This is a genomic window from Solirubrobacter soli DSM 22325, assembly GCF_000423665.1.
GTDB lineage: Bacteria > Actinomycetota > Thermoleophilia > Solirubrobacterales > Solirubrobacteraceae > Solirubrobacter > Solirubrobacter soli.
Map to the genome: position 1 here is coordinate 1 of NZ_AUIK01000037.1, position 56,297 is coordinate 56,297.

The 56,297-nt window shown below is 71.0% G+C and carries 54 protein-coding genes, 5 tRNA genes and 1 riboswitch (1 of these 60 running past the window's edge); of the genes, 28 read left to right on the forward strand and 31 right to left on the reverse strand.

The genetic code is table 11. The annotated features are described in order from the left end of the window. The 3 genes from G569_RS0127265 to G569_RS61530 form a co-directional block, all read left to right on the forward strand. Positions 1-908: alkaline phosphatase family protein (locus tag G569_RS0127265; RefSeq protein ID WP_028065786.1), on the forward strand; the 908-nt coding region annotated here is incomplete at its 5' end. Positions 909-955: 47 nt separating this feature from the next. Further along, the gene (locus tag G569_RS0127270; protein ID WP_037499546.1) at positions 956-1,183 is read left to right on the forward strand and encodes a hypothetical protein; all 228 of its coding nucleotides are present in this window, start codon (positions 956-958) and stop codon (positions 1,181-1,183) included. A gap of 327 nt (positions 1,184-1,510) precedes the next feature. Further along, the gene (locus tag G569_RS61530; RefSeq protein ID WP_157592347.1) at positions 1,511-2,287 is read left to right on the forward strand and encodes a phosphatase PAP2 family protein; all 777 of its coding nucleotides are present in this window, start codon (positions 1,511-1,513) and stop codon (positions 2,285-2,287) included. 469 nt (positions 2,288-2,756) lie between these two features. Here the strand turns inward: G569_RS61530 and G569_RS0127275 are convergent, their stop codons facing one another. The 4 genes from G569_RS0127275 to G569_RS0127290 form a co-directional block, all read right to left on the reverse strand. Further along, on the reverse strand, positions 2,757-3,422 hold the full coding sequence (locus G569_RS0127275; RefSeq protein WP_169542254.1) for a GAP family protein: 666 nt from the start codon (positions 3,420-3,422) through the stop codon (positions 2,757-2,759). A gap of 115 nt (positions 3,423-3,537) precedes the next feature. Next, a complete protein-coding gene (locus tag G569_RS63045) occupies positions 3,538-4,551 on the reverse strand; it encodes a WD40 repeat domain-containing protein (RefSeq protein WP_169542255.1) in 1,014 nt (337 codons plus the stop codon). A 156-nt stretch (positions 4,552-4,707) separates the two neighbouring features. After that, positions 4,708-4,968: a hypothetical protein gene (locus G569_RS51940; protein ID WP_037499552.1), complete on the reverse strand. Its 261-nt coding sequence runs from the start codon at positions 4,966-4,968 to the stop codon at positions 4,708-4,710. A gap of 810 nt (positions 4,969-5,778) precedes the next feature. Further along, positions 5,779-5,982 carry a hypothetical protein gene (locus tag G569_RS0127290; protein ID WP_028065791.1) on the reverse strand — a complete coding sequence of 68 codons (204 nt, stop codon included), beginning with the start codon at positions 5,980-5,982 and terminating at the stop codon, positions 5,779-5,781. Positions 5,983-6,113: 131 nt separating this feature from the next. Here G569_RS0127290 and G569_RS63050 point away from each other — a divergent pair, with 131 nt between their 5' ends. Then, entirely contained in the window at positions 6,114-6,254 is a 141-nt protein-coding gene (locus G569_RS63050; RefSeq protein ID WP_157592349.1) for a hypothetical protein, read from the forward strand. Positions 6,255-6,491: 237 nt separating this feature from the next. Here the strand turns inward: G569_RS63050 and G569_RS0127300 are convergent, their stop codons facing one another. The 5 genes from G569_RS0127300 to G569_RS0127325 form a co-directional block, all read right to left on the reverse strand. Next, on the reverse strand, positions 6,492-7,448 hold the full coding sequence (locus G569_RS0127300; protein ID WP_028065792.1) for a sigma-70 RNA polymerase sigma factor region 4 domain-containing protein: 957 nt from the start codon (positions 7,446-7,448) through the stop codon (positions 6,492-6,494). 98 nt (positions 7,449-7,546) lie between these two features. Further along, positions 7,547-8,737, reverse strand: a complete 1,191-nt coding sequence (locus G569_RS0127305; RefSeq protein WP_028065793.1) for a tyrosine-type recombinase/integrase — start codon at positions 8,735-8,737, stop codon at positions 7,547-7,549. A gap of 113 nt (positions 8,738-8,850) precedes the next feature. Then, positions 8,851-8,924 (reverse strand) — tRNA-Pro (locus G569_RS0127310). A 15-nt stretch (positions 8,925-8,939) separates the two neighbouring features. Then, a tRNA-Gly gene (locus G569_RS0127315) sits at positions 8,940-9,010 on the reverse strand. 292 nt (positions 9,011-9,302) lie between these two features. Next, complete coding sequence (locus G569_RS0127325) at positions 9,303-11,363, reverse strand: hypothetical protein (RefSeq protein ID WP_028065794.1); 2,061 nt, start codon at positions 11,361-11,363, stop codon at positions 9,303-9,305. Between the two features lie 222 nt (positions 11,364-11,585). Here G569_RS0127325 and G569_RS61535 point away from each other — a divergent pair, with 222 nt between their 5' ends. Then, positions 11,586-12,212 carry an FHA domain-containing protein gene (locus G569_RS61535; RefSeq protein WP_028065795.1) on the forward strand — a complete coding sequence of 209 codons (627 nt, stop codon included), beginning with the start codon at positions 11,586-11,588 and terminating at the stop codon, positions 12,210-12,212. Here the strand turns inward: G569_RS61535 and G569_RS59030 are convergent. After that, positions 12,193-14,220 carry a protein kinase domain-containing protein gene (locus G569_RS59030; protein WP_053227044.1) on the reverse strand — a complete coding sequence of 676 codons (2,028 nt, stop codon included), beginning with the start codon at positions 14,218-14,220 and terminating at the stop codon, positions 12,193-12,195. The genes G569_RS61535 and G569_RS59030 overlap by 20 nt on opposite strands. An 84-nt stretch (positions 14,221-14,304) precedes the next feature. After that, positions 14,305-14,375 (reverse strand) — tRNA-Trp (locus tag G569_RS0127340). Between the two features lie 55 nt (positions 14,376-14,430). Here G569_RS0127340 and G569_RS0127345 point away from each other — a divergent pair. After that, a tRNA-Leu gene (locus G569_RS0127345) sits at positions 14,431-14,512 on the forward strand. A 178-nt stretch (positions 14,513-14,690) separates the two neighbouring features. Here the strand turns inward: G569_RS0127345 and G569_RS0127350 are convergent. Continuing rightward, positions 14,691-15,074, reverse strand: a complete 384-nt coding sequence (locus tag G569_RS0127350; protein ID WP_028065796.1) for a hypothetical protein — start codon at positions 15,072-15,074, stop codon at positions 14,691-14,693. A gap of 67 nt (positions 15,075-15,141) precedes the next feature. On the opposite strand from G569_RS0127350, the gene G569_RS60570 reads away from it, so the two are divergent. Genes G569_RS60570 through G569_RS0127365 form a run of 3 tightly spaced genes read left to right on the forward strand, consistent with a single transcriptional unit; the run spans position 15,142 to position 18,888 of the window. Next, positions 15,142-16,944: a ThuA domain-containing protein gene (locus G569_RS60570; protein WP_084285637.1), complete on the forward strand. Its 1,803-nt coding sequence runs from the start codon at positions 15,142-15,144 to the stop codon at positions 16,942-16,944. A gap of 55 nt (positions 16,945-16,999) precedes the next feature. After that, entirely contained in the window at positions 17,000-17,698 is a 699-nt protein-coding gene (locus tag G569_RS0127360) for a hypothetical protein (RefSeq protein WP_028065797.1), read from the forward strand. Beyond that, positions 17,695-18,888, forward strand: a complete 1,194-nt coding sequence (locus tag G569_RS0127365) for a hypothetical protein (RefSeq protein WP_028065798.1) — start codon at positions 17,695-17,697, stop codon at positions 18,886-18,888. Before G569_RS0127360 ends, G569_RS0127365 begins: the two co-directional genes overlap by 4 nt. Here G569_RS0127365 and G569_RS0127370 read toward each other — a convergent pair. Further along, complete coding sequence (locus tag G569_RS0127370) at positions 18,885-19,739, reverse strand: DUF3592 domain-containing protein (protein WP_028065799.1); 855 nt, start codon at positions 19,737-19,739, stop codon at positions 18,885-18,887. The genes G569_RS0127365 and G569_RS0127370 overlap by 4 nt on opposite strands. Positions 19,740-19,815: 76 nt before the next feature. Here G569_RS0127370 and argG point away from each other — a divergent pair, with 76 nt between their 5' ends. From argG to G569_RS0127390, 4 genes are all read left to right on the forward strand, one after another. Next, positions 19,816-21,168 (forward strand): argininosuccinate synthase, encoded by a 1,353-nt coding sequence (argG, locus tag G569_RS51955; RefSeq protein WP_053227045.1) that lies wholly within the window; start codon positions 19,816-19,818, stop codon positions 21,166-21,168. A 98-nt stretch (positions 21,169-21,266) separates the two neighbouring features. After that, a riboswitch (cyclic di-GMP riboswitch) is annotated at positions 21,267-21,348 on the forward strand. 83 nt (positions 21,349-21,431) lie between these two features. After that, positions 21,432-23,141, forward strand: a complete 1,710-nt coding sequence (locus tag G569_RS59035; protein WP_053227046.1) for a S8 family serine peptidase — start codon at positions 21,432-21,434, stop codon at positions 23,139-23,141. A gap of 106 nt (positions 23,142-23,247) precedes the next feature. Continuing rightward, positions 23,248-23,724 carry a hypothetical protein gene (locus G569_RS0127385; RefSeq protein WP_028065800.1) on the forward strand — a complete coding sequence of 159 codons (477 nt, stop codon included), beginning with the start codon at positions 23,248-23,250 and terminating at the stop codon, positions 23,722-23,724. Between the two features lie 308 nt (positions 23,725-24,032). Then, positions 24,033-24,115: transfer RNA gene (locus tag G569_RS0127390), tRNA-Leu, on the forward strand. Here G569_RS0127390 and G569_RS0127395 read toward each other — a convergent pair. The 3 genes from G569_RS0127395 to G569_RS0127405 are packed head-to-tail and all read right to left on the reverse strand — an operon-like array spanning position 24,116 to position 26,534. Beyond that, the gene (locus tag G569_RS0127395) at positions 24,116-24,358 is read right to left on the reverse strand and encodes a DUF6411 family protein (RefSeq protein ID WP_028065801.1); all 243 of its coding nucleotides are present in this window, start codon (positions 24,356-24,358) and stop codon (positions 24,116-24,118) included. A gap of 29 nt (positions 24,359-24,387) precedes the next feature. After that, entirely contained in the window at positions 24,388-25,158 is a 771-nt protein-coding gene (locus G569_RS0127400; protein WP_028065802.1) for an inositol monophosphatase family protein, read from the reverse strand. After that, the gene (locus G569_RS0127405; protein WP_028065803.1) at positions 25,155-26,534 is read right to left on the reverse strand and encodes an amidase; all 1,380 of its coding nucleotides are present in this window, start codon (positions 26,532-26,534) and stop codon (positions 25,155-25,157) included. Before G569_RS0127405 ends, G569_RS0127400 begins: the two co-directional genes overlap by 4 nt. 37 nt (positions 26,535-26,571) lie before the next feature. On the opposite strand from G569_RS0127405, the gene G569_RS0127410 reads away from it, so the two are divergent. After that, positions 26,572-27,615: an alpha-hydroxy acid oxidase gene (locus tag G569_RS0127410; protein WP_028065804.1), complete on the forward strand. Its 1,044-nt coding sequence runs from the start codon at positions 26,572-26,574 to the stop codon at positions 27,613-27,615. Here G569_RS0127410 and G569_RS0127415 read toward each other — a convergent pair. Continuing rightward, on the reverse strand, positions 27,612-28,571 hold the full coding sequence (locus G569_RS0127415) for a hypothetical protein (RefSeq protein WP_028065805.1): 960 nt from the start codon (positions 28,569-28,571) through the stop codon (positions 27,612-27,614). The genes G569_RS0127410 and G569_RS0127415 overlap by 4 nt on opposite strands. 28 nt (positions 28,572-28,599) lie before the next feature. Here G569_RS0127415 and G569_RS0127420 point away from each other — a divergent pair, with 28 nt between their 5' ends. Then, positions 28,600-29,364 (forward strand): enoyl-CoA hydratase/isomerase family protein, encoded by a 765-nt coding sequence (locus G569_RS0127420; protein WP_053227049.1) that lies wholly within the window; start codon positions 28,600-28,602, stop codon positions 29,362-29,364. Here the strand turns inward: G569_RS0127420 and G569_RS0127425 are convergent. Continuing rightward, entirely contained in the window at positions 29,319-30,239 is a 921-nt protein-coding gene (locus tag G569_RS0127425; protein ID WP_028065807.1) for an RNA polymerase sigma factor, read from the reverse strand. The genes G569_RS0127420 and G569_RS0127425 overlap by 46 nt on opposite strands. 47 nt (positions 30,240-30,286) lie before the next feature. Here G569_RS0127425 and G569_RS0127430 point away from each other — a divergent pair, with 47 nt between their 5' ends. Beyond that, positions 30,287-31,105 (forward strand): alpha/beta fold hydrolase, encoded by an 819-nt coding sequence (locus G569_RS0127430; protein ID WP_028065808.1) that lies wholly within the window; start codon positions 30,287-30,289, stop codon positions 31,103-31,105. Here the strand turns inward: G569_RS0127430 and G569_RS66480 are convergent. Genes G569_RS66480 through G569_RS0127450 form a run of 4 tightly spaced genes read right to left on the reverse strand, consistent with a single transcriptional unit; the run spans position 31,083 to position 36,138 of the window. After that, positions 31,083-32,495, reverse strand: coding sequence for a thrombospondin type 3 repeat-containing protein (locus G569_RS66480; RefSeq protein ID WP_028065809.1), 1,413 nt, complete (start codon positions 32,493-32,495; stop codon positions 31,083-31,085). The genes G569_RS0127430 and G569_RS66480 overlap by 23 nt on opposite strands. Beyond that, the gene (locus G569_RS66485) at positions 32,492-34,102 is read right to left on the reverse strand and encodes a thrombospondin type 3 repeat-containing protein (protein WP_028065810.1); all 1,611 of its coding nucleotides are present in this window, start codon (positions 34,100-34,102) and stop codon (positions 32,492-32,494) included. Before G569_RS66485 ends, G569_RS66480 begins: the two co-directional genes overlap by 4 nt. Beyond that, the gene (locus tag G569_RS0127445; protein WP_028065811.1) at positions 34,099-35,064 is read right to left on the reverse strand and encodes a hypothetical protein; all 966 of its coding nucleotides are present in this window, start codon (positions 35,062-35,064) and stop codon (positions 34,099-34,101) included. Before G569_RS0127445 ends, G569_RS66485 begins: the two co-directional genes overlap by 4 nt. 48 nt (positions 35,065-35,112) lie before the next feature. Next, on the reverse strand, positions 35,113-36,138 hold the full coding sequence (locus G569_RS0127450) for a UDP-N-acetylmuramate dehydrogenase (protein ID WP_306765234.1): 1,026 nt from the start codon (positions 36,136-36,138) through the stop codon (positions 35,113-35,115). Between G569_RS0127450 and G569_RS51970 the strand changes: the two genes are divergently transcribed. The 4 genes from G569_RS51970 (at position 36,130) to G569_RS0127470 (ending at position 39,257) form a co-directional block, all read left to right on the forward strand. After that, the gene (locus tag G569_RS51970; protein WP_037499558.1) at positions 36,130-37,023 is read left to right on the forward strand and encodes a 2-phospho-L-lactate transferase CofD family protein; all 894 of its coding nucleotides are present in this window, start codon (positions 36,130-36,132) and stop codon (positions 37,021-37,023) included. The two genes, G569_RS0127450 and G569_RS51970, sit on opposite strands and share 9 nt — an antisense overlap. A gap of 8 nt (positions 37,024-37,031) precedes the next feature. After that, complete coding sequence (gene cofC / locus G569_RS51975) at positions 37,032-37,661, forward strand: 2-phospho-L-lactate guanylyltransferase (RefSeq protein WP_053227050.1); 630 nt, start codon at positions 37,032-37,034, stop codon at positions 37,659-37,661. Continuing rightward, the gene (gene cofE, locus G569_RS0127465) at positions 37,654-38,382 is read left to right on the forward strand and encodes a coenzyme F420-0:L-glutamate ligase (RefSeq protein WP_028065813.1); all 729 of its coding nucleotides are present in this window, start codon (positions 37,654-37,656) and stop codon (positions 38,380-38,382) included. The genes cofC and cofE overlap by 8 nt, the downstream gene beginning before the upstream one ends. 128 nt (positions 38,383-38,510) lie before the next feature. After that, positions 38,511-39,257: a recombinase family protein gene (locus tag G569_RS0127470; RefSeq protein ID WP_028065814.1), complete on the forward strand. Its 747-nt coding sequence runs from the start codon at positions 38,511-38,513 to the stop codon at positions 39,255-39,257. Between the two features lie 249 nt (positions 39,258-39,506). Here G569_RS0127470 and G569_RS61545 read toward each other — a convergent pair whose 3' ends face one another. From G569_RS61545 to cofH, 5 genes are all read right to left on the reverse strand, one after another. Next, on the reverse strand, positions 39,507-40,553 hold the full coding sequence (locus G569_RS61545; protein WP_084285645.1) for an HD-GYP domain-containing protein: 1,047 nt from the start codon (positions 40,551-40,553) through the stop codon (positions 39,507-39,509). A gap of 80 nt (positions 40,554-40,633) precedes the next feature. Continuing rightward, complete coding sequence (locus G569_RS51985) at positions 40,634-41,053, reverse strand: winged helix-turn-helix transcriptional regulator (protein WP_053227051.1); 420 nt, start codon at positions 41,051-41,053, stop codon at positions 40,634-40,636. Beyond that, positions 41,050-41,610 (reverse strand): RNA polymerase sigma factor, encoded by a 561-nt coding sequence (locus G569_RS0127485; protein ID WP_053227052.1) that lies wholly within the window; start codon positions 41,608-41,610, stop codon positions 41,050-41,052. The genes G569_RS51985 and G569_RS0127485 overlap by 4 nt, the downstream gene beginning before the upstream one ends. 63 nt (positions 41,611-41,673) lie before the next feature. Beyond that, positions 41,674-43,341 (reverse strand): alkaline phosphatase D family protein, encoded by a 1,668-nt coding sequence (locus G569_RS0127490; RefSeq protein ID WP_028065816.1) that lies wholly within the window; start codon positions 43,339-43,341, stop codon positions 41,674-41,676. Then, entirely contained in the window at positions 43,338-45,488 is a 2,151-nt protein-coding gene (gene cofH / locus G569_RS0127495) for a 5-amino-6-(D-ribitylamino)uracil--L-tyrosine 4-hydroxyphenyl transferase CofH (protein ID WP_037499562.1), read from the reverse strand. Before cofH ends, G569_RS0127490 begins: the two co-directional genes overlap by 4 nt. A 20-nt stretch (positions 45,489-45,508) precedes the next feature. Between cofH and G569_RS0127500 the strand changes: the two genes are divergently transcribed. Next, complete coding sequence (locus tag G569_RS0127500; RefSeq protein ID WP_157592351.1) at positions 45,509-46,060, forward strand: hypothetical protein; 552 nt, start codon at positions 45,509-45,511, stop codon at positions 46,058-46,060. Here the strand turns inward: G569_RS0127500 and G569_RS0127505 are convergent. Continuing rightward, positions 46,054-46,413: a hypothetical protein gene (locus tag G569_RS0127505; protein ID WP_028065819.1), complete on the reverse strand. Its 360-nt coding sequence runs from the start codon at positions 46,411-46,413 to the stop codon at positions 46,054-46,056. The genes G569_RS0127500 and G569_RS0127505 overlap by 7 nt on opposite strands. Positions 46,414-46,433: 20 nt before the next feature. Between G569_RS0127505 and G569_RS0127510 the strand changes: the two genes are divergently transcribed. The 3 genes from G569_RS0127510 to G569_RS0127520 are packed head-to-tail and all read left to right on the forward strand — an operon-like array spanning position 46,434 to position 48,033. Then, positions 46,434-46,613, forward strand: a complete 180-nt coding sequence (locus G569_RS0127510) for a hypothetical protein (protein WP_028065820.1) — start codon at positions 46,434-46,436, stop codon at positions 46,611-46,613. Positions 46,614-46,623: 10 nt separating this feature from the next. Then, positions 46,624-47,505 carry a CAF17-like 4Fe-4S cluster assembly/insertion protein YgfZ gene (gene ygfZ / locus G569_RS51990; protein WP_053227053.1) on the forward strand — a complete coding sequence of 294 codons (882 nt, stop codon included), beginning with the start codon at positions 46,624-46,626 and terminating at the stop codon, positions 47,503-47,505. A gap of 42 nt (positions 47,506-47,547) precedes the next feature. Then, positions 47,548-48,033, forward strand: coding sequence for a hypothetical protein (locus G569_RS0127520; protein ID WP_028065821.1), 486 nt, complete (start codon positions 47,548-47,550; stop codon positions 48,031-48,033). 44 nt (positions 48,034-48,077) lie between these two features. On the opposite strand, the gene G569_RS0127525 is transcribed toward G569_RS0127520, so the two are convergent. Together G569_RS0127525 and G569_RS0127530 are read right to left on the reverse strand one after the other, a co-directional pair. Beyond that, complete coding sequence (locus G569_RS0127525) at positions 48,078-49,799, reverse strand: sensor histidine kinase (protein ID WP_053227054.1); 1,722 nt, start codon at positions 49,797-49,799, stop codon at positions 48,078-48,080. 12 nt (positions 49,800-49,811) lie between these two features. Continuing rightward, a complete protein-coding gene (locus tag G569_RS0127530; protein WP_028065823.1) occupies positions 49,812-50,159 on the reverse strand; it encodes a VOC family protein in 348 nt (115 codons plus the stop codon). 104 nt (positions 50,160-50,263) lie between these two features. On the opposite strand from G569_RS0127530, the gene G569_RS0127535 reads away from it, so the two are divergent. The 4 genes from G569_RS0127535 (at position 50,264) to G569_RS59055 (ending at position 55,019) form a co-directional block, all read left to right on the forward strand. Then, positions 50,264-50,620 (forward strand): response regulator, encoded by a 357-nt coding sequence (locus G569_RS0127535; RefSeq protein WP_028065824.1) that lies wholly within the window; start codon positions 50,264-50,266, stop codon positions 50,618-50,620. A 32-nt stretch (positions 50,621-50,652) separates the two neighbouring features. Continuing rightward, the gene (locus G569_RS0127540) at positions 50,653-51,135 is read left to right on the forward strand and encodes a hypothetical protein (protein ID WP_028065825.1); all 483 of its coding nucleotides are present in this window, start codon (positions 50,653-50,655) and stop codon (positions 51,133-51,135) included. A gap of 142 nt (positions 51,136-51,277) precedes the next feature. Further along, a complete protein-coding gene (locus tag G569_RS59050) occupies positions 51,278-53,089 on the forward strand; it encodes a 3-keto-disaccharide hydrolase (RefSeq protein WP_028065826.1) in 1,812 nt (603 codons plus the stop codon). Between the two features lie 97 nt (positions 53,090-53,186). Further along, positions 53,187-55,019, forward strand: coding sequence for a 3-keto-disaccharide hydrolase (locus tag G569_RS59055; RefSeq protein ID WP_028065827.1), 1,833 nt, complete (start codon positions 53,187-53,189; stop codon positions 55,017-55,019). On the opposite strand, the gene G569_RS59060 is transcribed toward G569_RS59055, so the two are convergent. After that, positions 54,994-56,297: the 3' portion of an exonuclease domain-containing protein gene (locus tag G569_RS59060; protein WP_053227055.1), read on the reverse strand. The gene runs 424 nt beyond the window's last position; 1,304 of the gene's 1,728 nt are visible here — the last part of the coding sequence; its start codon lies beyond the right edge, outside the window; it ends in the stop codon at positions 54,994-54,996. The two genes, G569_RS59055 and G569_RS59060, sit on opposite strands and share 26 nt — an antisense overlap.

Below are 56,297 nucleotides of genomic sequence, written 5' to 3' on the forward strand. Positions count from 1 at the left end.
TGGGCCAGTACATCGCCATGCTCTCCGGGCAATACACCGCGTGCGAGGCCAACAACGACCTGCCCGACCACTGCCACCAGCACGTCGAGAACCTCTTCTCCCAGCTCACGGCGACCGGGCGCAGCTGGCGCGACTACGAACAGTCGATGCCGAACGCCTGCGACCCCGTGGACGGCGGAGCTGCGTGGGCGCGCGACATCTACTCCGCCCACCACAACCCAGCGCTGTACTTCACACAGATCCAGGGCGCCCGCGTCGACGAGGCGATCACGCCCTCCGCACCCTGCCGCAACTTCGACCTGCCGATGGGGACCACCGCCCCCAACGACACCTCCTTCCTTGACCGCGACCTCGCCTCGGGCGACGTCGGCAACCTCAACCTGATCGTCCCCAACGACTGCGCCAACGGCCACGACCTCTGCGGCACACGCGACCGCATCCGCCAATTCGACGACTTCCTGGCAAGCGAGATCCCGAAGATCCAGGACTCCCCCGCGTTCGGACCCGACGGCGTCATCTTCATCACATGGGACGAAGGCTCCGACCCGCCCTACCACCCCGCCCACATCCTGACCGCGATCCTCGGACCCCACGTCCAAGCCGGCGCCATCGACCGCCAACGCCACGATCACTACGGACTCGAGCGCACCCTGGCGACCGGCCTAGGCCTCGCCCCGCTGGCCCACGCCCGCGCAGCCACACCAATCACCACGATCTGGCGCGAACCCGCCTTGCTCCGGAAGGCGCACCCGCGGCCGCGCCGAACCGCGCCACTGCCTCTCGCCAGCACAACCGTCGCAACCTGGCAGGCCCGACGCGCGATCGCAAGCACCTGTCGGGAGCGGCCGGCTCGAGCGGGTCTCGCCGGCTCGAGATCGTCGAGATGGGTCGCGGAGAGCCGCCAGTGACAATCACCTGCGTTCGAGGCGGCCGCAACGTAACGGATGATGCCGTGATGAGCTTCTACGTCAGCCACCGGATGGGTAGCGTCGATCCAGACCCTCCTTTTGCGTCGTTGAACGGATTGCTCGATGAACTCGACGAGGAACCCGACGACGCCGAGCACTTCAGCGTTGCCGTCCCGCATCATCCCGAGCACGTACTCACGGCGGCTGCCGAAGGGAATCTCGAGCTTCTTCAGAGCCAGCCGTCGAAACCCGGATACGACCCAGCGGCCACGTAGCCGCCGCGCGGAGTGCATCGAGTGCGTTCTCGTCGAAACATCTCGTTGGCATCGACCATCTTGCGAAGAGTCCAGGGCCGTCGCGAACCCGTGTCGCCGGACGACCGCCCGATCGAAGTGGGCCTTCGGACAAGGCGAGACCGCGAAGGACGCGAGTTCGTCGACGAGAAGCGCTCTTCGCGCGACGTGCGGGGCGGACGCGGTGGCGGCGGGGCGCCCGACCGAACGCACCGCCGAGCGAGGGGCGGGATCGTTCACGGTTCACACGTGCCGGCGGGACGTCCTTGGGCGCGAGCCGCGCGCGATGCCGCGCCCGCCCTACTCGCGTTGACGCTGTCGCCCGTCGCCGCGGCTGTAGCTCCGGACCCCGAGCGGCCGCTGGCGCGGGTGCGCGGCCTGATCGACATGGAGCGGCGAGTCGGGCTGTTCTTCGAGCCGACCGTTCACGTCTGGGTCGGCGCCCGGCCACCTCTCTTGCGAACGCTCCGACTGACCTACATCGCCGCGCATCTGCCAGTGGCGCTCGGCGTGCTTGCCTGGACCCGACGTGCGCACCCGCAGGCGTTCCCCCAGGCCCGGGACACGTTCGCCGCAACCCAGGCGCTTGCGGCGATCGGGTACCTCATCGCTCCCACGGCACCACCGAGAATGATCGCTGGTCTCGGCTACGACGACCGGCCGAGACCGGGTGACCAGGGGTTCGGACGATCGATCCAAAGCCCCTACGCCTCTATGCCCAGTGCCCACACCGCATTCTCGGTGGTCGCCGCAGGGACGGTATGGGCTCTGGCGCGGTCGCGACCTGTGCGCGCAGTCGCGCTCCTCTATCCGCCGGCGGTCGTCGTCGAGATCATCGCGACCGGCGATCACGTCTGGCTCGACGCGGTCGGCGGAGTTGTCGTAGCGGGGCTCGGCTTCGCGACCGCCCGCGCGACGCGTCGCGCCCCCCGCTTCCCGAGTGTCGACTCAGGACGAAGCCGGCGCCATACGCGACGTCGAGTGCACAGCCGAGTTCTCGGCTTCGCCGCCGCTGGCCGCGCTGCTGCCCGAATTTCGGCAGCCGGCGGGCCGCGTCGCGCACGACGCCGTGCGAACAGCTCCTAGGCTTACCGACGTGCCCAAGTTCGGACAGCCGACGCTATGTCGTTCTCACGGAACTGTGCGTTCGCTTCGGGTTCTGCACGACTCTTCAGGATCACGACCTGGAGGATGCGGCGTCGGCCGCCGAGGTGGTTGATCCCACGAGTGGCTGTTCGCACCACACGGACGCGGTGCGGCGGCCGGGAAGCCGTGGTAGCGACTCGCACTACGTCCGCTTGTGTCGCCCCGGCCACAAGTGCGACGGGCGTGTTCATCCCCCGTCGGTGTCACCCGATCGCCGGTACCACCGCTTGCCGGACTTCGATCATTGCCGACAACCCCATGTCGGCGACGAACACCAGCCGTGGGCGGCTTGAGGCGAGGCCGAGCCGTAGGTTCTCCGCGCGGCACCGACAGCGATACGCCGAAACCGCTACAACCCGAGACGCGAACGCTAGACGGAGCGTTCGCCGCTGCACTGGACACGCCCGTGCTAGTGCTTGAGTAGGCCTAATCCGCCGAGCACGGTCAGCGCGCTGCCGACGAGCAAGAACAGACACGCGAGGACCACCGGCCAGCGCCGTTGGATCCATTCACCGCCGCGTTGCAGCCACGGCTGGGCGCGCTCTCCGGCGACCAGCAGGACCGCGACGATCGCCAACAACGGCGCGACGAAAGCGACGCAGTAGAGAACGAGCATGACGATCGACTGGACGACGCTGGCATCGGAGGCAACGATCCCAGCGATGACGGCGAAGTACGGAACGGCGGAGGGCAACTCGATCGCCGCCACTGACACGCCCACGATCAACGCGGAGCCCCCGCCGCCGCCACGCATCGGCAGCTCCCGACGCGTCAGACGCCGACGCCCGGTCCACAGCGCCGCCGCGGCGGCGAGCAAAAGCACGCCGGCGATGAGCTCGATCACATGCCGAAGCGTCTCGTTGGGGTGCGGGAGCAGCGCGATCAGAAGCCTGCCGGGCCCGACTGCCAGGGCAATGCCGGCGACGAGGTCCACGGCAAAGACCCCGAGCGTGAACAGCAGCACCTGCCGGACAGCCCGCTGGCCGGTGGCAAGGTAGAGCGCCGGACCCACCGTGCTGGGGTTCAGCGAATCAGCCAGGCCAACAGAGATGGCCACGCCGGCGAGCCGCAGCATCACCATGAGGTGCTCTGCGGTTCACGATCCGGGATCGCCATCAACGCATCGTCGACCACTGGCGACGCGAACCCACGCAGAACATGACACCGAGAGGCACTCTGCAATACCTTGGCTACGCGCCGGTCTTGGCGGTGATGAGACCGAGCCGATTGCCGTCCGGCGACCATTCCAGAGCTGACAACGCCTCTTCCCGCGACAGCGTGGCGATCGTGCGAAGCCGACCGTCGGCGAGCACACCGATCTCGCGCGAGCCGATTCCGAACGCCAGCGAGCGTCCGTCCGGCGCGTACGTCATCGACTGAGGACGCGCTCGGAGCTTGCGCAGGACCTGCACGTGTCCGCTCGCGAGGGTGATGCGCGTGAGACGTCGTCTGCTGTCGCCGGTCGCGATCGCCCGCCCATCTGGCGTCCACGCCGCACCGAAGAACCAGCGCCCGCGACGCGTGCCACCCAGCGCGCGGACACGGCCTGTGCTCACGTCCAGGACGTTGACGCCCATTCGCAGCCGGATCTGCGGCAGAGGATGGCGGCGCCGGACCGGCGGCGGCGAGTAGGCGAGTTGGGCTCCGCTCGGCGAGAACGCACCCGTGGCCCCCAGCGCGCCACCGCGCGGGCTCACGTTGGAAACAACCTGCCCTGTCAATGCGTCGGCGATGACGATTCCACCGGCCCGTGGGCTGTCGCCCGTGCCGAGTATCGCGACGCGCTGTCCATCCGGAGTCCAGGTGGGAGCGCCGAGGTCGGCATAGGCGCTCGCGAAGCCCGCGACACGCACGTGTCCGCCGCGCTCACGGATCACCGCGCCCGGCACACCGTTCGCGCCTTCTTCGCCGAGCCCGGCGATTGCAAGACCATCGGGAGACAGAACCGGGCGTGAGAGCCATGGCGACAACGATTCCAGCGTCTCGGGCGCGTGCCCGGGGACAACCCCGATCACCCCCGGGGCGCCACTGGACCGCAACGCCAGAAGGCGTTGAGCTTCAGGCTCCCACTGAATGTCCGCGAACTCCCCGGAAACTGCAGCGAGCCGCTCGCCGGTGTGAGCGTCGCCGATCACGACGTCCGCGGCTGCTGGAGCGGCACCGGACAAACACAACACACCCGCAACCAGCACGCCGCCCAGCACGTCCCCGCAAACACGGCGCGCAGCCGCGAGACAAATCCGACGATCGCTATCTCCGTCGCTGTCTAACCGAGCGCCGGGCACCAGACGATTGTGCCCCAATTGTGGACTTCCGAGACTCTGCACGTACTGGTTCGCGGGCGCAGGACGCACGAGCTGTCACCACGGCGCTATGGGATCTGCATCGTCGTCGAACGAGAACCGTTCGACGGCCTGGCAGTCCGCTGCGGTCACGATCCAATCCATCGGCGCCGTGAGATCGACAGCGGCGATGCGAGCCCATGACGGCCCTTCAGCGGCATCATTGAGCGCCGGGTTCAGGCGAGCGATCGCGCGCTCGAGGACGATCCCGGCAGGTCCAGTCAGCGTCAGCGAGACCCCGGGTTCGCGTGGGATTTCTTGTTCGATCCTCGACAGCACCTGCAGAAGCGCGCGCAGCTCAGCGATGTCACCTGCGTCGCCCCCCCCGCGCCACCGTGTTCGAGATCGACGACGCGGTGTCTGGCTGAGTTCGCCCTGGCCGCCAACGCGGCCTCTAGGTCCGGCCGGTGCGCTGGGGCGAGTTCGATCCGTAGGACGTCGCACACGCCGAGTCCCCGGACGGTGCTGTCGAGCCGAGCCTGATTGGCGGTACGGTCTGGCTGCATAGGAGTCTCCTCTCCCGTGCCGGCCCCGGGGCGTTGGCGCGCCGCCGGGGCGCTTTGATTCGGTCGTCGAACCCAGGCTACTCGGCAATAGCGTCCGTCGAACGCGACCTCGCGCAGTGCGTGTTGGTGGGACGAACTTCCGGCGGGGCGGACTACTACACGCACCGGCTACGCACATCGCGCAGCCGGGGTGGGCGCGCGGCGGCCGCATGCGAGCCGCCGGCCCTCGCCGAACGCCAGACTCAGCGCTCGCGTCCGTTCTTGCGCCGTGAGCGTTCCTCCCCCACCCTCGCGATCTCCCGCTCCACTCGCTGACACGTGCGGAGCTGACCGCCGTTCGACGGCGGGTCTCCAATCGCGTTATCGCGCGACTCGTAGCCGTGGGCGACGCGGTAGTCGTCGATCGCCAACGCTGCGCGTCGCCACGCGAGGATCGTCCCGCCGTCGGACTTGGAGCGAAACGGGCACGTCCCGATCGCGCTGCGAAGCCACGCCGGCGGCGCCTCTTCGAGATCACGCAGCCTCGCAACGCGCGGGGATGCCACCGGGCGCTCTATGTGGTGATGGTATTCGTTGAGGTCCGCTACCCGCATCGCCGCATCGCCGCATCGACAAGCACTCTCGCGACACGCTGCCGGCTGATCCCCATCAACTCGGCGACGTCCTCCTGCCGTGAGACCTGCGACCGCAGCATCACCGCCGTGCGCATCTGCGGCGGCAGCTTGCGCAATTCCTCCAACGCAGCCTGGAACTCCGGGCGCCGCGCGTAGTGGTCTTGGGGGTCCATCTACTCGACCTCGAGCCCGGTCTTGTCCACCACCGACCGCTCCTCCACTCCAGCGCCGTCTGCCGCCACACCTCACGCTGAACCGTCCTGAACAGCCATCCGCGCCAGTTGCCCTGCTCGCGATCCGGCTGGTGGCGCATGAACTCGATCCACGCGTGGGCGCACGCGTCGTCGACGATCTCGTGACTCGCGCGGACAGAGCCCTGACCGGTCTTGACGAGCTCGAAGTGAAACGCGGCGTAGAGGTCGAACTCATCGCCGCGCAGGCGTAGTGGGGGCTCATCGCCTGCCTCTTCCCCTGTGGTCTCGGTGGTAGTTGCAGCGAAGACTTTCCCCGAATTGTCCCCGTCGCGGGGGACCGCTCGGTCCGCTTCTACACGGAGACCCTGCGTTTGCAGGGCATACGTGAGGGTGAGCGACGGAACTCGAACCCGCGGCCGCCGGGACCACAACCCAAAGCCGGGGCAGCGCCGTGACGTTACAGGCGTTGCCCGGAGGCGACATGGACGTCATCGTTCGAGGCTGTTCCCTCGCCGACGTGCGCGCTCGGTGATGACCCGATCGACGGCCTCCTGGGCCCGTTCGTGCGCACGCCGGGCGACGAGATCGTCGATCGGCTCCGGGCCGAGACTCTCGTAAGTCGAGGTCCAGCCGTGGTCGTGGCGGTAGTCGTCGATCGCGAGTGCCGCGCGACGCCAGGCCAGGATCGACGCGCTTGCGTTCTTGTCTCTCGCCGGCGGCCGCCCGATCGCGTGCACGAGCCATGCGGGTGGGGCGTCCTCGAGTTCGCGCAGGCGGGCCGCTCGAGGCGACGCAACCGGGCGATCGCGCTCGGCGCGCTGCTCGGCAGCTTCGCTCAAATACGCTCCGGCTGAAGCCAGCAGGTAGCCGACGCGCGACTCGGGAATGTCGAGGATCTCCGCTACGTCCCGATGCCGGCGCACCTGGGAGGCGACAAGCACGACCTTCTGCATCGACTTTGGCAGCTGCTTGAGCTGGGCCACCGCCTCCCGGAAGTCCTCGCGGAATTGAAGCCGCACCGCGGGATCGGGATCGACCTGCTCGCGGTGCTGCGTCGCGCTCATCAGTGGCAGATCGCGGTTGCGGATCGCGGTCAGTCGCCAGGTCTCGCGCTGCGCGGTACGAAACAGCCAGCCCTGCCAGTTGTCGCCGCGCTCGGGCTGGTACCGGAAGAACTGCAGCCACGCGAACGCACACGCGTCCAACACGTCCTCGCGCGGCGCCCTGACGACGTTGGAGACCTTGACCTCGAGCTGGCGATTGAACTTCAGGTACAGCTCGGGCTCGTCGCCGAGGAACCGGACCGGCAGATGGGCCAGCTCGTCGGGTTCTTGTTCTGACCATCGATCCGCGTCGAGACCGTCCGGTGAGTCCGACGGCTTGCCGAACGCCGAGTCGCCCCCGGTCGCGCTGAACTCGTCTGAGTTGTCGTGAGTCTCGTCCACTGGTCCTCCGGCCGATCCGCGACGACCCGTCGTGCAGACGGGCCCGTGTGGGGACAGCCGGTGAGGGGCCGCAAACGGCCACGACTCGCGACGCGTGATCAGGGAGAGCGACGACGGCGCGACGGCGCGGCGCGGGTGCCGAAGGCGTCGTTGACGATCTCGACCTCGTGCGCCGACGGCGCGTAGTGGGCGTAGATCTGTGTCGTCTTCAGGTCGGCGTGGCCGAGGTACTCCTGGATCGTGCGCAGCGGTACGCCGGCGGCGGCCAGCGTGGTTGCGAAGGTGTGCCGCAGGTCGTGGAAGCGGATCACTCGCACGCCTGCTTCCTCGCAGGCCTCCTTGAACTTGCGCGAGAGCTTGGTCCGGTCGAGCGGGACGCCGAGGTCGGGGTGACCGAAGACGAGGTCCTCGTCGTCGCTGTAGACGGTGCGCAGCCGCCACGCGCGCAGTTCGCCCGTCAATCGGTCGGTCATCGGTACGGAGCGCTTGGTACTCAGGTCCGATTTGCCCTCGCCCGAGTGCTCGGAGCGGACCCACGCGTTGCGTACGCGGAGGCGTTGCGCGCGCATGTCGACGTCACGCCAGCGCAGGCCCAGCAGTTCGGACTGCCGGAGCCCGGTGGTCCCGGCGGCGAGCAGGACGAGCCGGATGACTGGACCGCGGGCGTCCTTGTCGACGACGTGGTCCGGGATGACGTCGATCACGCGGTCGAGCTCGGCCGGAGTGAGGAACTGCAGGTCGGGGTTGGCGTCGCCGGCGCGGCGTCGCTTGGGTCGGGCCGCGTCCTCGACCGGGTTGTGCGAAGCCCAGCCCTTGCGCACCGCGAGCCCGAAGATCGAGTGCAGGAACGTCATCACGTTGCGCACCGTCTTCGGCGAGGCGCCACGAGCGAGCATCCGGGTCGCCAGCCGCTCGACGTCCTCGGTGCTGACCTCCCCCACCTTGCGCTTGCCGAGAGCCGGCGAAATGTGGACCCGCTGCATCGAATCGAGGTTCTGCCGGTAGGACTTGCGGGCGCCCTCAATGGCCACGCGCTCGCGTAGCCTGTCGGCGACCTGGTCGACGGTGAGGATCTCGACCACAACCTCGGGCGACTTGCGAGAAGCCTCGTCGGCCCTGACGCGCCGAAACGCCTGCTCTGCCTGGGCGCGCGTGAGGCCGTCCGAGTCGCCGCGCGACCGGACAGGGCCGAGCTTGCGGTTCAGGCGCCGCCCGTCAGGTGTGCGCCAGCGTCCGTACCACGCGCCGGACTTCGTGTAGATCTCGCCGGACCCGTACGGACGCTTCATGTCCGGTCATAGGGGTCGCGTGCAGAAATTGGACCCCAACTTGGACCCCAGGGGTCCGAAACAGGGTCATCCGAGAACGAGAAAAGGCCCCGCTTTGCAGGGCCTTTCTTGAGTCGGGGAGACAGGATTTGAACCTGCGACCGCCCGGCCCCCAGCCGGGTGCGCTACCAGACTGCGCCACTCCCCGTATGTCGTCGACCTAAGCGGGCGACGGGAATCGAACCCGCCCTAAGAGCTTGGAAGGCTCCTGTGCAACCACAACACTTCGCCCGCGGGCGGCGACTCGGCAAAGCATCATATCCGGCCGTTCGGGGAATCAACGTCTCATGCAGATTCCTGGCGTCCATATCGAGACCCTGCATAACCCGGTGAGGTACACGTACGCGCAGATCGAGAAGGCTTGTGCGATCGCGCAGATGCTGAATCGGGGGAAGCTGGTGCTCGTAGAGCCGCCGCAGCGCTGAGCCGATCATGGCTCCGCCCCCGACGGGAGACGGGGGCGGGTGGCCAGGGTTGCATCAGGGGCTGCGGGAGGCGACAACCTAAAGGGGTCAGGCCCCTTTATCTAGAGCCGTGCGGCTGCGGCGGCTGCCTCCTGCTCGTCGTGGACGGGCATCAGGCGGACGGCGAGGCCGGTGGTCGTGAACTTCGCTGCGCGGGCGATCTGGATCGCCGCGGTCGGGCCCGGCTTGGGGGCGGAGCTCTGGGCGGTCGGGCGGATGATGTGCACGCCGGCGCCGGCGGGGCGGGACTTGGGCACCACGACGTAGCCGGAGTGCTCGCTGCGCACCCACAGATACGCGACGTTCGCCAGCGGGATCAGCCGTGAGCCGACGGTCACCCGGGAGCCGTCGCGCAGGACGGCGACGACCGAGGCCGGGGAGGTGCCGTCGCCCTTCCATGACGGGAACAGCACGTCGGCGGTGTAGCGGGCGTTGCCCGCCCGGCGCGAGACGGTCCAGTTGGTCTGGATCCAATCCCGCGTGAACCGGTGGGTGACGCGCATGGTCAGGGTCGAGGTGGAGGACGTGCCGGTCGCGCGGAGGTCGCTGAACGGTCCGGCGTAGGCCCGGCCGATGGCGGCGCTCGAGATCGCGCCCGCCCCGCTCGGGGCCTTCAACAGCCGCAGCGGACTCGAACCCGCGACCACCCGCGTGCGACCGGTCTGCGACGCGGCGACGCGGCGGCCCGCGACGTCACGCACCATCAGGCCGAACGCGGCGGGAGCACGGCCGCCGATGTTCGCGGCGACTTCCTGCTGGCCGTCGTACAACCTCGCGAGGTCCAGGCCGCCGTACGGGAAGGCGTTCTGGTTGACGGCGACGACCGCGGTGTTGTAGGTGGGCGTCGTCACGGCGAGACGGCCGATGTCCGGGTCGTACGAATACAGCGGCGGCGGCACAGCGCTCGCCTTCTTCCCGAGCCCGGCGTCGATCGCACGTGCCGCGTTGGCCTGGATGCGCGAGGCGGCCAGATACGCGCTGCCGATGCCCTGCGGCACCACATTCACATCGAAGAGCACCGGGTCGACCAGGCCGTTGGGCGTGCGCGCGGCGAGCCGGGAGTAGAAGTCGAACCCGTTGTCGAGCATCGACTTCGACCACTGCCCCCACTCCTTGCCGGGCAGCAGGGTGTCGCTGGAAGCGAGGCCGATCAGCGCCTCCTGGGTCAGGCCGAGCTTCTTGCCCTGGTGCCAACGCTCGAAGCCGAGCCCAGAGTCCCAGTTCATGTAGCCGGCGTGGGTCCAGTAGCCGCTCACCGCACGTTTGATCCACTGCTGCGTCAACTGCTTGGCGGAGGCGCTCATCGGCGCCATGCCGCCTCGACGCGCCTGGTCGTAGAAGCGGGTGAACGTCAGCACGATGTTCGCGTACTCGGCGCTGTCCACGTTCGCGGAACCGTTGATCGTGCGCCCGGGCAGGTAGTGGAAGCGCATGCCGGCGCCGAAGTTGCCGACGGCGGAAGCGCTTCCGCGCGCGCCGTTGAAGAACCGGGCGAGCTGCAGGGAGAAGTCGCGCTTCAAGAGCGTGTTGTCGCCGGTGACCAGCGCGTCGGCGGAGTACATCAGCGCGTACCAGTTGATCTGGTTCAAGCGGATGGTCGGGTAGCGCCAGAACGAGCCGCGGGCGGTGCTGTGGATCGCGTTGCGGATCGCGGTCACGGTGCTGTCGGGCAGCTGCAGGGCGTCGCGGGCGCGGTAGGCGTAGGTCAGACCATCCACGACCTCGGCGTCGAACACGAGGTGCTGGCCGCCGGTCGTCTCGGTCATCGAGTTCACCCAACCGGGCGCGTGGATCTGGCCGGTGCCGGACTTCTTGGTCACGAACGGGGGCGAGCTGACGAGCCGGGCGGCGAGGATGCGGGCGCGGCGGTCGTTGCGAGCGGGGCCCTCGTGGCCCTGCATCGCGGCGACGCTGTAGGTCAGCAGCTGCATCGAGTTCGACATCGGCTCGGAGCCACCGCCACCGAGGTGGAAGTAGCCGTTCTTCTCGTCCCAATGCTTGTCGGCGAGCTGCTGCATCTTGTCGGCGAACGCCCAGTAGGCGTCGTCGTCGTACACGGCGGCCTTGGCGGGAGCGGCCAAGACCAGCGCCGCGGCGGCCGCGGCGAGGAGGGGGCGGAGCATTTAGGGTCGTCCTTGTGTCTGGTTCCTGGGGAGGAACCAGAACGTTCGCGGACAAATGAGAGCCGTCCCAGGGGTGTGGGGGGTGGAGCCTCACACCCTGAGGTGGAGCCGGTTCCCACCCTTGGTGACCGAACTCCGGTTGCCCGTCAGGACATACTTCGATCCGTGCCCGATTCACCGCTCGACGCTCACGTCGCCACACCGCAGGACCTCAAGGAGCGCATCGCGGCGGAGCGTCGGGGCACGCCGTTCCTCGTCTACCGCGACGCGGACAACCAGCAGGTGATCGTCGACCTCGTGCCCACGGGCGAGCGGGTGACGATCGGGCGCCGGCCGTCGAACGACGTCGTGCTCGACTGGGACTCGGAGATCTCGCGCGTGCACGCGGCGCTGGAACGGATCGGCGAGGACTGGACCGTGGTCGACGACGGGCTCTCCCACAACGGGACGTACCTGAACGGCAAGCGGGTGACGTCGCGCGAGCGCCTGCACGACGGGGACGTGATCAACGTCGGCGGCGTCGCGATCGCCTACCGGGCGCCCGGCGGCGAGTCCGTCTCACGGCCCACGGTCACGGCGATGGGTCCGCACGTGGGCGAGCTCCTCACCCCCGCCCAGCGCCGCGTCCTGATCGCGCTGTGCCGCCCGTTCAAGGACTCGACCTACGCCACGCCCGCCACCAACCAGCAGATCGCGGACGAGCTCGTGGTGTCCGTCGACGCGGTCAAGAGCACGCTGCGCGCGCTGTTCGAGGTCTTCGGGGTCGACGCGCTGCCGCAGAACCAGAAGCGCGCCTCGCTGGCGCTTCAGGCGCTGCGCACGGGCGTGATCACCCGCCGCGACCTGTAGCGATCTTGCTCACCCGGTCGTTGGGCGGGTTGCTGACCCACAGCGTCTTGTCGTCGTCGGACACCGCCAGCGAGTAAGGGTTCACGCCCACCCGGAACGGCTCGCCGACGACCTCCGAGGACTTCGCGTCGATGATGTTGAGGTTGCTCGAGTAGTAGTTGGAGACGTAGACCGAGTCGCGGCTGATCGCGAGCCGGATCGGGAACTGCCCGACGCTGATCGGGATCTGGTCGTAGTTGGAGGTGCTGAGCTTCGTCACGACGTTGTCCTGCGAGGTGGCGATCCACAGCCAGCCGCGGCTGTAGACGATGTCCTCGCTGCGCGACCGGCCCACGCGGATCACCTTCTGGATCTGGCCGGTCTTCGGATCGACGCGCTGGATCTGCGCCCGGCGGCGCGCGGCGACCCACAGCGCGGTCGGGCTCGACGTCATCGCCAGGATCCCGTACGGGTAGGACACCGGGGCGCCGACCTCACCCGTTTTCGGGTCGATCCGCACCAGCTGGTCCGGCTGATCGTTGCCGGGGACCAGGCCGGCCCAGATCGCGCCGCCGGCCTCGGCGATCGTGCTCGGGCGGAACGGCAGCTTGATCGGGTCGCCGATCGGCTTGCCACTGCCGGCGTCGAGGCGCACGACCTGGTTCGCCCGCGACGCGGCGACCCACACGGAGTCGCGGACGACGACCGCGTCGGCGGCGCCGAACCCGATCTTGGGCGCGTAGGACCGGATCTTCCCGGTCTCGGCGTCGAGGATGTTCATGCGGTCGCGACGGAACGAGCCGACGAAGATGTTGTCGCCGGCGGAGACGACGACGTTCGGGCGCCGTCCGACCGTGATCCTGTCGACGACCTTCGGTCCGGCCGGGGCCGCTGTGGGCGTGGGCGTCCGCGTCGCGCTCGCGGTCGGCTGCTGCGGGTCGTCGGTCCGGTTGTTGTCCTTGGCGAGCGTGAGCGTGGCGATCACCCCGACCGCCGCGGCGAGCACCAGGCCGGCGACGACGAACAGGGCCGGGCGCCGGGATCTCGAAGGAAGCACGGCAGTCTCAGGCTCAGGTTGAAGCTGAGTCTGCTCGGCCTTCGGGAGCGCTTGCGGGGGACGCGCGGCAGCGGTCACCGTGGGCGACTCGACCGGCGCCGCGGCGCCCTTGGCCACCAGCCGCTCACGCTCCGCGGGACGCCGGTTGGTGGCCGCGGCCATGGCGGCGCGACCGAGGTCGCCGGCCGACGGGTAGCGTTCCTCCGGATCCTTGGCCAGCGCCCGCTCGATCACCGTGTCGAAGGCGTCCGGCACCTCGGGGACGAGGTCGGTCGGCTTGGGCGGCGGCTCGGACAGGTGCGCCCACAGGCGCGCCTCGTCGCTCTCGCGCCGGAACGGCACGACGCCGGTGAGCGTGAAGAACAGCAGGCAGCCGAGCGCGTAGACGTCGGCGCGGGCGTCGATGCGCTCGCCGCGGATCTGCTCGGGGGCGACGTAGTCGAGCGTGCCCACCCAGTGACCGGGCTTGGTCGACCCGGCGACGCTCAGCGCGTGCTTGGTCAGCCCGAAGTCGGTCAGGTAGACGTGGTCCTCGGCGGTCAGGAGGACGTTCGCGGGCTTGATGTCGCGGTGGACGAGCCCCGCGGCGTGGGCCTCGTCGAGCGCGCTGGCGATTTGCGCGACGATCCCCGCAGCGCGCTCGGGCGCCAGGTGCCCCTCGCGCCGCACGAGGCTGCGCACGTCGTCGCCGGGGACGTAGCGCATCGCGATGTAGGCGATCCCGCCCTCGTCGCCCGCGTAGTAGATCGGGATGACGTTCGGGTGGTCGATCGACGCCGCGACCTTCGACTCGCGCACGAACCGGCTGCGGACGTTCTGATCCTCGAGCAGCCCGGAGGCGATCACTTTCAACGCGACGGTGCGGTCCAGCGCCAGCTGCGTCGCCCGATAGACCACGCCCATGCCGCCTCGCCCGGCGACCGCCTCGATGCGGTGGCCGGCGAATACTGAGCCTGGTTCGAGCTCGCCCATCGCGCTGAGGTATATCGGCCGACCGGTCTGAACAAGCATCACCCGATTCGTAACGAGTGATGTGGCCGGATGTGACGGACTAAGCGGGGGACCGAGGAATCGAACCTCGAGCAAGGGTTTTGGAGACCCCTATGTTGCCGTTACACCAGTCCCCCGTGGCGCGGCGGGTCATTGTAGTGAGCGCCGGCCGCGTACGATGTTGCGCGCGCTGCGGGCGTGGTGGAATTGGTAGACACGCCGGCTTTAGGTGCCGGTGCCGCAAGGTGTGGGGGTTCGAGTCCCTCCGCCCGCATGACACGAGCGCTACGTCAGTCGATCGTGCCGTCGTCCTCGGGCTCGAGGCCGCCGGCGCGGACGTCATCGATCGTCGGCGCCTCGCGTTCGAGCTGAGCGACAGCGTCCTGGAGGTCGTCCAGGGCGCCCTTGGCCTTGTCCGCTTGCGAATCCGCGCGTCGCCGGCGTCGCTGGAGCTACGACTTGACGCTGTCATTCGAGCAATACAGGTCGTCGACGCAATCGCCCCAAGTGCGCGTCGCCTTGGCGTATTCGTTGAGCGCCTTCTCGGCGGGCAAGTCCTCGTACGTCAGACCGATGTCCAAGCGGCTTCCGAGCTCGCCGATGTCGTCAACGCGCTGACCCAGTTGCGACTGGCACGTCGTGGCAAGCAGGGTCGCGGCCGCGACCTTCTTCTCGTGTTCGGCTTTCAGGCGGTTGGACTGGGCCTGCTCGCGGCGGTCCTGCGCCGCCTTCGCCCGTTTCTGCGCGGCGGCGCGCTCGGCCTGTTTGTCGGCGCCGCACGCCGACGCTCGATCGCTGAGCGCATGTCCAGTAAACCTGGACTTGCGTTTCCTCACGCAGTTCTCATATTCTCCTCGACTGAATTAGTTGTTCGGGTTCCCGAATACGGAGGAGAGGGAGCGTATGGGTGGGCGCAGACGCGCCATCGCCACGATGGCGACGGCATTGATGGCCATGGGCTGGAGTTCAACGGCTCTGGCGCAGAGCAATGCGAATCCGACGGTCGCGGCGTCGCGGACGCCGACGGGGTCGGTGCGGGTCGGGGTGCCGATCCAGTTCACGGCGGTGGGGACGGACGCCGACGGCGACGCGCTCACGTACGCGTGGGACTTCGGCGACGGGACCAACTCGACCGAGCAGAACCCGTCGAAGGTCTACACGGCGGCGGCAACGCGGACGGCGACGGTCACGGTGTCGGATGGGAAGGGCGGGACCGGGACGGCCTCGCTGACGGGGATCGTCATCCAGGCCAACCGCAATCCGACGATCGCCAACACGACGGCGGCGGCGCCGTCGGCGGGGATCGCGCCGCTCGCGGTCCAGTTCACCGGCGCGGCGACCGATCCGGACGGCCACGCGGTCAGCTACAGCTGGGATCTCGACGGCGATGGGACGTTCGAGACGGCCACGCAGAACCCGACGACCACCTACAACACGCCCGGGACCCAGAATCCCGTGCTGCGGGTGACCGACGCGTTCGGCGGGTCGGCGACGCGGACGCTGCCGATCACGGTGCTCTCCCCCACCACCGACCCGAACGCCCGCTTCAACGTCCTGATCTACTCGCGGACCGCGGGCTTCCGGCACTCGTCGATCGACGAGGGGATCGCCGCGATCAAGCTGCTCGGCCAGCAGAACGGCTTCGGGGTCGACGCGATCGAGGAGCCGTCGCTGTTCACGGACGCCTTCCTCGCCCGCTACGACGCCATCGTGTTCCTGTCGACGACGGGCGACGCGGTGCCGCAGGTGGCCCAGCAGGACGCGATCGAGCGGTTCATCCGCGCCGGCAACGGCTACGTGGGCATCCACGCCGCGGCGGACACCGAGTACACGTGGCCGTGGTACGGCAAGCTCGTCGGCGCGTACTTCCGCAACCACCCGAACGGGACGCCGACCGCGACGGTCCTGCGCGAGGACGCGACGCACTACACGACCAGCCACCTCCCGGCGGCCTGGACGCGCGTGGACGAGTGGTACAACTACCAGGGCTTCACGAACCCGGTGATCAACGGCGGTGGCATCGACTTCAGTCCCCGCAACAACCCGGTCCACGTGCTGCTGACGATGGACGAGTCGACGTACAACGAGTCCGACGGCAACACCGCCGACGACGACCATCCGATCTCCTGGTGCCACCGCTATGACGGCGGCCGTTCCTGGTACACCGGCATGGGCCACACGGAGGCGTCGTACCTCGACGCGAACTTCCTCAAGCACCTCCTCGGCGGGCTCGAGATCGCCGCAGGGTTCAAGACCGATGACACCTGTGGCATCGTCGCCCGCGACGGCGCGGCCGGCGGCACGGTCGCGGCGACGCTGTCGCTGACGCTCGGCGCGCCGGCGGGCTTCGGCACGTTCATCCCCGGCGTCGAGCGCAGCTACGACACCGGCACGACGGCGACCGTCACCTCGACGGCGGGTGACGCGGCGTTGTCGGCGAGCGACCCGAGCTCGACCGCGACCGGACGGCTCGTCAACGGCACGTTCGCCCTCGCCCAGCCGGTCCAGGCGCGGGCCGGGACGACGGCGGCATTCGCCCCGCTGCGCACGGACGGCGCGCCGCTGGCGCTCCACACCTACACCGGCCCGGTCAGCAACGACGCGCTCCCGATCGGCTTCCGTCAGGCGATCGGCGCCGGCGAGGGCCTGCGCACGGGCGCGTACGCGAAGACACTGACGTTCACGCTGTCCACCACGAACCCGTAAGTCCAGGGTGGGGTCCCGATTGTCGGGACCCCACGCCGGCCGCAGAATCGGCCGGATGCCCCGGACCCTGCTCGCAGCCCTGACCGCCCTGCTGCTCCTCCCCGCCACGGCGAGCGCCGAGAGCGAGAGCGTGACATCGGGCAACGTGACAGCGACCCTGAGCTGGACCGGGACCGCGGACGCGCCCCAGGCCGCGCGACTCACGATCACGCGGTCGGGCGCGGTCGCGTTCGAGCAGGCGATCTCCGACGTCGTGTGCAACGGGTGCCCGCTGCCGGGCAACGGCGCCGACGACGTCAAGCTCATCGACCTCGACGGGCTCGGCGAGCCTGAGGCGGTCGTCACGGGCGGCGACGTCGCGGGCTTCTACAGCTTCAACGAGCTCGCCGGGAGCTACGACGCGCTGCGCTTCGAGACGCCCGGCGGCTTCAACCTCGACGACCTCGACCATGACGGAAGCACGGAGATCGTCATGGAGGACACCCGGTTCAAGGGGTCCGTCCGCCCGCCCCGGATCTTCCTCTTCGCGCGGCAGGACAACGTCCCGATCACGGCGGACATCACCACGAAGTTCACGTCGCGGATAAAGCGCAACGCGGCCGCCGCCAAGCGCGCCCGGGTCTGGGACACCTACGTCGCCGACCAGTATCTGCTCGGGCACGGCGCGACGGGGCTGAAGGAGCTCGACCGCCACAAGTCCAAGGCCTACCGGCGTGCACTGCTCAAGCGGCTGAAGGCGTACGGATACCGATGAGGCTGCTGCTCGCCGCGGCGCTCGCGCTCGCCCTGACGCCCGCCGCACAGGCCAAGCCCGTCTCGCTCCCATACAGCGAGGACTTCCTGGCGATCGCGTACGGGAGCGGGCACGCGCTCGTCGCCGAGCCGGAGCCGTACGGCGCGCACGCGATCGTGATCCGCGACCTCGCGTTCGCGCAGCGCACCGACCACGTGCTGCTCGAGGTCCCATACGCGGGCAAGGAGCCGGACGTCGCGCTCGCCGCCAACGCGGGCGGGTACCTCGTCGCGTCCGACGGCCACGTCGTCCTCGGCGGCTATGACGGTTCCCAGAAGCCGGTGCTCGATTGCGCGGGCCTGCCGAGGCTCGCGGCCGGAGGCGCGGGCTTCGCCGTCGCCGGGCAGGCGTGCGGCACGGTCATCGTCGGCGCCGACGGGACGGTCACGCCCGTCGACGGCGTGACACCTGACGACCTCGCCTACGCCGAGCCGTTCCTCGCGCGCCGCTTCGATGCGGAGACCGTCGTCCGCAACCTCGCGACCGGCGTCGAGCGGCGCGTGGCCACCCCCGAGACCGACTCGATCGCGCTCGCGTCCGACGGGGCGCTGCTCGCGGTCACGTCCGACGGCCTGTTCGCCGAAGGCGCCCTGCTGTCGAACCGGGCCGCGGGCGACGTCGCCGCGGCCGGTGGGCGCGTGCTCTTCGACACGCTCGCGACGCCGCGGGTCGTCCCGCTTGGCGGCGGAACCGCGCACGCCCTCAGCCTGCCGGGCGCGGGGCTGGCGAGCGTGCTCGGCTTCGACGGCGTCCACGCGGCGTTCCAGAGCTTCTCGTGCCAGGGCGCACGCCAGGTGACGGAGGTCGCGGTCGACGAGCCGCGCGAGGCCGGCCAGATCGGCGCGTGCCCGGTGCGGATCGCCGCCGACCGGCTGCGGTTCTCACACGACGGTCGCGCGACCGCGCGCGTGACGTGCCCGAACGGCTGTCGCGCGACGCTCGAGCTCGTGGAGCAGTCGACCGAGAGCCGCACGATCGCGACCGCCCGGCTGGACCTCCCCGCCGCCAAGGACCGGCACGCTGTCGCGTTCCATCTCACCCGTGCCGGCCGAGCGTTGCGCGGGCGCCGCGTCGAGGTCCGCATCTCCACCCGCGGCGGACTCGGCCTGACCTTCGAGGGCGAGATCAGCCGGGCCGTGCTGAAGCGCTAACGCTTCAGGGCGCGGCCCGGGCAGATGTTGTCCGGGTCGTCGGGGTCGACGAACACCTCGACGCTGCGCCCGACGGTGAAGTCCTTGGCGTGGCGAGGGCCGAGCGTGTGCTCGTACGGCAACTGCCGGCCCTCGACCTCGAGCACCAGGTCGATGATCGGCACCAGACCGAGCTTGCGGCCGGACTCGACGCGCGAGACCACCACGCCGGTGGTCTTGCGGCCGACCGCCGCGAGCCGCTGGCCCTCCTGGATGCGGCGCATGACCTCGGCGCCCGCCTCCTCGAGCACCGGGTTGCGCACCGGGGTCCACTTGTCGCGGGTGCGCTCGATCCGGGTCTCGACGATCTCCTCGTCCTCGGGCCGCGCCTTGCCCACGAGCGGGTTGGTGAACTTGCTCAGGACGGCGTCGATCCCGCCCTCGCGGCGCATCACCTCGCGACGGACGCGCGCCTCCTGCTCCCACGCCGGCTCGTGCTCCTTATAGGCCGCGTCCCAGTCGATCCAGATCTCCGACGGATCGCCCGGGTTGACGAAGCACGGCACACCGAGCGCCGGCATGAGTCCGTACGACGGTTTCAGGCGCAGCTTGTACCAGCGGTTGCCGTTGCCGACCAGGCCGCCCGGCACGAGCCATCCGGGCGCTGAGCGCTCCTCCTCGAGCTCGTAGGGCTCGCGGCCGGGGATCTCCACGCGCCAGGTCGCGCGCAGGTGCATGGAGAGCTCGATCTCCGGCGGGCCTTCGCTGCCGTAGCCGTGAGAGGTGGCGAGATGCGTCTCCGAGAAGGCGCGCGCGGGAAGCCAGCCACGTGGCGCGCGCCGCAATGGCTTGGGGCCGAGCTCGTATCCCATGTTGGCCTCACGTACCCCGGAATCCGGGCGAAGCTACAGTCCCCCGCCGGGTTCCAATCTTCCGGGGAGTGTCGACGTGACTCACATCCTGCACAGCCTGCCGAAGGGCGAGCGCATCGGCCTTGCGTTCTCCGGTGGCCTGGACACCTCCGTCGCGGTCGCCTGGATCCGCGAGAAGGGCGGGATCCCCTGCACGTACACGGCCGACCTGGGCCAATACGACGAGCCGAACCTGGACACGGTCCCGGACCGCGCGAAGGAGTACGGCGCGGAGATCGCGCGGCTGGTCGACTGCCGCGAGCTGCTCGTCCACGAGGGCCTCGTGGCGCTCCAGTGCGGCGCGTTCCACATCTCGACCGCCGGCAAGACGTACTTCAACACCACGCCGCTCGGGCGCGCCGTCACGGGCACGCTGCTCGTGCAGGCGATGGCCGCCGACGACGTGAACATCTGGGGCGACGGCTCGACCTACAAGGGCAACGACATCGAGCGCTTCTACCGCTACGGGCTGCTCGCCAACCAGAACCTGCGCGTGTACAAGCCGTGGCTGGACGCCGACTTCGTCAATGAGCTCGGCGGGCGGGCGGAGATGAGCGCGTTCCTGACCGCGCGCGGTCTTCCCTACCGCGACAGCGCGGAGAAGGCCTACAGCACCGACGCGAACATCTGGGGCGCGACCCACGAGGCGAAGCTGCTCGAGGAGCTCTCGACCGGGATGGACATCGTCGACCCGATCATGGGCGTCGCGCACTGGAAGCCGGAGGTCGAGATCCCCGAGGAGGAGATCACGCTGACCTTCGAGGAGGGCTGGCCGACCAAGATCAACGGCAAGACCTTCCCGAACCTGGTCGAGCTCGTGATGGAGGCCAACGCGATCGGCGGGCGCCACGGGCTCGGCATGTCCGACCAGATCGAGAACCGGATCATCGAGGCCAAGAGCCGCGGCATCTACGAGGGTCCGGCGCTGGCGCTGCTGCACATCGGTTACGAGCGGCTGATCTCGGCGATCCACAACGAGGCCTCGATCGACAACTACCGCACCATGGGCCGCCGCCTCGGCCGGCTTCTCTACGAGGGCCGCTGGTTCGATCCGCAGGCGCTGACGCTGCGCGACCCGCTGCAGCGGTTCGTGGCGAGCGCCATCACCGGCGAGGTCGTCGTGCGCCTGCGCCGCGGTGACGACTACACGCTCGTCTCGACCTCCGGCCCGGCGCTGACCTACCAGCCGGAGCGGCTGTCGATGGAGCGCGTCGAGGACGCCGCGTTCGGCCCCGCGGACCGCATCGGCCAGCTGACGATGCGCAACCTCGACATCGAGGACTCGCGCCAGCGACTGGGCTCGTACAGCAGCGCCGGGCTGCTGCCGGACGTCGAGCAGATCATCGGCCGCGCCGTCGAGGGTGCCGCGGACACGCGTCAGCTCAACTAAAGCCCCCGTCCCCCGGTCGGGGGACTCGGACGTGCGTCCAGAGTTCCTCGATCGGGTCTCAACCCCATCTCGATTCGGCCGATCCAGAGGTCAACAGGGCTGAAACAAGGCAAACCCGTCGTGAGGCGGGGACGCAAAGCCAGAGGTCTCGCACGGAGGCGAGATAGCTCGGCCGCCAGCTTCGAGAGGGATCGAAGAGCGCACACGGAGGTGCCCTGACATTGACCAAGTTGTTTGAAACCCGCTGGCGTAGCCGGCTGGCCGTGGCGATCGTCGCCGTGGCCGTGCCGAGCCTCGCCGGCACCACGGTGGCCTCCGCGGCACCGTCCGCGCAGGCGCGTCTGTCCGCTGTCGCCAAGCAGGCTCCCGCCCGCAAGGTCACCGCGATCGTTCAGTTCAAGGCGGGTCTTGCGGAGAAGAAGGCGAAGGCGATCGTCCGCGCGCACGGCGGCAAGGTCGTCAGCCGCGTGCCGTTGATCAACGGCCTCGCCGTCCAGCTGCCGGCCAAGCAGGCCAAGGCGCTCGCCGCCGAGCCCAAGGTCGCCGGCCTCACTTTGAACACGCGCGTGCACAGCACGAGCATCGACGCTTCGCGGCTCGGCACGTCCTACCCGAAGTCGGTCAAGGCCGACAAGCTCTGGCAGCGCGGGATCACGGGCGCCGGGATCGGCGTCGCGGTCATCGACACCGGCGTCTCCGGTGACGCGGTCGACTTCAAGGGCGCCGACGGCGGCTCGCGCATCGTCGCCAACGTCGTCACCTCGCCAGGCGCCGCCACGGCGGGCGATGGCTTCGGCCACGGCACGCACGTCGCGGGCATCATCGGCGGGAACTCGTTCAACCGCTCGCCGCGTGACCCGTTCTACGGCAAGTACGTGGGCGTCGCGCCGGAGTCCAACCTCGTCGCGATCAAGGCGTCCGACGACGCGGGCAACGCGACGGTCCTTGACGTCATCAACGGCATCGCGTTCGCGGTCGACCACAAGGCCCAGTTCAACATCCGCGTGCTGAACCTCTCGCTGAGCGCCGACACGCCGCAGTCCTACAAGACCGACCCGCTCGACGCGGCGGTCGAGTACGCGTGGCAGAAGGGCATCGTCGTCGTCGCGGCCGCCGGCAACCGCGGCGTCGCCCCCGACGCGGTCAAGTACGCCCCCGCCAACGACCCGTTCATCATCTCGGTCGGCGGCCTCGACGAGACCGCCGGCATCGGTGGCAAGCGCGCCGACTGGTCCTCGACCGGCACCACGCAGGACGGCGTCTCCAAGCCCGACGTGCTCGCCCCGGGCGCGCACATCGTCTCGGTGCTCGCGCCGAGCAGCGCGTTCCTGACGCTCTGCCCCGGTTGCGCGATCGGCGGTCAGTACTTCAAGGCCGGCGGCACGTCGATGGCGGCCCCGGTCGTCGCCGGCGCCGCGGCGCTGCTCCTGCAGGCCCGCCCCACGCTCACCCCCGACCAGGTCAAGGCCCTCCTGACGGGCACCGACAAGTTCGTCCCGGGTGACAAGAACGGCCAGATCGACGTCGAGCGCGCGGTCTTCACGCAGCTCAACGGCGTGCCGGTCGTCAACCGCTACCTGCAGCCCAACTCCCTGATCGACGCCCTCAACCGCACGGGCGACGACATCAGCAAGTGGACCCGCTCCTCCTGGAGCACCGCCACGGGCGCCCTGAACGCCGGCTGGGCCCGCTCGAGCTGGTCCTGCGGCGGCTGCACCGCCGTCGGCGGCGCGATCGACCCGCAGCGTTCCTCCTGGAGCCGCAGCTCCTGGTCGAGCGCCGGCGAGGACGCCTCGAGCGAGGCCGCCGAATACGCCGCCGCGGTCGCCGCGAGCGAGGACACCGGCACGCTCGACGCGCCGATCCCGGTCGACGCGGTGATCCCGGACGACACGGCCACCCCGGACGCGACCCCGGACGCGACGCCGGAGCCCACCGCGTCCACCGGCACCGGCGAGGAGGTCGCGCCGTGATGCGCCACCGTGCCAGCTGGGGCCGCAAGCAGCGTCCCGGAACCTAAGCGATGCCTCGGGGCGAGTGGCGCATGCCGCTCGCCCCGAACGCTATCTTCGGCCCTTCATGGCCGACGTGGCAATCGTCCACCCCAACCGCCACAAGGCGTCCTCGCAGCTCGCCCGCCTCGTCGTGATCGTGCTGCTGATCGTCTCCGCGGTGGTCAACCTGATCATCGCCCTCGGCGGCTGGGACGCGCTCGAAGGCGCCAAGCCCGTCCAGCTCGCCTTCATCGTCATCTACTTCGTGCTGGCGCTCTTCGTGGCCCGCTGGTCACGCGGTGTCCTGCCGATGATCGCCGCGCTCGCGATCATCCTCGCGATCTTCGCCACGGTCGCCGCCCCGGCCTGGTTCGACCGCGACGGCCCGGGCTTCACCGACCCCGCCTTGAGCGCCGACGTCCTCGGCCTGTTGTGCACGCTGCTCGTCCCGCTCCAGCTCGCGCTGCTGGTCGTGGCGATGATCGGCTTCCGCCAGCGCTGGAACGTCGAGGAGGAGCGGCCGCGCACAGAGGAGCGTCGCGCGGAACCGGCGCCGGCCTAGGCTGAACTGCGGCAGCTTGCACGCCGCGTCGCGCGCGATCTCGCCCAGGCCGGCTGACGACTGGAGCGCACGCTCAGCGACATCGAGTCCGGCCGCGGGCTGTTCGCCGCCGGCCTCCCCGAATGAACGCGCCACGATAGGCGCCCGGGCCCGACCGGAACGTTTTCGCGTGTTCCTCGGGCGGCGACAAACACGCGGAAAACCGCGGAAAACCGCACGCGGGTGCACGTTTGGTGCCGGAAGAGTCTCACCGACGTTCGTTCTGAGCCGCTCGTCCGCGCCTCCCGCCTAATATGTCGGGTCCGCCTGCCCAGGTGGAGGAACGGCAGACTCGGAGGTCTCAAAAACCTCTGCCCTTACGGGCGTGCGGGTTCGAATCCCGCCCTGGGCACTAGAACGGCATCTTGCCGCGGCCCTTGCGGCCGGCGGAGCCGCTCTTGGAGACGGCCTTGTTGGACGTCCAGAACGGCTTGGCGAACCAGCGGCCGAGGGGGCCTGGAGCCTTGCTCGCGCCGCGGCCGCCGGCGCCGATCACCTTCTGGGAGCCCTGCTGCGGGTAGCGCGACAGGCGCGGGGCCAGGAAGGCCAGGATCAGGATGATGATGCAGAGGGCGATGACGCCGGCGATGATCATGGCCTGGCCATACCCAGCGGCCGCGTAGATCAGGCCAGCCAGGGCTCCAACGCGTCAGCGAGGCTTGACGGGGCGACCAGCACGCCTGGGTTGGATGGGCCGACGGGCTCGAGCGGGCGGACGTCGAGGCCCGCGCGTTCGCAGATCAGGCCGCCGGCGGCGAGATCCCAGGGGTTCAGGCCGTGCTCGTAGTAGGCGTCCAACCTGCCGCACGCGGTCCAGGCGAGGTCGATGGCCGCCGCGCCGAAGCGACGGAGGTCGCGGACCTCGGGCAGCAGGCGGGCGGCGACGACCGATTGGGCGCGGCGGACCTCGGCGTCGTAGCCGAAGCCGGTGCCGACGAGGGCGGTCGCCATGTCGCTCTTGGTCGAGGCGGTGATCGGGCGGCCGTCGAGGGTGGGGTTGCCGTCGCGCTCGGCGGAGAAGAGCTCGTCGCGGGTGGGGTCGTAGACGACGCCGACCAGCGTCCCGTGCTCGTCCTCGGCGGCGATCGACACCGCCCACTGGGGGATGCCGAACAAGAAGTTGACGGTGCCGTCGAGCGGGTCGACGACCCAGCGCACGCCGCTGGTGCCGCGGTGGTCGCCGCCCTCCTCGCCGAGGACGCCGTCGTCCGGGCGGGCGGAGCCGATGCGCTCGCGGATCAGGCGCTCGGCGTTGTGGTCGGCCTCGCTCACCAGGTCGGTCGGGGTGCTCTTGGAGGAGACCCGCAGGTCGGGTGAGCGGAAGGCCTCGCGTAGCAGGGCACCGGCCTCGCGGGCGACCGACTCCGCGAGCGCGCGCAGTTCTCCTTGGGTCACGCCGCCACCGCCGGACGCGACGCCGGCCAGCCCCGTGCCTCCTCGAGCTGCGCGCTCAGCGAGAACAGCCGCGCCTCGGACTCGAACGGCCCGACCAGCTGCACCGCGAGCGGAAACCCGTCGGAGGTGAACCCCGCCGGGACGGACACGGCCGGCTGGCCGGTGTGGTTGAACGCACCGGCGTAGGGCGCCCAGCGCACCTGTCCGGCCAGCGTGCGGATGCCGGACGCGCCGTCGTACTCGCGCACGCGCAGCGGACGGCGGGTGAACATCGGGGTCAGCACCACGTCGCTTTCGTCGAAGATCATGTTCAGGCGCACGGAGTCCTCGGCCGCCGCCACGCCCGCCGCCGACGCCACGCGGAGCGGGATCGCCATCCCGATGCGGGCGATGCCACGCGCCCGGCGCGAGTAGCGGTCACGGTGGCCGATCTCGATCGCCTTGTCGCCGAGCCCGCGCACGAAGCGCGTGAGCACGCGGTTGCCCATGGTCAGGCCCCAGTCGAACTCGCGCTCGACGACCTCGTGGCCCAGCGAGCGCAGCAGCTCCGCGGTCGACTCCACCCCGGAGCGCTGCTCGGCGTCGACCTTGACGCCGAGCGGGGGAAGCCCGACCGAGACCGCGATCCGCAGCCGGCCCGGCGGCGTCGCGGCCGCCTCCACGAACGACGGGCCGCCGTCGCGGACGACGTCCATGAACCGCGCCGCATCCTCGACGGTGCGGGTGAGCGGGCCGTAGACGGTCATCCCCTGATGCGGGTCGACGTCCGGCGCGGTCGAGATCCGCCCGCGCTGCGTCTTGAAGCCGAACAGCCCGCAGCACGCGGCGGGAATCCGGACCGAGCCCGCGCCGTCGGTCCCGACGGCGGCGCTGACGAGCCCCGCGGCGACCGCCGTCGCGCTCCCGCCGGACGACCCGCCCGATGTGCGATGCAGGTCCCAGGGATTGCGGGTGACGCCGTACGTCGGCGACTCGGTGAACCCGGTCGCCATCAGCTCCGGCACGTGGGTCTTGCCGATGATCACCGCGCCGGCGGCGCGCAGCCGCCGCACGACCTCGGAGTCGGCGGGCTGGACCGGCGGGTCCCAGTCGCAGCCGTAGCCGGTGACCTCGCCGGCGACGTGGATGTCGTCCTTGATCGCGATCGGCACGCCCAGCAGCGGGCGCGTGTCTCCCCCGCGGCGGCGCCCGTCGGCCTGGTCGGCCTCGATCAGCGCCTGCTCGGAGAACACCACGCGGAACGCGTTCAGCTTCGGGTCCAGCCGCGCGATCCGCCCCAGGAAGAGCTCCGTCAGCTCGCGGGAGGAGAGCTCACCCGCCGCGATCAGGTCGGCGTGACGGGAGAGTCCGGCGAAAGCGAGGTCGTCGCGGTCCACTCGCACGGACCTTATCGCCCCCTACCATCGCGGCCCCATGAGCGCATTCACCACCGCCTCAGAGCTCGCCGACGCCGCCCGCGCGGCCCTCCCCGCAGAGCTCTGGGACTACGTCTGCGGCGGTGCCGGGACCGAGGCCACGATCCGCCGCAACCGCGCCGCGCTCGACGCGCTGCTGCTGCGGCCCCGCGTCGGCCGTGACGTGTCCACGCGACGCACGACCACGACGTTCCTCGGCGTCGAGCTCGCACTGCCGGTGATGCTCGCCCCGATCGGGACGATCGGGCTCTTCGACGAAAGCGGTGCCGCGGGAGCGGCGCGCGCCGCGGCCAGGGCCGGCACCGCCTCGTTCGTCTCGCTGCTCTCGACGCCTGACCTCGAGACCGTGGCGCAGACCGACGCGGCGCTCTTCTTCCAGCACTACACGCGCTCGGACCGCGGCTGGACGCTCGAGATCATCCGCCGCGTCGAGGCCGCCGGCTACCGCGGCCTCACCGTGACGCTCGACAGCGCCGTCGACGGCGTCCGCGAGCGCGAGCTGCGCAACCGGTTCGACCGCGGCGCCGCCCAGGCCCGCCCGAACATCGCGCCCGGCCACGACCGCCGCGAGCTGCAGGCGCAATTCACCTGGGCCGAGCTCGGATGGATCGCCGAGCAGACCGAGCTCCCGCTGATCGTCAAGGGCGTGACCGACCCCGACGACGCGCAGCTCGCGGTCCAGGCGGGCGCCCGAGCGCTGATCGTCTCCAACCACGGCGGGCGCCAGCTCGACCACCAGGCGGGGACGATCGAGCTGCTCGGCCCGGTCGTCGAGGCGGTCGGCGACCGTGCCGAGGTCGTGGTCGACGGCGGCTTCGAGCGCGGGACCGACGCGGTCAAGGCGCTCGCGCTCGGGGCCCGCGCGGTGCTGATCGGCAAGGCGGCGTGCTTCGCGCTGGCCGCGGGCGGCGAGGACGCGCTGGCGGCCACCCTGGACCGGTTCCGTGTCGAGGTCGACCGCACATTGGCACTGCTCGGCGTGACCGCCCCGGAGGAGGTCACGGCGCGGCACGTACGGGTCTCCCCCGCGCCCTGGACCTAGTCCTCCCGCACGCGGATCACGATCTCGTCCTCGTCGGCGCGGGCGGCGAGCGGCGCCTCACCCGCCCGGTACGGTGCGGGCTCCGGCGGAAGGGGGCGGCGCGGGCGCAGGCCGGCGAGGAGCATCACGGCGCCGACCCCGATCAGCACGAGCGGCCACCAGAAGAGCGTGTCGTCGTCGCTGTCGGCGACGACCACGATGAACAGGCCGAGGTTGACGACACCCAGGTACGCCGGCCCGGGCGAGCGGTCCAACGCGCCGAAGGCGACCAGGCCGAAGCCCGCGCCGAGCAGCACGACCTCCCACAGCCCTGGCAGCGAGCTGCCGCCGAGGTCGAACACGGTCACGGCGGAGACCCCGATCGCCGCGATCGCCAGCCCGCCCGCGTCGATCAGCACCTCGGCGTGGCGGCGCGCCGGCTCGCGCAGGGCGAGCGCGGAGAGCACCAGGAACGCCGCGTACGCGGCGAGCAGCCAGCGGTAGGGCGCTGCGCTCGACGCGTGGAACACGACATTCCAGGCCGACAGGAGCCCGACACCGCCGAGGATCGCGGCGAGCAACAGGCTGATCGCGCTGTTGCGCTCGAACGCCGGCCACAGCAGCAGGCCGCCGAGCAGCAGCGAGGTCCACAGCAGGCTGCCGGACGGCGGGTCGTCACCGAAGTTCCCACCGAGCAGGTCGGCGGCCGTCAGCAGCCCCGCGTACAGCAGGAACGCGCCCGTGACGAGCAGGATCGACTGGTACGCCGGCGGCACGCCGCCCTCGTTGGGCGCCTGCGCGCCCAGCCAGAAGATCAGCCCGCCGACCGCGAGCAGGATCGCCATGTGCAGGACGTCCGGCAGCTTGTCGGAGAGCCGGAACTCCTCGAGCGCGAGACCCACGCCGAGGCAGACCGCGCCCGCGGCGATCAACGGTCCCCGGTGCGCGGGCGGGCGCAGGAGCTCTCGGAAGCTCATCCGCAGTCAGGCTATTAGGCTCACAGGCGTGTCCGACCTCGTCATCACCGAGGATCACGGGGCGGTCCGCCACGTCGTCCTCAACCGGCCCGAGAAGCGCAACGCGTTCAACGCGGACCTGATCCTCGCCACCGGCGCCGCCCTGCGCGCGGCCGCCGACGACCCGTCCGTCCGCTGCGTCGTGATCCGCGGCAACGGCCCGGTGTTCAGCGCCGGCATGGATGTCGCGGCGCTCGCGGACGTCGGCACGCAGCCCGAGCGGCTGCGCACGTTCCGCCGCGCCTGCCTGGAGGCGTGGAACCTGTGCGAGGAGATGACCAAGCCGGTCGTCGCCCAGATCCACGGCGTCTGCCTGGGCGGCGCGCTCGAGCTGGCGCTGGCCTGCGATCTGCGGGTGCTGACCGAGGACGCGTGGGTCGGCCTGCCGGAGACGCGGCTCGGGCTCGTCCCCGACGTCGGCGGCTCGTCGCGGCTCCCCCAGGTCGTCGGCGTCGGCCGCGCCAAGGAGCTGATCATGACCGGCAAGGTGATCGACGCGGCGACCGCGGAGCGGTTCGGGCTCGCGAACCGGATTGCGCCCAACGCCGACGAGCTCGTCGCCGAGCTGCTCCAGTGCGCGCCGATCGCGGTCGGGCTCGCGAAGCGCCTGATCGACGCCTCCGCGCGCCCCGCGCTCTCGACGACGCTGGAGCTCGAGGTCGCCGCGCAAGAGATCTGCGCCCGCTCGGAGGACATCCGCGAGGGCGTTCAGGCTGCGGCCGAGCGTCGCGCGCCGGTGTTCAAGGGCGCGTAGTGCGAGACCAGCCGGTGCGTCCGGCCGGCGTCATGCCAGTGGACCTGGGTGACTGCGGGCGGGCAGTGCAGCGGCTGGTCGGCCGGGCTCTCCAGCACGAGTTCGGTGATCGCCACGTGCTCGCCTCCGATCACCCGGAGCGGGTGGGCGACCACGCCGTCGTCGAAGTCCCGCCAGAGGCCCGCGGCGAGCAGCGCGCGGCCGCGGCGCTCGACCCGGTCGGCCATCCGGAACGCCACGTCGGGCGCGAACGCCGTGTCCAGGAGCCGCGTGTCGCCGCTGCGCTGGAACGCCGCCAGCGCGCCGCCGGCGGCCAGTGCGTACCCGCGGACACGCTCGCGGTCGGTGTACGCCTCCGCGGCGGTGGCCAGCAGCTCGCCCGCCAGGCGCGTCCGCGCCGCGTTCAGGCGACTGCGGACGGTGCCGACCGGGACGTCGCAGATCTCGGCGATCTCCTCGTAGGCGCTCACGCGCGAGAAGTGGCGCAGCATGACCGCCACGCGCTGTGACTCCGGGAGGCGCTCGAGCGCGGTCCAGACCCAGTCCCGCAGCGCCGCACGCTCGATCGCGTCCTGCACCGTGTCGAACCCCGGCTCCGAGAACGGCAGCACGCGTGCCGGCCGGCGCCGCTGCGCGCGGCAGACGTTGACGAGGATCGCCGCGAGCCACCCGCCGACGGCCCCGGGCTGGCGCAGCTCGCCGATCCGCCGCAGCGCGATCAGGATCGCGTCCTGCACCGCGTCCTCGGCATCGGGGCCGTGACCGAGCATCCCGGTCGCGATCGCGTGCAGCCGCGCGTGGTGGCGCTCGAACAGCGCGCCGAGGCCGGCCGCGTCACCGGCCTGCGCGGCCCGCGCGAGCGCCGCGTCGTCCATGCCCGGATTCTTTCGAACTTTCGTGAGCCGCGCCGCATCTCAGTGGCATGGAGATCTCCGTCAACCACACCCAGCTCCACGTCGACACCGAAGGCGCCGGGAGGCCACTCGTCGTGCTCCACGGCGGTCCGGGGTTCGACCAGGGCTACCTGCGCCCCGGGCTGCTCCCGCTCGCGGAGGACGCGCGGCTCGTGTTCCCCGACCTGCGCGGGCAGGGCCGCTCGGCGCCGGTGCCCGTCGAGTCCTGCACGCTCGAGCAGATGGCCGACGACGTCGCCGAGCTGTGCGCGACCTTCGAGCGTCCCGTGGTCTTCGGCCACTCCGCCGGCGGGTTCGTCGCGCTCCAGCTCGCGCTGCGCCACCCGGGACTCGCATCGGGGCTGATCCTGTGCCACACGGCCGCCGCGCTGAGTCGCGAGCCCGGCCCTCCCGGTCCCGCCGAGCGCGGCGGCGAGGCGGCCGGCGCGGCCGCCGCCCGGCTGTTCGGCGGTGACTTCTCGCTGGAGGTCCTGGAGGCGTTCGACCGCCTCGTGCTGCCGCTCTACGCGGCTCCCGGCCATGAGGACGTCCCGCCGCGGCTGATGGCGCTGAGCACGATCAACGCCGAGATCGCCGCGTACTTCTTCCAGCGGCTCGCGCCCGCCTACGACGTCCGGGCGGACCTCGAACGGATCGACGTGCCGACGCTCGTCGTGACCGGCCGCCACGACTGGGTCTGCCCGCCGGCCGCGGGACGCGCGCTCGCCGCCGCGATCCCGCGCGCCGAGCTGGTCGAGCTCGACAGCGGGCACTTCGGCTTCTCGGAGACCCCGGAGCCGTTCCAGCGCGCCGTGCGCGCGTGGCTCAGTAGTACCGGGGCTTCTTGATCCGGAAGAGCTTGGCCTTCACGAAGTAGGCGGTGCCGGCCTTGACGGTGACGGGCTTGTTCTTGGAGCCCTTGAGCGCCAGAGTCACGCGGCCCTTGCCGACCTCGGTGAGCGTGCCGTCGCAGCGGTCGGTGGTGGCGAACGTGGCGTCGCGGGCGGTCGCCGTGCTGGCGCCGCCGACGGCCGTGTAGAGACCCTTGGCGACCATCGAGAGCGACCGCACGATCCCCTTCGCCGGGCCCTTCTGGCAAGCGGCCTCGGCGCCGGGCGGCGAGAGCAGGCCGATGTCGGTCGAGATCGACGCGCTCTTGGCCTTTCCCTTCTTGGCCTTCTTCTGCCGGATCGCGAAGATGCCCGCCTTGATGCGCGCGGTCTGCTGCTTGGCGCGCTTGTCGGAGGCGGCGAAGCCGTTGGCCGCGGACTTCATCTCCAGCTCGCCCTTGCGGGCGTCGACGGTCGAGCCGACCGGCACCGACGCGATGCCCTTGAGCGGGACGAAGCCGCCGTTCTGCTTGAGGCTGCGGCCGGGCAGCTTGACGAAGACCTCGCCGGACAGCGTGCGCACGAGCGCGGTCTTCCCCGGCGCCGGCGGGACGTCGCCGGGCGGCAGCAGGTCGCACGCGTCGCCGACGCCGTCCTTGTCCTCGTCGGCCTGGTTGGCGTTGGCGTTGTCGGGACAGTTGTCCGTGAGGTCGGGCACGCCGTCGCCATCGCGGTCGGCGACCGGCGACGCGACCGTGAACGTCGTCGTCGCAGGCGACTTGTCGGGGCGCCCGTAGACGTCGGTCGCGGTCACCCGCAGCACGTGCGTGCCCGGGGCGAAGCCGGCCGGGGAGAACGTCGGGCTGCAGGGCACGGCCGTGTCCGCGTCGATGGCGCACGTGAAGGTCCCGCCGAGCGTGGAGTTGATCGAAAGGCCGAACGGCGGACCCGCGCTGACGGTCGTGTCCGGCTGGTCGAACGGCGAATAGGAGACGTCGTCGAGGTTGACGCTGCCCTCGGTGCCGCTGGCCGAGATCATGACGCGGGCGATGTCGGCGCTCGGGTCCTCGAGCTGGACCGGAAGCCAGTCCGGCGTGTCCTGGTCCCGCGTCAGCGGGGTGCCGCAGGCCGTGGCCGCGCACGGCGTGATCGTGAGTGCCGCCGAGCCCGGCGCGCGGACGAAGAACTCGACGAGCCGTTGCGGCGAGCTGAGATTGATGCCCGTCGACGGGCGGCAGGTCAGGTACGCGCCGCCGTCGCGGCCGCCCGAGGTCACCTGCTCGCAGCCGGGATAGTCGTTCGGCGAAACCGGGTCGACGAACGTGACCACGGTCGGGGCTTGCGTCTGCGCGCGGGCTGGGGCGGCCAGGACGACCGCCGCCACCAGCGCCGCGAGCAGGAGCCTCATGAGCGGTCTTGCCTCGCTCTGAACAGCTTCGCCTTGACCAGGTACGAGCGCCCGGCCTTGACCTTGACCGTCTTGTCCGTCTGGCGGTCGAGGACCGTCACGGTGCCTTTGCCGACGTCGGTGCGGGTGCCGTCGCAGCGGTCCTTGGTCGCCCACGTCGCGTCGGTCGCGGTGCTGATGCCCGCCTCGCCGACGATGCGCCACAGGCCCTTGACCGTCGAGGCCGTCAGGCTGCGCACCGTGTTGCTCCCGCGGCCCTTGATCGGGCCGGACGCGGCCGTGCTCACGCACGACGCCTCGGCGCCAGGCGCGCTCTGGAGCACCAGGTCGGTCGAGACCTTGGCCGCCGAGCCGAGCGCGGCCCTGCGCTGGCGGATCTGGAAGATGCCCGCGCTCAGCGTTGCCGTCTGGCTGCGCCCACCGGAGCCGATCCGGCGCCCGTCGACCGCGGACTCCATCGACAGGCGCCCCTTGCGGGTGTCGACGACGGTCCCGATCGGCAGCGCCGCCTGGCCCTTCAGCGGCACGAACCCGGACAGCGCCTGCTTGAAGGTCCGGTTCGAGCTCGGCGGCAGCTTGATGAACACCTCACCGCTGAGCACCGTCGCGACGACGCGCTCGCCCGTGATCGGTTCGACGTTTCCGGGCTCGGCCATCTCGCACGCGTCACCCACGCCGTCGCCGTCCGCGTCGGCCTGCGACGCGTTCGCGGTCGAGGGGCAGTTGTCGCGGGCGTCCGGCACGCCGTCGCCGTCGGTGTCGGCCTGCGGCGGCGCCGGGAGCGGGCTGAGGTCGACCGTCCAGGCGTAGACGGCGGGCGTCGGGTCGGGGGTGCCGAAGCGGTCACGCATCCCGACCGTCAGCGTATGCGCTCCGGCGGCGAGGCCGGAGAGCGCGTACGGCGCCCGGCACGGCACCGCGACGGCACCGTCGAGCGAGCAGTCGAAGCGGCTGTCGGGCTGGTTGCCGACGAACAGGAAGCTCGCGTCGGTCGTCCGCGAGACGACGGCCGGCCCGCTGAGGATCTGGGTGTCGGGCGAGGCGACCGGGCTGATCGTGATGTCGTCCACGCCGAAGTCCGGGAAGCACTCGCCGCAATTGACGATCTGCACACGCACGGAGCGGATGTCGGCGCGCCCCAGCGCCGACTGCACCACCGCGGCGCGACCGAACGGCTGCGAGTTGGCGATCTGCGCCGAGCTGATCAGCGGGCTCGTGCCCGGGTCGCCGGAGAAGGCGTCGACGTTCAGCGTCTGGCCCGACGAGAGCCACATCGAGACGCTCGCCTGCGGCTGCGCGAAGCGGACCAGCAGCGTGCCGCCGACCACGTCCAGCGACCGTTCGCTGGCGATGCCAGGATGCGCCACGCTCGCGCAGAACTGCGGGTCCGCGGCGGCGGCCGTGACGCGGCTCGCCCCGCAGAAGCCGAGGTCGTCCGGCGCCTCGAGCGTCACGCCCGCGCCGGCGTACAGATTGCTGTCCAGGACCCCGTCGGGCGCACCTTCGAAATCGAGCACCGTGGGCGGCGGAGCGAGTTGCGCCGAGGCCGCCGGCGCCGCCACCGCAAGGCTCGCCAGCGCCACGATCAGCGCCGGCCGGAGCCTCACTTGCACTTCTCGATCTTGCTCGACTTGACGTTCAGGCAGCCCGCCTTGCGCTGGCCGAGGCCGCCCGCCTGGACGGGCCACTCGAAGTAGCTGCCGGTCGCGCCGTAGATGTAGGTCCCCTTGCCGGTCTTGGCGAGCGTGACCCGGAGCTCGATCTTCGTCCCGGCGCGCACGTTCTTGCCGATGAGCTTGCTGAGCGTGAAGCGGCCGAAGCGATTGGCCTTGATCGTCTGCGAGCCGCAGCCGGCGCACTTGGCGACGATCTTGGCGCCCTTCGGGACGCGGTCGACGACGAAGCGCTTGATCGTGACGCCGCCCGGGGTGCCGTCGAAGCCGATGCTCGGCACGACGTTCAGCGTCGGCGGGCAGCCGCCGAAGCGCTCGATGCCCGGTACCTTCGGGCACTTGTCCGGCTGGTCGTCGAGGACGCCGTCGCCGTCGGTGTCGGGGAAGAAGTCGCTCTGGAACGTCAGCGCGCCGCCGGCGCCGCCCGCCCCGCCCACCTGGATCGTGTACTTCTTCTTGCCCTGGACGTTGAGCAGGAGATCATCGACGGACGCGTTCTGGGTGCAGTCGACGCGGCGGATGATCTTCGAGTCGTCGCCGTACTCGTAGACCGCGATGACGGGCGTGAAGCCCGTGCCGCTGGCGCGGATCTGCACGCCGCCGTCGACCGGCGGCGCGAGGTCGTACCAGACCGTCTTGCCGAACGCCGTGCCGTTGCAGTCCGTCGGCTCGGCCACGTACCCGCCGAGCGGCTGGCCGTCGCGGTTCGGGTTGAACAGGTCCGGCTGCGTCGTCGCCTCGGTCGTGTCCACCGTGGTCTTGAACTCGACCTGATCGACCAGGAGCGAGGACAGATAGTTGTCGTTGACCGGCGGCGCGGCGGAGGCCCACGCGGGGGCGCAGGCGCACGCGGCCGCGGTCAGCGCGGCGGCGAAGAGGAGGCGAACGGGGCGCATAGACCGCTTAACCCAACACAGGGCGGAAAAGTGCGCAAGTCCTGCAACTCACCATTTGTGTCCCACGAACACCGGCTCGGGCACCAGCGCGACCCCGAATCGGGCCTGGACACCGGCCGCGATCTCCCGTGCCAGAGCCACCAGCTCCCCCGTCGTGCCCTCCCCCCGATTGACCAGCGCGAGCGTGTGCTTGGTCGAGATGCCAATTCGTCCGTTCCCATACCCACGGGTGAACCCGGCCTGTTCGATCAGCCAGGCAGCGGACGTCTTGATCCGGCCGTCGGGCTCGGGGAACGCGGGGGCGTTCGGGAGCTTCGCCCAATCCTCGTGGGTCAGGATCGGGTTGGTGAAGAACGAGCCGGCGCTGACCGAGTCGGGGTCGGCCGGGTCGATCACCATCCCCTTCCCCCGGCGCAGCCCGAGCACGGCCGCGCGGACCTCGTCCAGCGGCGCGCTGCCACCCACCGGGACGCCGAGCGTGCGGGCGAGCTCGGCGTAGCGCAGCGGACCCGAGACCCGTGACTCGTTCAGCCGGAACGCGACCGCGAGCACCGTCCAGCGGTCGCGGTGCTTGAAGATGCTCGTGCGGTAGTCGAAGCCGCACTCGGCGGCGGACAGCGTGACGACCGCGTCGGTCTCGCGATCGTGGACGCGCACCCACTCGACGGTCTCCGAGACGTCCTGCCCGTAGGCGCCGACGTTCTGGATCGGCGTCGCGCCGGTCGAGCCGGGGATGCCGGACAGGCACTCGAAGCCCTGCAGGCCCTCGGCGACCGTCATCGCGACCACGTCGTCCCAGGGCTCGCCGGCGGCGACGATCGTCAGGCCGCCGGCGTGGGTCACCCCGCGGGTGCGGACGAGCGCGACGGTGCCGGGGACGCCGTCGTCGGCGATGACGACGTTCGAGCCGCCGGCCAGGACGAGGTCGGCGCCGTCGCGCACCGCCTGGACGAGCTCGTCCTCGCTGTGGGCCTCGATCAGCCGACCCGCCGGCCCGCCGAGGCGGAGGGTCGTGAGAGGCGCGAGCCGCATGCGCGGGCTGAGGTTAGTAGCCTGCCCGCCGCTGTGGCACACGTCGTCCTGCTCGCGGGGGGTACCGGAGGCGCGAAGCTCGCTCGCGGCCTGCTGGATGCGCTCGGCCCCGAACTGACCGTCATCGCCAACACCGGCGACGACCTGGAGATCTATGGGGCGCACGTCAGCCCCGACCCGGATCTCGTGACCTTCTGGCTCGCCGACGCGATCGACGAGCGCGGCTGGGGCCTCGCGGGCGACACGTTCGCCGCGATGGACCAGCTCCGCGCGCTCGGTGAGGACGTCTGGTTCAACCTCGGCGACCGCGACCTGGCGATCGGCCTGCACCGCGCGGGACGGCTCGCGGCGGGGGCGCGGCTGACGACCGCGATCGACGACCTGCGGCGCGCGTTCGGCGTCCCGGCGCGGGTGCTCGTCCCCACCGACGACCCGCTGCGGACGTTCATCACCGCCGCCGGCCGCGAGCGGGCGTTCCAGGAGTTCATGATCCGCGACCGCGCCCAGGGGCCGATCGAGGACGTCGAATACCGCGGCGAAGCGGCGCCCGCTCCGGAGGCCGTGGCGGCGCTGCAGGAGGCGGACACGATCATCATCGGCCCGTCGAACCCGGTGCTCTCGATCGACCCGATCCTCGCCGTCCTGCAGCACGAGCTGCACGCGGCCAAGGCGCCGGTCGTGGCGGTCTCGCCGCTCGTGCGCGGCGCGGTGCTGAAAGGGCCGACGGCCGACTGCCTGCGCTGGGCGGGCCGGACGCTGGACTCGGACGGGATCGTCGACCACTACGAAGGGCTGATCGATGCGCTGGTCGCCGATCAGCGGTCCGAGCACGTCCCGACGTTGGAGACCGACGTGGGGCTCAATGACGCGGACGCGCGGCGCCGGGTCGCCCACGAGGTGCTCGAGTTCGCCTCCGCGCTAGCGTGAGATCGCGGATGCGGACCGTCGCGATCCTCCCGGTGAAGAGCTTCGGCCGTGCCAAGCAACGGCTGACGGGCGGCTTCGACGACCGCCCGGGGCTGGCGGCGGCGATGGTCGCGGACGTGCTCGACGCGCTGGATGCCGTCCCGGAGCTGGACGGCGTGATCGTCGTCACCGCGCAGGCCGTGAGCGCGCGCACGGACGTCGTGATCGTGCACGACCCGGTCGAGGCGGGCCAGTCGGCGGCCGCGGCGCGCGGGATCGCGACCGCGCTGGAGCGGGGCTTCGAGCGGGTGCTGCTCGTGCCCGGCGACTGCCCGGCGCTCGATCCGGCCGAGGTCTCCGCCCTGCTCGCACATCAGGGCGACGTGGTGATCGTGCCCGACCGGCACGGGACGGGGACGAACTCGCTGCTGCTGACGCCGCCCGACGTGATGGCGCCGGCGTTCGGCGAGGGGTCGTTCGCGCGCCACGAGCGGCTGGCCGCCGAGGCGGGCGCGTCGTTCGTGGTCGCCGAGGCGAGCTCGCTGGAGCTCGACGTCGACACGCCGGACGACCTCGCGGCGTTGCGCCGGGCGCTGGCCGCCCGTCCTGGAGGTGCGGTGCGCACCCGGCGGGTGCTCGAGGACGCCGCGGTTGCTTGAGCTGCAGGCGGTCCCCGGCCTTCCGGAGATCCGGCCCGGTGACGATCTCGCGGCGCTGATCGCGGGAGCGTGCGACTGGCGCGCGACCGACGTGCTCTGTGTCGCCCACAAGGTGGTGTCCAAGGCCGAGGGGCGGATCGTGGCGCTGGCCGACGTGACGCCGGGCGAGCGGGCGCTGGCGCTGGCCGCCGAGCACGGCAAGGACCCGCGGGCGCTCGAGGTCGTGCTCTCGGAGTCCGCCGAGGTCGTGCGCGCCGACGCGGGACGGATCATCTGCCGGACCCGGCACGGGTTCGTGTGCGCGAACGCGGGCGTCGACGCGTCGAACGCCGGTGACGAGGACACGCTGATCCTGCTGCCGCTGGACCCCGACGCGTCGGCTCGGGCGTTGCGCGCCGCGCTTCCGGGTCATCCCGCGGTCGTGATCACCGACTCCTTCGGGCGGGCGTGGCGGGCGGGGCAGTGCGAGATCGCGATCGGGATCGCCGGCCTGCGGCCGCTGGAGGATTGGCGGGGGTTGCCGGACACCGCGGGCCGTGAGATGCATGCCACCGTGATCGCGATCGCCGACGAGGCGGCCGCGGCCGCCGACCTCGTGCGCGCCAAGAACTCGCGCGAGCCCGCGGTACGCATCCGCGGGCTCCAACGCCATGTCACCGCCGAAGACGGGCCTGGCGTCGCCGCCCTGGTCCGACGACCGGAGGATGACCTCTTCCGCTGAATCCGTTGCATCTGCGACCCCGCCTCTGGTAGGTCTAAGCAGGACTGAAGGAGGGCGTGATGCGTGGAGCTGCTCCGGCCGGTTCGGTCCGGCGCGTACGGCTTCAGAGCGCCGTGATCGTTGCGGTGATGTGCCTGGCGGGGGCGGCGTTCACCGCCGCGGGCTCGCCGTGGTGGGTCGCGCTCCTCTACGCCGTCCTCGGCGTCGCGCTCGCGGTCGCGCGGCTGCGGATCGGGCGTCCCGTCCGTGACGGCCGCCGCGCGATCGGCTACATCCACACCGGTTCAGACCGCCCGCGCGATCGCGCCGCCGCGGTCCGCCGCTTCTGTGAGGACCGCGGGCTCAACCTCGTCGTGCTCGTCCACGACGGCGACGAGCAGCGTCGCTCGCTAGCCTGGGCGCTCGCCCAGTTGGAGGCCGACGAGGCCGACGTCCTCGTGGTCGGCCGCCTGCAGGATCTGTCGCCGGACGTCGCTTCCCTGGCGCCGTTGTTGAAGTGGTTCGACGGCGATCGCCGCTCGCTGATCGCGGTCGACCTCGCGTTGGACACGTCGACCGAGGCGGGCCGCCTCGCGATCACGGCCGTCGCCGACGTCGGCACCTGGGACGCCCGCCCGGCCTCCCCACCCTCGCTCACGCTCGTTCCCAGCACGCCGGCGCACGCCCGCCGGCGGGTCTCCGACGTTCCGGAGCTCCAGGCCCGGATTCGTCGCATGCGCTCGCAGGGCCTGACGCTGCAGGCGATCGCCGACACGCTCAACGCCGAGGGTGTCCCGACACTGCGGGGCGGGGCCTTGTGGCGCCCGTCGAGCGTCCAACGCGCGTGCGGGTACCGGCGGCCGGGCCGCGGGATCGAGGTCGACCGGGGCGCGTGAGAATGCGCGCCCGTCGGACGCCCATGTCGCGAACACGGGGTCCGACGGGTCATCGCCCATGCGCTCCGCTTGGCACCGGGGCGGTCAGGGGAGGCCGGCCCGATGTCGGCCATGGCGGAGCCGCGCGACCGGTTGGTCGTCCGGCCGCGACGTTCGCGTGATGCAAGGACTCCTGCCCAGGACGACACCGAATGACGCCCCGCTCACCAGGGCGCGCCAGTTTCCTGACGCTTTCGTGCGTATACGCGGCTACAACCGCAGGAATGCTTCGACGACCGCCGGGTCGAACTGGCGGCCGCTCAGCCGGACGATCTCCGCGCGGGCGTCCTCGCTCGACCACGCGAGCTTGTAGGGGCGCTCGCTGGTGAGGGCGTCGTAGACGTCGGCGAGGGCGACGATCCGTCCCGGGAGCGGGATCGACGCACCGGTCAGGCCGTGCGGGTAGCCGGTGCCGTCCCACCACTCGTGGTGGGTGCGGGCGATCAGCCGGCCGACGCGCAGGACCTCGGAGGTGGTGGACGCGAGGATCGACGCGCCCGCCTCGGCGTGGGCCTTGATCTGCTCGAACTCGGCGGCGCTGAGCTTGCCCGCCTTCAGCAGCACGGAGTCGGCGACGGCGAGCTTGCCGATGTCGTGCAGCGGCGCCGCGAGCCGGATCAGCTCGACCTCGTCCTCCGGGCAGCCGAGCGACGCGGCGAGCCGGGCGGCGAGGTCGGCGACGCGCTCGGTGTGCTCGGCGGTCGCGCCGTCGCGGTACTCGGCCGCGCGCGCCAGGCAGTGCAGGGTCTCGGTCCGGGCAGCCTCGAGTTCCTCGTACGCGCGGACGTTCTCGATCGCGACCGCCGTCGAGTCCGCGAGCGCCTGGAGCAGCCCGACCTCCCGCTCGCTGGGGAGCCGGTGGTGCGCCCAGTAGTTGCCGATCGCGCCGACCGGGTCGATCGTCCGGATCGGGACCATCGCCAGCGACTTCACGAACGTCGGCCGGTAGGCGGCGTGCGGGATCCGGTCGTCGACGTAGATGTCCTCGATCGTCACCGGCTTGCGGTTGCGCATCGCCCAGCCGGAGATGCACTGCTCGAGCGGGAACCGCTGGCCCTTCCAGAGCGGCTCGATCGCGTCCTCGTCGGCGTAGAAGCACTTGTCGCCGTCACGCAGCACGAACGTGGCGCCGTCGGCGCCCGTGAGACGGCGCGCGCCGCCGCGGACGATCTCCTGGATCTCCGGAAGCGAGCGGGCGAGCGAGAGGCGTTGAACCAGGCCGACCAGGTCGAAGGCGGGGTCCGATGTCGCGGGCATCGGCGGGCAGTATCGGCTGGCCGCGGCGGACCTTGAGCCGATCTGCCCGATTTGGTTCGTGCGCTGACGAAACTTCTGTTTCAGGCAGCTCTAACGCGGGCGGCGGCGCGGGTGTCGAAGCGCTCGCGCGCCTCCTCGACCCGTTTGCCGTGCGTCAGCGACCAGGAGCCGAGCGCCTTCAGCGGCGGCGCCATCGTCGCGCCCAGCGGGGAGAGCGCGTACTCCACCCGTGGGGGCACCTCGGCGTGGACTCGGCGCACGAGCAGGCCGTCGCGCTCCATCGCGCGCAGCGTCTGCGTCAGCACCTTCTCCGAGATCGGTGCCAGGTCTTCCAGCAACTCGTGATACCGACGCGTGCCGTCTCCCAGCGCCAACAGGACGTCCACCGACCATTTCGAGCTCAAGAGCCCGATCGAGTCGCGGATCAGCCGTGCTGAGCGCGTCCGCTCGGAGATACGGCGCGCGTGGGCGTGATCCGTGGCCATGGGCGGTGCGGTCATGCCTCTGCTCCCCTCAGCTTCAGTCCGAGTGCGCGGAGCGCCCTCGAAACTCGAAGTCGCGCGGCGTTCTGGCTGCAACCGAGCGCGCCCGCGACCTCCTCATAGTCGAGCTGCTGTACGACCCGCAACTCAAGGGCCTTGCGCTGCTCGGATGGCAGCGCGCGCACCGCGTTCTTCAATAGCGGCGCCAGCGAGGACGCGAACATCCGTTCGTCCACGGCCTCGTAGTCCTCGCACTCCGCCCATGCCGTCGGCATGCCGAGGCGCTCGCGTGCGGCGCTCTCGATGCGGTTGTGCTTGTGGTACTGGCGCAGCAGGTTGCGAGCGATCCCGAACAGCCACGGTGCCCCTGAGCCGTCGGCCAGATCTTTGAATCGCTTCGACGCGTGCCACGCCTGCGCGAAGGTCTCCGCCGTGAGGTCCAGCGCAGCCGTCTCGGACCCGGTCTGGCGCACGAACCACGACCTCACCCAAGCGGCGTAACGGTCGTAGAACTCGCGGAAAGCCAGGGGATCCTGTCTTGCTGCGGCGAGTAGGTCTGCGTCGGTTCGGATCACGTGGTGCGTAGCTGCTCCAAGCGGTTCGCTACCAGATCATGACCCCAGCGCGGAGAGTGTGTCTTAAGTCCGTGTGTACTCGGCGTTGGGTTCGATGGGGCGCTCGTACACGCGCTCCAGTACAGGCTCGCCCTTCCCGTCCTCGGGTGGAATCGCCTTCTCGAGGACGAACGTGGCGCGCGCGCCCTCGAACTCAAGCATCGCAACTTGGTTGTTGAACCAGGGTTTTTCGTGCGCGAGCCGCCACTGCACCGGCGGGTCCGCCACTCCGGCGCGACGCGCCAGCGCGCGCATGACGAGGCCGCCGAACCGTGTCCAGCCGGCGAGGATGACCCGCTGCTCTTTCGTGTCCAGCGGGTTGCGGAACGGCGAGCACACGGCCTGCCAGACCGCGGACTGCACGCCGGCACCGGGTTGGAACCCGACCTCGGCCAGGTACGCGTGGTGCACATCACCACTTAGGACGCAGATCGTGGACGGCGCATTCCCTCTCCGCCCCGCGCCGACCTCCGTGATCAGGTCGCACATGCGCCGGAACGACGCCTGCCACGCCGCCCAGTGCTCGAGATCGAGCTCCTGGCGCAGCTTCTCGGCGAGCTTCTTGACGCCCTTGCCCCACGCGCCGTCGGCGACGACCTCGTTCCAGGCCTCGAGCCAGTGCATCGCTGGCCCCATGAACAGCGGCAGCGACGTGCCGATCAGCAGGTGCTGGACGTCGCCACGCGCATGCTCCTCGATCCAGTGCCACTCGTCCCGGTCGACCATCGAGCGATTGCCGGGATCGAGCACGCGCCCGGCGCGCGAGTCGACCATGACGACCCGCGCCGGGCCGATGTCGCGGCAGAAGCTCCAGCGCGTCCCCTCGACCTCCTCGTCGGCCTGCTTGGCGAACGCCCGCAGCAGCTCCGTGGCGTTCGGGTCGGTGCGCAGTTTCTCGTAGAGCTCGAACTCCGCCCGCTCGGACGGCGAGAGGTTCCCGAGGTGCTGGTAGATCAGGTAGCTCTCGAACGCGGCGACGATCCGCTTGCGCCACCACGCCTTCTGGCGCATCTCGGTGACCCACTCGATCGACGTGTTCCAGTCGTCGTGGACGTCGTGGTCGTCGAAGATCATCGCGCTCGGCACGGTCGAGAGCAGCCAGCGGATCACCGGCTCCCCCCACGCCTTGGTGTACAGCTTCACGTAGTCGTCGTAGGAGACGACGAACTCGCCGCCGTCGAGGTCGCCCTCCAGGTCCGGGTGGACCTCGTCGGCGTAGACCTGGTCGCCGAGCAGCAGCAACGCGTGCGGCCACTCGTCCGGGTCGGCGTGGGTCATGCGCAGCGCGAAGCCGCGCAGCGCGTCGATCTCCCGCCCGCGGTCGTCCTCGTCCTTGCGCAGGGTGTACGGCGGCTCGTGCGGCGCGGCGACGCGGCAGGAGCCGAAGATGATCCGCACCGGATCCTCGAGCGTGTGGGTGCGCAGGACGCTCGGCGGGAAGCGGCTGTCGGCCTCCGGCCAGACGACGTCCCCGTCGAGCGCCACCTCGTACGGGATCGCGGTGTCGGCCGGGAGCTCGGTGACGTGCACGAGCGCGTAGTGGTGGCCCTCGACGGTGAAGGTGCGCTCGCTCGCCGCGGGCCGCCCCTTGGGCCGCACCTCGACCGTGCAGGGCGCGGTCGTCTGCACCCACACCGTGGCTTCATTGGTCCCCGCGTGGCGGAGCAGCGGCCCTAAGTGGATGTCGGTCAAGCCGCCGCCGCGAGGTCGTAGTGGCGACGGATGCCGTACAGCGTCGTCCGCTCGGCCGCGGGCCGTCCGGCGCGGTGCGCGGCGGCGACGAGGTCCTCCGGGTCGAGCTTGACGCCGTGGTCGGCGCCCGCCATCCGGCTGATCGACTCCTCCATCAGCGTCCCGCCGAGGTCGTTGACGCCCCAGCGCAGCGCCTCGGTGGCGGCGTCCAGGCCCATCTTGACCCAGCTCGCCTGCAGCGACGGGATCGTCTTGCCCAGGGCGAGCCGGAAGACCGCGGTGTGCTTGAGGTTCTCCTCGCGCGAGATCTCCGCGATGCCGTGGGTGCGGCCGAGCAGCGTCTGGAACGGGATGAAGCTCAGCGGCACGAACTCCGTGAAACCGCCCGTGCGGTTCTGCAGCTCGCGCACGACCCGCATGTGCTCGGCGAGCTCGTCGGGCGTCTCGATGTGGCCGAACATCACGGTCACCGTGCTCCGCAGCCCCACCTCGTGGGCAGCGGTGATGATCTCCACCCAGCGCCCCGCGGGCAGCTTGTTCGGGCTGATCCGCTGGCGCACGCCGTCGTGCAGGACCTCGGCGGCGGTGCCGGGGACGCTGCCCAGGCCGGCCTCGCGCAGCTGCTCGAAGACCGCGTGCGGGCTGAGCCCGCTCACGTCCACCATGTGCGCGACCTCCATCGGGGAGTACGCGTGCAGGTGGATGTCGGGCGCGGTCTCCTTGGCGAGACGCAGCCAGCTGAGGTAGTCCTCCAGGCCCCAGTCGGGGTGGATGCCCGACTGCATGCAGATCTCGGTCGCGCCGAAGGCGAGCGCGTCGTGGATGCGGCGGACGAAGTCGGCCTGGGAGTGCTCGTAGGCATCGGGCGAGCGCTTACCCACCCCGAAGCCGCAGAACGCGCACCCGACCGTGCAGATGTTCGAGACGTTGATGTTGCGGTTGACGACGAACGTGACCAGATCGCCCGCCAGCTCCTCGCGCAGCTCGTCGGCCGCCTGGCGCATGTCCTCGATGACCTCGGGGCGGCTCTCGGCGAACATCGCCGTCAGCTCCTCGGCGGTGAGCGGCTCGCCGTTGCGGGCGCGCTCGATCGAGTCGCCGGTCGTTCCCGCGTAGGTGCGACGCGGCATGAACGAGCGGTACTTGCTCTCGATCACGTCGAGCACCCGCGGCGCGATCCACTCGCTCGTCATGTACTGCGGATAGACGCACAGACGCTCGGAGACCGCCGCGATGTCCTTCAGCCGCTCGCGCACCTGCTTCGGCGACGGGAACGGGTGCTCGGGCGAGATGTGGTCGCCGTTGGAGGACAGGCCGCCGAGGTCGGTCGCCCCCGCCTGGACGAGCTCCGGCCACCAGTCCGCCAGGTTCGGAGGGATCTGGATGCCCACGTCGGGCATCAGACGGCGCGTCTCGGCCACGAGACGCTTCATGTCGTCGATGTTGACCGGGCACGCCCAGCTCGGCAGATCGCGGTGCGGCGCGTCGCTCAGGCCGGTCGCCCAGAAGCGCTCGGCCGCCTCGGTGGCGATCTCCGCCGGCTCCTCGCCGTAGTACTTCCGGTGCGGGACGAAGTTCTGGAGGATGATCTCCTGGATGTGCTCGTAGCCGGTGAGCGCCTCCAGCGACGCCATCCGGTCCTCCTCGGACTCCCCGATGCCGACCAGGATCCCGGACGTGAACGGGATCTTCAGCTCGCCGGCGGCCCGGATCGTCTCCAGGCGCACGGCGGGGTGCTTGGTCGGCGATCCCTGGTGGGCGATCAGGTCCGGGTTGGTGGACTCGAGCATCAGCCCCTGCGACGCCGTGACCTCCCGCAGGCGGGCGAGGTCGGTCGCGTTCAGCGTGCCGAGGTTGGTGTGCGGGAGGATTCCGCGGTCCAGCGCTCGTTCGCACGCCCAGACGACATAGGCGACGAAGTCCTCGAAGCCCAGGGCGGCCAAGCGGTCCTGGATCTTCGGCTTCTCGCCGGTCAGCACCAACAGCTCCTTGACCCCGCGTCGCGCGGCGTGGTCGATCAGGCGCTCGACCTCCTCCGGCTCGTGCAGGTGGGGCTTGTGCGTCGCGAACGAGCAGTACTTGCAGTGGGCGCTGCACGTCCGCGAGAGCGAGAGCGTGACATTGCGCGAAAATGTGACCCTGCGCATCCGTTCGCCACGATACCGGTGTGAGATTCCCGGCTCTCTTGTTGGTCGCGATGACGCTCGCCGGCTGCGGCGGCGTCCAGGGCTCGTCGCAGTTCGGTGACGTGTCGCTGCTGTTGCAGGACACGCCCGGCGCGGACGAGGCGGGCGTGTATCTGGCGACGCAGCGCGGCTATGACGAGGCCGAGGGCGTGACGCTGCAGGTCACCCGCTCCGGCATGGCGGACTTCCGGCTCGTCGAGACGCCGCCGAAGGGCTGCATCGCCGTGATGGCGGTCGTGCGGCCGTCCAAGCTCGTGCTCTGCGCGGACGAGATCACGCTGCAGGACGAGCGCCCGAAGGTACTGGCGGTCGTGCGGGCGCTCACGCGCGGCTACGAGCAGGCGCAGATCGAGCCCGACGAGGCCGTCGCGGCGATGGACGGCCAGGTGCCGGGCGTCTCGGAGGGGAAGCTCTCGGCGGAACTGGATCAGGTCGCGCCGACGTGGACGGCGGGCGCGCCGTACTTCGGAGAGCTGTCAGCGGGGCCCGGGCGCGACCCGACGGTCGCGCGCGACGCCCGCAAGGGTCACTGAGAACGGATTCGCTTGAACTCTTGCCGCACCGATTCGGGGCGGCCCCACATCTGGGTCACCTCGACGCGGCCCTCGCGGACCTCGCGCAGCACGAGCTCTCCCGCGATGCCGGAGTCGTCGAGCAGCTGCATCGTCCCGAGCACGACCTGGGCCGCCGCGGCGTGCCCGAAGTGGTGCGCGACGTTGAGGTGGAAGTGCCAGTCGTGGTGCGAATACGGCTGCGCGTTGCACGTCACGAGCAGCGTCGCGGCGTCGATGTAGCGGTCCTCCTGGACGCGGAGGTCGAGCTCCATGTCGGTCCAGTCCGAGGGGAGCGCGTCCAGAATCTCCTGGAAGTCTTCGGCAAGCGGCATGATTGCGTGCTAGAGGGTACATGGCCGACTCGATCCCCTATGACCTCGAAGGCCTCCTCGCTCTGCTGACGCGGCTCGACGGCGCGGAGGAGGTCGCCGTGGTGCGCTCCGCGCTGGAGGCGGGCGTGCCGCGCGAGCGCGTGCTCGACGAGCTCACCCGCGAGGTGACGCGGCGGCTGGCGAGGTTGGAAGAGCGCTAACGTTTCGTGAGTGAGTGACACGTTCGTCGTCGACCGCTCAGAACGGGGCAAGCTCGCCCTGACGGGCGCCGAGGCCAAAGACTTCCTCCACGGCCAGGTGACCAACGACATCCTCGGCCTGACGCCGGGGCACGGCTGCTACGCCGCCTTCCTCACCCACAAGGGGAAGATGCTCGGCGACATGCGGGTGTTCGACGTCGGCGACGAGCTGCTGCTCGACTGCGAGCGCGTGGCGCTGCAGGAGCTCTTCAACATGATCCGGCGCTACAAGCTCGGGCGCGACGTCGAACTGCACAAGCGGACGCTCGAGCTGGGGCTGCTGTCGGTGATCGGCCCTGACGCACCCGCGTTGGCCGGCCCGGACGAGCACGACAACGCGCGGGTGCGGCTCGGCGACGCTGACGTCGTCGCGGTGCGCACGGACGTCGGCGTGGATCTGTTCTTCGCCGCCGCCGACCGCGAGGCCGTCCGGGGCGCGTTGCCGTTCCCCGACGGCGACGAGGCGAGCGCGGAGATCGTGCGCGTGGAGCACGGCCGCCCGCGCTTCGGCATCGACATCGACGACAGCGTGATCCCCCAGGAGGCGGGCCTGAACGAGCGTGCGGTCTCGTTCACCAAGGGCTGTTACGTCGGCCAGGAGACCGTCGCGCGGCTCTACTACCGCGGCAAGCCGAACCGCCGGCTGCTGGGGCTGCGGTTGAGCGAACCCGTCGAGCCCGGCACGGAGCTGCGAATGGGCGAGAAGGTCGTCGGCAAGCTCGGTTCGGTCGTCGTCTCCCCCGACCACGGCCCGATCGCGTTGGCCCTCGTGCGCCGCGAGGCCAACCCGGGCGACACCGTCGATCTCGCGGGTTCCACCGCGCTCATAGTCGACGTCCCGTTCGCGCGGTAAAGTCGCAGTAGCACCAACAGTCCGGACCGAAGGGAGCAGCCCATGGCCGCTCACGTGATCGTGCTCGCCAACCGCACCGCCGCGGCGCCTGAGCTCATCGAGGCTCTGGTCCACCGAGCGGAGCGAGGGCCGATCCACGCGACCTTGGTCATGCCGGCCGCCGGGCCGGGCACCGCCGCCCGCGCCGAGTGCAAGACCCGTTTGGACGCAGCCCTGGACGCCTGGCGTAAAGCCGGCATCGAGCGCTGCGACGGCGTGGTGTGCGATCCGGTACCCCTGGAGGCGCTGGCCGAGGTCTGGGACCCGCTCCGCCACGACGAGGTCATTGTGGCGACGCTGCCCGGCCAGTCCTCGAAGTGGCTGCGCGGCGACCTCCCCCACGCCGTCGCCCGCTTCACCCAGGTCTCCGTCCTGCACGTCGTCGCCCACGACCCGGAGGTCGTCCGGGAGACGTCCGCCGCGCCCGTGCACGAGAAGTCGCCGCTCGGACCGCTTAGCGTCCTCGCCTGGGGCGGCAAGTCCGTCTGAGAGCCGGTTGACGAATACCGGTCCGACCATTCGTCAACAGACTCTTAAACGAGAGCGGCGACGCGATATGGGAGGCGGGCGCGGATCAGCGTCCCCTCGCCCACCGGGCTGTCGACGGTCAGCGCGCCGTCGAGGGCCGCGACGCGATCGGCGAGGCCGCTGAGGCCTGAGCCGTTGCGGGCGTTCGCCCCGCCGCGGCCGTCGTCGCGCACCTCGATGACCACTTCGGCACCCTCCAACGCGACGGTCACCGCCGCGTTCGAGGCCGCGGCGTACTTGGCGACGTTCGTGAGCGCCTCGCTGACGACGAAGTAGGCCGCGCTCTCGAGGGCGGGCGGCAGGCGGACGGCGAGGCCGACGTTCACGGTGACCGGAATGGGGGCGCGGGCGGCGAGGCCGTCGAGCGCGGCCACGAGGCCGCGCTCGCTCAGGACCGCCGGGTGGATGCCGCGGGCGAGCTCGCGCAGCTCGTGCAGGCCCTGCTTGAGCGCCTCGATCCCGGCGTCGAGGAACGACGCGGCCTTCGTGCCGTCCTCGGTGGCGAGGCGGGCGAGGCGCAGCGTCAGGGCGAGCGAGACCAGGTGCTGCTGGGCGCCGTCGTGGAGGTCGCGCTCGATCCGGCGGCGCGCGTCATCGCCCGCGGCCACCAGCCGAGCGCGAGAGGCGCGCAGTTCCTCGTAGCGGGCGCGCAGCTCGGCGTCCAGCCCTTCGTTGCGCAACGCGAGCCCCGCCGCCGCGCCGGCGGCGCGGACGAGTTCGGGTTCCTCGAGCAGGGCGGCGTCGTGGATGATCGCGGCGACCTTCGCTCCGTCGTGCTCGATCTCGGTGACGGCGCGAGCGGACAGGTCGGCCGGCCGGCCGGCGGCGTCGACGTACTCCCCGCGATCCGGGAGCCAGAACGCCAGCTCCAGGCCGGGATCGCCGAGGGCCTCGGCGAGCGCGTCGCGCACGTTGGTCGTGCCGACCCGCTCCATCAATGCGCCGAGCGCGCCCGCGCGCGAAACGCTCGAGCGCAGCAGCCCGACGAGGAACGCGAACGGGACGGCGGTGATCAGCGCGATCAGGACCGTGTCGAACCCCTGGGCGACCCCGTTCTGGCCGGCGATCTGCGGGATCACGCTGGCAACGCCGACCACCGCGACCGCCCCGCCGGTCCACAGCACCGGGGCGAGCGCCCGTCGCTGGACCGGGCCGGAGTGCCGCCAGCGGCGCACGAGCACCACGCACACGCCGGCGAGCATCGCGACGCCCGCGATCCCGAACACCGCGTCCAGGACGCCGACCGTCGCCGGGCTGTCGGTGATGAGCCAGACGTTGTCGGGGCAGCCGTGGCAGTCGGTGTACGGCGACGGGTCGAAGAGCAGCGCGATCGGCTGCGCGAACGCGACTGTGTACCCCAACAGCACGACCCTTCGCTCGAGCCCGGGAGCGAGCCGCCCCGCGGGGAACGCGACCAGCAGGTGGACGAACGGGCCCGCCCACAGCCCGCTGACGGCGATGCCGACGTTGAAGAGCACCGGCGAGTCCGACTCCGGCAGCGCACCGAGGAACCACAGGAACCCGACGAGCGTCATCAGCCGGCCGATCGGCTGCTCCGGCCGGCGCCACATCGCGTACAGGCCGGTGCCGATGAACGACCAGCCGAGCGTCAGCGCGAGCACCACGAACGGGCCGGTGATCGTGTCGTGCGTCCCCGTCAGTACGAGCGCGAGCGCGGCCACGCCGAGGACGAACCCCGCGAACGCCAGACCCGCGAGACCGCGCATGACCAGACTCTCTCAGGACGTGCCCACGAACTCCAGCCGGTTGCCCCACGGGTCGTCCGCGTAGAAGCGAGCGACGCCGGGGATCTCCTCGTCCCAGCGCACCTCGACGCCGGCCTCGAGGAGGCGGTCCGCCAGCACCTCGAGCTCGGTCACGCGCAGCGCGGGGTGTGCCTTCCGCGCCGGGACGAAATCCGGAGTGACGCCGACGTGCAGGAATCCGAACCAGACGCCGCCGCGGGCGGCCAGCGCAGGAGGCTTCTCGACCTCGCGCAACCCGAGCAAGCCGCCGTAGAACGCCCGCGCCTCCGCCTCGCAGCCCGGGGGTGCGGCGACCTGGACATGGTCGAGCCCGCTGATCACACCATGAGCCTACGGCGACCTCTCGACCGGGGGTGCGGCTGCCCGGCACCCCCACGGGAGCTACCGCGCTTTTGAATGCCTGCTCCGGCGGGCATTCTGACCTTGTGCCACAGACCGTCCTCATAGTCGATGATCACGCCGGGTTCCGCCACGCGGCCCGGGCTCTGCTCGAAGCCGACGGCTTCGACGTGGTCGGCGAGAGCGCGACCGGCACCGAGGGTCTGGAGGCCGTCCAGCGCCTGCGCCCGCAGGTCGTCCTGCTCGACGTCGGGCTGCCGGACGTCGACGGGATCGAGGTCGCGGGCCGCCTGAGCGCGTGTCCCGGCGGCGGTCCGGCGGTCGTGTTGACCTCGAGCCGCGACGCCTCCGACTACCCGCCCCACTTCGAGAACTGCGGCGCGCGCGGCTTCATTCCCAAGGCGGAGCTCTCAGGCGACGCCCTGGCTATGCTCGCCGCCTGAGCAAGCCGCTCCTCGCCCTCGCGCTCGTCTTCATGCTGTTCGCCGCGGCGGGCCTGTCGTCGCTGGACGCGAACGACTTCTGCAACACCCCGCACGACGGCGCCAAGCGCGCCTCGGTCAAGGTCTGGCCGCCGGGTCAGGAGTGCTCGTTCGCCGCGGGCCGCTCGCGCGTGGTCAGCGGCAAGCGCAGCGGCGTCGGCTTCGTCGCGATCCTGGCCGCCGGCGTCGCGCTGGTGTCGATCCGGCGCTCGAAGCTCGCCTTCGCCACCGCCGCGACGTTCGGTGTCACCGGCCTGACGGCGCTCGGCGTCGCCCAGGTCCCCGCGTTCGGTTTCGGCTGGGTGGTAGGCGGAATCATCGCCTTCCACTTCACGCGCTCGCACGCCGCGTGGATGACCGCGGCGGCCGCGCTGGCGGTCGGCGGCATCGGCCAGATCGCAAACCTCGACCCGTGGAGCTGGGCGGTCGTGCTGCTCGCGCTGATCGCTGTGCCGGTTCCCTACGACGAACGCTGAGAAACATCGGACAGAAGTCCGACAGAAGACAGCGCTAAGTCATTGACTTAGGTCCATAAAGCAGCATAAAGTCCCGCGAGTCCACTGAGCAATGCAAGGAGGGGTCTTGCCGGGGAACCGCAGGAGGGTCTTTGCCGGCTGCGTGGCGTTGACGGCGCTCGCAGCAACACCGCAGGCCGCGCACGCGCAGTACACCGCGCCGCCGCCCGCGCCGGGCTTCCACTACATCTTCGACGGCACGGCCACGGGCTCGGACGCGTCGTTCGACAAGTGGAAGTTCGCCAGCGGGACGCTGGCGCAGTCCGCGACGCAGGGCCAGGCGACGCTCGACGCCGCCGAGGGCACGATCCGCGTCGGTGCCTCGCCGTTCGGGTCCTACTGGTACACGCCGCGCCCGTTCGGTGACGTGGTGTTCCGCATCCAGTACCAGATCGAGAACACGCCGACGGCGACGCCGAACGGCGGCATCATGGTCCGCGCGCCGTACTTCGCCTACACGGGCGCCGACACCAACGCGGTGCTGGCGCAGAAGCCGACCGGCTTCAACTACGACGTCTGCGGCGGGGCGCTCGCGTTCTGCAACCGCACCACTCCGGCCGCGTCGACGACCTACAACTGGGCCGGGATGCCGGGTCCGTTCCCGCCCGGCGGCTTCGAGTACACGGGCGGCTACTGCGCCCGCCAGACGGCGTCCGGCGTCTACAACGTCAACGGCACCAACGGCCAGCCGCTGACGGTCAACGGCAACGCCAACAACCACCAGCACTGGACCCAGGTCTACTGCGGCCACGAGATCCAGATCAACGAGTCGCTCACCGGCGGCGGTCCGCGGCCCTCGAGCGACGCGATCAAGACCGGCTCGGTCTACGGCTTCCGCAACCTCAACGCGCAGCAGTCGGGCACGTATGAGCGGCTCACGGCGGGTGTCTGGCACCAGTACGAGATCCGCACGATCGGCCAGCAGTACACGATCATGATCGACGGGAAGATCATCAACCAGTTCGACAACTCGATCCCGAAGATCAACACCCGCGCGGGCGACGCGCCGACGATGGCGCGCCAGTTCACGGAGGGCTACCTCGGCCTCCAGACGCACGGCGGCACCGACCGCATCTCCTACCGCGAGATCCAGGTCAAGGACATCGCCAAGGCCGACATCCCGGTCAACACCGGCGCGCCGAGCGTCAGCGGCACCGGTGTCACCGGCCAGCCGCTGACCTGCAACACCGGCACGTGGAACACGGCCGCGGGAACGACGTACTTCTACCGCTGGTACCGGTCGAACAAGATCCTCCCGACCAACCCGCGCTTCCGCGCCCCGAGCGCCACCGACTACTGGAACCAGACCACGCCGGCGAACCCGCTCTACGGCACGCAGAACCTGACGTGGACGGACTCGCTGCAGGTCGGCGACCAGCAGACCTACACGCCGACCGCCGACGACATCGGCAAGGTCATCCACTGCACCGTCAACGCCGACAACGCCGGCGCGACCGTGTGGAAGACCGCGCAGGCGCCGGAGATCGGCAACAGCTCCGCCGGCGGCTCCGTGCCGGCGACGCTCTCGCTGACGCTGGGCGCCCCGGCCTCGTTCGGCGCGTTCACGCCGGGCATCACGAAGACCTACGAGGCCGCCACCACGGCCAACGTGATCTCGACCGCCGGTGACGCGACGCTGAGCGTCTCGGACCCGTCGCCGACCGCCACCGGCCACCTGGTCAACGGCGCGTTCTCCCTGCCGCAGCCGCTGCAGGCCCGGGCGCGCAACGCGGCCAACACGGGCACGGCGTACAACAACGTCGGCTCGAACCTGAACCTGCTCACGTACAGCGGCCCCGTCTCCAACGACGCGGTCGACCTGCAGTTCAGCCAGCTGATCAACTCGGGTGACGCGCTCCGCACGGGCGCGTACGCGAAGACGCTGACGTTCACCCTCAGCACGACCTCGCCGTAGTTTCGACTGTGGGGGTGACGCAAGTCACCCCCATATCAGTCTAATCTCCCGCTCATCTGTCCAGGAGGAGGGGAGAACTATGCGCAGGTCGCTCGCAATGGCCCTGGTCGCACTCGCGGCGGCTCCGGCCGCCGCGCAGGCGCAGTACACGGCGCCGCCGCCCGACCCGGGTTTCACGTACATCTTCGACGGATCCCCCACGGGGTCCGACGCGTCGTTCGACAAGTGGGCGTTCGCGGCCGGCACCGCCGCCCAGTCGCGCCCGGCCAGCCAGAGTGGGCAGGGCCAGGCGACGCTCGACACCGTCGAGGGCTCGTTCCTCGTCGGCGCCTCGCCCTTCGGCGCCTACTGGTACCCGGTGAAGGCGTTCGGGGACGCCGTGTTCCGGCTGCAGTACACGGTCCAGAACACGGAGATCGCGACCCGCAACGGCGGCGTCATGATCCGCACGCCTGAGGTCCGTTACACGGGGGCGAACACGGCCGCCGTGCTGGCGCAGAAGCCGACCGGCTTCAACTACGAGCTCTGCCCGGGCGCGCTGCTGGCGTGCGCGCGTGACACGCCCGGCGCGTCGGTGTCGTACACGTGGACGGGCGCGAGCGGCCCGTACCCGCCGGCCGGCACGTACTCGGGCTCCTACTGCGCACGGTCCGGCACGGAGGACCTGACCAACCTCGCCGGGACCGGGACCCTGACCCACAACGCCAACGCCGACAACCACCAGCACTGGACGCAGGTCGCGTGCGGCCACGAGGTGCAGATCAACGAGACCCTGACGGGCACCGGCCCGCTCGGCGGCTCGGACCCGATCAAGACGGGCTCGATCTACAACTTCCGCAACCTCAACGCCCAGCAGTCGCGGACGTACGAGCGCCTGGTCAAGGGCGTGTGGCATGACATGGAGATCCGCACGATCGGCCAGCAGTACACGGTCCTGGTCGACGGCCGGATGATCAACCAGTTCGACAACTCGATCCCGAAGATCGCGTCGCGCAACGGCGACCCGTCGACCGTCGCGCGCCAGCTCGCCCGCGGCTATCTCGGCCTGCAGACCCACGGCGGCAACGACCGCATCTCCTACCGCGAGATCCAGGTCAAGGAGTTCGCCCCCGCCGACATCCCGGTCAACACGGTCGCGCCGACCGTGACCGGCACGGGCTTCGTCGGGCAGAACCTCACCTGCAACCAGGGCACGTGGACCGGGCCGACCGGCATCACGTACTCGCGCAAGTGGTACCGCTCGAACAAGGTCCCGGCGTCGCACCCGCACTTCCGGGCGCCGTCGCAGATCGACCTCGGCAGCTTCTCCACCGCGCCCGATCCGGCCGGTACGTACGGCAACCAGGAGCTGACCTGGCTCGACTCGTACCTGGTCGACGAGGACGGCAACAGCACCTACGCGCCGACGGTCGCGGACGTGGGCAAGGTCATCCACTGCGCGCTGGTCGCCGACGCGGGCGGCGCCACGGTGTGGAAGACCGCGATCGGGCCGGAGATCGTCGTGGCCGCCACGATGCCGGTCGGCGGCACCGTCCCGCCGACGATGAGCCTCACCCTCGGCGCCCCGGCGTCCTTCGGCGGCTTCACGCCCGGCGTCGCGCGTGACTACGACGACTCGACGACGGCCACGGTCGTCTCCTCCGCGGGCGACACGACGCTGAGCGTGTCCGACCGCGGCACCGCCTCGGTCGGCCACCTCGTCAACGGCACGTCCGCGTTGACGCTGCCGCTGCAGGCGCGGGCGGGCGGCGGGACCTTCGCCCCGGTCGGCGGCGCCGCGTCCCCGACCAACCTGGTGACGTTCACCACGCCGGTCTTCACCGAAGTCGTCCCGGTGGACTTCCGCCAGACGATCCCGGTCGGCGAACCGCTCCGGACGGGCACGTACAGCAAAACCTTGACGTTCACACTGTCGACAACACAGCCGTAGCGACCCCTTCGCGGGCGAGGAAGGCTCCGTGAGCCGCCTCGCCCGTCCGGGGGCCGAGCTCGAGTGACGGAGGCCGGTTGGCGGCGATCCACATGCCGACCAACCGCGCCTCCGCCACCGCGTCCGCAGGCAACCAGCCGCCGAGTTTGCCGGGCGCCGGCGCCGCCCGGAACGCCCGCGCCGACCGCGCGGCGAGGTCCGCGACGAGGTTGTCGTGCGGGGCGAGCGCGATCGCGCCGCCGCCGGCGCCCTCGCCGGGCGCGGCCACGGGGCCCCAATCGATCACTCTTCCCCCGGCGATCCAGATCGCGTCGAAGCGGCCGCGGGCCTCGGGGTGCGGGGCGAGCACGAGGCGGGCGCCCGTGTGGGTGTCGCGCAGGACGCCGCCGAGGCGGTCGAGCAGTGCCTCGAGTCGCACCTTGCGGCGTTGCAGCCAGGCCGCGCGCTCGTAGCGGCGCTCGGCGCTCGCCACCCGCGTCTGCTGGTCGACCCGCTCGAGCAGGGCGCGGCCGCCGTCGCGGCCGACGAACAGCTTCAGCGCCTGGTCGAGCCGCTCGCGGTAGACGTTCGGGTCCAGGTCGTGCAGGCACGGCGAGAGGCAGCGGCCCATCTGTCCGTAGGCGCTCGGGTGCTCGCGGCGCGGGAGCGTGCGGCCGCAGTGGCGCAGGCCGAAGAGCGAGTTGAGCTGCTCGACGAGCTCGGCCGCCGCGGCGCGACCCCGCACCGGGCCGACGCACACCGCGTGGCCGGCCGCGGGCTCGCGCGCGACCTCGAGGATCGGGAACGGGATGTCGAGGCGGCAGCGCAGGTAGACGTAGCCGTCGGGCTCCTGCTTGCCGCGGACGTTGCCCGGCGGGCGCAGCGCCTTGATCAGCCGGTCCTCGAGCAGCAGCGCGCCGAGCTCTGACTCGGTCACCTGGTGGTCGACGTGCTCGGCCTCCGCCGCCCACGTCGCACCGGTCGTGAAGTGCGAGCGCGCCCGCGTGCGCAGGTCGACCGACTTGCCGACGTAGAGCGGGCGGCCGTCGGCGTCGCGGAAGATGTAGACGCCCGGCTCGTGCGGCAGCGCGGCGAGGTGCGGCCGCTCCCCACGCGGGCGCTTGACCTTCGCCGGCCGCGTGCGCACCTTGCGCGGGCGGATCTGCGCGAGCGCGTCGGCGACCGTGATCGCGTTCATCGACAGCTTCGGGAACAGCGCGCAGAACACCCGCGCGCACGTCTTCGCGTCCGGCAGCGCGCGATGGACCTCGTCGACCTCGATCCCCAGCGCCGCGGCCA

Excerpts from the sequence above, each read along its gene's own strand:
- G569_RS0127270 (WP_037499546.1), top strand. The coding sequence starts at position 956 with ATGAGCTTCTACGTCAGCCACCGGATGGGTAGCGTCGATCCAGACCCT.
- G569_RS0127275 (WP_169542254.1), bottom strand. The coding sequence starts at position 3,422 with ATGCTGCGGCTCGCCGGCGTGGCCATCTCTGTTGGCCTGGCTGATTCG.
- G569_RS0127290 (WP_028065791.1), bottom strand. The coding sequence starts at position 5,982 with ATGGACCCCCAAGACCACTACGCGCGGCGCCCGGAGTTCCAGGCTGCG.
- G569_RS0127305 (WP_028065793.1), bottom strand. The coding sequence starts at position 8,737 with ATGAAGCGTCCGTACGGGTCCGGCGAGATCTACACGAAGTCCGGCGCG.
- G569_RS0127325 (WP_028065794.1), bottom strand. The coding sequence starts at position 11,363 with ATGCTCCGCCCCCTCCTCGCCGCGGCCGCCGCGGCGCTGGTCTTGGCC.
- G569_RS59030 (WP_053227044.1), bottom strand. The coding sequence starts at position 14,220 with ATGGGCGAGCTCGAACCAGGCTCAGTATTCGCCGGCCACCGCATCGAG.
- G569_RS60570 (WP_084285637.1), top strand. The coding sequence starts at position 15,142 with ATGGGTGGGCGCAGACGCGCCATCGCCACGATGGCGACGGCATTGATG.
- G569_RS0127360 (WP_028065797.1), top strand. The coding sequence starts at position 17,000 with ATGCCCCGGACCCTGCTCGCAGCCCTGACCGCCCTGCTGCTCCTCCCC.
- G569_RS0127365 (WP_028065798.1), top strand. The coding sequence starts at position 17,695 with ATGAGGCTGCTGCTCGCCGCGGCGCTCGCGCTCGCCCTGACGCCCGCC.
- G569_RS0127370 (WP_028065799.1), bottom strand. The coding sequence starts at position 19,739 with ATGGGATACGAGCTCGGCCCCAAGCCATTGCGGCGCGCGCCACGTGGC.
- G569_RS0127385 (WP_028065800.1), top strand. The coding sequence starts at position 23,248 with ATGGCCGACGTGGCAATCGTCCACCCCAACCGCCACAAGGCGTCCTCG.
- G569_RS0127395 (WP_028065801.1), bottom strand. The coding sequence starts at position 24,358 with ATGATCATCGCCGGCGTCATCGCCCTCTGCATCATCATCCTGATCCTG.
- G569_RS0127410 (WP_028065804.1), top strand. The coding sequence starts at position 26,572 with ATGAGCGCATTCACCACCGCCTCAGAGCTCGCCGACGCCGCCCGCGCG.
- G569_RS0127415 (WP_028065805.1), bottom strand. The coding sequence starts at position 28,571 with ATGAGCTTCCGAGAGCTCCTGCGCCCGCCCGCGCACCGGGGACCGTTG.
- G569_RS0127425 (WP_028065807.1), bottom strand. The coding sequence starts at position 30,239 with ATGGACGACGCGGCGCTCGCGCGGGCCGCGCAGGCCGGTGACGCGGCC.
- G569_RS0127430 (WP_028065808.1), top strand. The coding sequence starts at position 30,287 with ATGGAGATCTCCGTCAACCACACCCAGCTCCACGTCGACACCGAAGGC.
- G569_RS66480 (WP_028065809.1), bottom strand. The coding sequence starts at position 32,495 with ATGAGGCTCCTGCTCGCGGCGCTGGTGGCGGCGGTCGTCCTGGCCGCC.
- G569_RS0127445 (WP_028065811.1), bottom strand. The coding sequence starts at position 35,064 with ATGCGCCCCGTTCGCCTCCTCTTCGCCGCCGCGCTGACCGCGGCCGCG.
- cofC (WP_053227050.1), top strand. The coding sequence starts at position 37,032 with ATGCGGACCGTCGCGATCCTCCCGGTGAAGAGCTTCGGCCGTGCCAAG.
- G569_RS0127470 (WP_028065814.1), top strand. The coding sequence starts at position 38,511 with ATGTGCCTGGCGGGGGCGGCGTTCACCGCCGCGGGCTCGCCGTGGTGG.
- G569_RS61545 (WP_084285645.1), bottom strand. The coding sequence starts at position 40,553 with ATGCCCGCGACATCGGACCCCGCCTTCGACCTGGTCGGCCTGGTTCAA.
- G569_RS51985 (WP_053227051.1), bottom strand. The coding sequence starts at position 41,053 with ATGACCGCACCGCCCATGGCCACGGATCACGCCCACGCGCGCCGTATC.
- cofH (WP_037499562.1), bottom strand. The coding sequence starts at position 45,488 with ATGCGCAGGGTCACATTTTCGCGCAATGTCACGCTCTCGCTCTCGCGG.
- G569_RS0127505 (WP_028065819.1), bottom strand. The coding sequence starts at position 46,413 with ATGCCGCTTGCCGAAGACTTCCAGGAGATTCTGGACGCGCTCCCCTCG.
- G569_RS0127510 (WP_028065820.1), top strand. The coding sequence starts at position 46,434 with ATGGCCGACTCGATCCCCTATGACCTCGAAGGCCTCCTCGCTCTGCTG.
- G569_RS0127520 (WP_028065821.1), top strand. The coding sequence starts at position 47,548 with ATGGCCGCTCACGTGATCGTGCTCGCCAACCGCACCGCCGCGGCGCCT.
- G569_RS0127525 (WP_053227054.1), bottom strand. The coding sequence starts at position 49,799 with ATGCGCGGTCTCGCGGGTCTGGCGTTCGCGGGGTTCGTCCTCGGCGTG.
- G569_RS0127540 (WP_028065825.1), top strand. The coding sequence starts at position 50,653 with ATGCTGTTCGCCGCGGCGGGCCTGTCGTCGCTGGACGCGAACGACTTC.
- G569_RS59055 (WP_028065827.1), top strand. The coding sequence starts at position 53,187 with ATGGCCCTGGTCGCACTCGCGGCGGCTCCGGCCGCCGCGCAGGCGCAG.